We start from the raw sequence: 56,744 nt of genomic DNA, 5'->3' as shown, positions 1-56,744 counted from the left end.
GTCGACGCCAAATACCAGAAGCTGAACGCCATCCGCGCCGACAAGTCCAACGGCATCTACTTCCGCAACTTCACCGCACAACGCACCACCTTCAACTCGCTGTACGTGCTGGCCGGCGACGGCTTCGTCATCGACGACGTACTGACCCGGTGGAACGACGAGTACGGCTTCCTCACCTTCGCCAGCGACCACGGCCTGTACAAGAACTGCGAGTCGTACGGGAACGGCGACTCCGGCATCTACCCCGGCAGCGCCTCGAACATCAACGACGGCCGCGGCTACGACGTGCCCCGCTACTCCATCGAGATCACCGGCTGCCACAGCCACCACAACATGGTCGGCTACTCCGGCACCGCGGGCGACTCCGTCTGGGTCCACGACAACGAATTCGACCAGAACATGGGCGGCGCCTCGATGGACAGCGCCTTCCCGGGCCACCCCGGACTGCCGCAGAACCACGCCAAATTCCAGCGCAACCTCATCCACGACAACAACCAGGACTACTACCACCACGTCGCCGACGGCACCTGCGCCAAGCCGCCGATCGAGCGCGGCTACGAGCAGGGGGTCGTTTGCCCGCAGATCTCCATGCCGCCGGGCACCGGAATCATCACCGCGGGCGGCAACTGGAACGTCTACGAGGACAACTGGGTGTACGGGCACCGGCGCGCGGGCTTCTTCCTCAGCGCGGTCCCCGCCTTCATCCGCGGCGAGGAGGAGTGGTCGAAGCAGACGGACACCTCCCACCACAACCGCTACGCCGGGAACACCCTCGGCAAGGACAGGTCCGGCGCCGCCCGCCCCAACGGCATGGACGTGTGGTGGGACGGCCAGGGGCGCGGCAACTGCTGGCAGGACGGCCCGGACGGCTCCACCCCGGGCACCGTGCCGCAGTGCGGGGCCGCCCGCGGCGACGTCACCGGTGCGTCGGCGCGCATGATCGGGGAACCGGTGAAGCTCCTGCAGCTCCTCGTCTGCGCCGACTACAGCGTCCAGGCGCGCAAGCTCCCGGCCGGCTGCGACTGGTACGGCGCACGCGGCCCGGAACGGGTGGAGACCCAGATCGCGCTCGCCGTCGCGGCGGTCCTGCTGCTGGTCGGCGGGGTGTTGTGGTGGCGCCGGCTGCGCGGCTCGCGCCTGGGCACGACGGCCTCGCTGCTGGGCGTGGCGGGCCTGGCCCTGGACGTGGCCGGCTCCACGACCGGGCTGCTCGCCTCTTTCGTTCCCGCACTGGCACTCCTCCTCCTCGGACTGTGGTGGACGGGCGTCGGGCTGGCCCTGCGGCCCACCCGGCCCTGGCTGGCCCGGCTGACCCTGCTGCTCGCCGGGCTCACCCTGCTGGACGCCTTCGACAAGGCGGTCCTGATGGTCCCCTGGATCCCGCTCAGTCCCGCCTGGGTGCGGGCGCTCGTGGCGGTCGTCTGGATCCTGTGGGCAGTGGTGGCCTCGGCCCGCCCCGCGGCCCCGGTCGGCCCGTCCGGATCGCCCGGCCCGTCAAACCCGGACGACACCCCGACCGGCCACGGCTCCCCACCCCGGCCGAACGCCGTACCCACCCCGCCCGGCCACGGCTCCCCGCCCCGCGCGGACGCCGTACCCACCCGACCCACACCACCCCGTACGGGCGCGGGCGCGGGCTTGGGCACCGGCACCGGCACGGGCTCCGGCCTGGGCATGGGTACCGGCCCGGGCACGGGTACCGGCACCGGCCTGGGTACTGGCACCGGCTCCGGCGCGGGCACTCGCCCCGGCTCTGATACGGGCACTCGCACCGGCTCCGGCCTGGGCACCGGCTCCGGCCTGGGCACGGGTACCCGCCTGGGTACTGGCACCGGCTCTGGCCTGGGCACCGGACCCGGCACCGGCACCGGCGCCGGCCTGAGCACGGGCACGGGCACCGGACCCGGCACCGGTCTGGGCACCGGCACCGGCCGCACGCGCCTGGCCTCGGGCGGGACCTCGGGCGGCGGCGAGGCGTCCGGTTCCGGGGCGGCCGCGGAGTCCGCGTCGTGAGCCCCGGACCGGGGGCTCCGGCCGGGAGCGGGCCGGCGGTGGACGGCCGGCCCACGGCCGGGCCGGCTGCGGGACAGCCGGCCGCGTCGGGGTGCGCCGACGGCCGCTTTCCGGGCGACGGCTGCCGTACGACGCGGCCGCGCCCGCACCGGCGCCGGCGCACGGCAGACCGGACCGCCCGCGCAGTGGCCCCGCTCGCCCTCGCGCTGCTCCTGGCGGGCGGCGCGGCAACCGGCTGCGGCGGCCGGGCCACCACCCACCACAAGCCGGGTACCAGCCACGAGCAGGCCTCGGGCAGGGTGGGCACCCTGCTCGCCGCGGACGACGGCGCCGGCCACCGCCTCCGCGAGGTCCCGCCCGAGGGCGCACCGGAGGTGGTGCTCACCGCCCGCCCCGATTCGGAGGACGGCTGGAACCTCCAACTGGCCGTGCAGAACTTCCGCTTCACCCCCGACAGCACCGGCGGCGCCGCCCTCCCGGGCGCGGGCCACGCCCACCTTGAGCTCGACGGCCGCAAACTGGCGCGGCTGTACGGCCCGTGGTTCCACCTGCCCGCCGCGCAGGTCCCCGAGGGTGACCACACCCTGACCGTACGGCTGTACGCCGACGACCACACGGCCTGGGCGGTGTCCGGCAAGCCGGTCGAGGGCAAGAGCGCGCTCACCGCTGCCGCACCGGGCCGGTCCGGCGGCCACGGCCACACCGAGCCCCCGAAGGAACAGGAGCCGGAGCAGCAGGCGGACAAGACGCTCACCATCACCGTCCGCGACGGCAAGGTGAACCCCGCCCCCGCCCGCACCGAGCTGCGGCGCGGCGAGCGGGTCGCCCTGCGCGTCACCAGCGACCGCGTGGACACCCTGCACGTCCACGGCTACGACAAGGAACTCACCCTGCCCGCAGGCCAGGAGGCCACCCTGATCCTGACGGCCGACCGCACGGGCCTCTTCGAGATCGAGACCCACGCGTCCGGCCTCGTCCTGAGCCAGCTCCTCGTCCGATGACAGCCGCCGGGCCGCCCGTCGGCCCCGCAGCCTTCTTTGGCCCCGCCGCCTTCCCGGGCACCGGCGCCGACGGCGTCATCGGCACCTACACCGGCACCCACGTCGGCATCGGCATCGGCGCCGACGGCGCCATGGGGATCGACGCGGGAGGGGGCGGCGGCGGGGGCGGCGGCGGAGTCGGCCAGGGCGTGGTCCTTCACCCGGCCGATCCGCTCACCGCGCTCGCGCACGGCATCGGGTCCCAGCACGATCTGCCCATCTCTCCCTTCTACGCCTTCGCCGGCGCCTTCACCGCGCTCTTCGTCTCCTTCCTCGCGCTCGGCCTGCTCTGGTCCACACCCCGCTTCCGCGGAGACCGCTCGGGGCTCGCCCTGCCCGCCGCCCTCCAGCGGGCCGCCGACGCGCCCGCGACCCGCGCCGCCCTGCGCGGACTCGGGCTCACCGCCGCCCTGATCCTCCTGCTCCACCTCCTCCTCGGTCCCGACGACCCCGCCCGCAACCCCGCCCCCGGAGCCGTCTACGTCCTTCTCTGGGTCGGACTGGTGCCCGCCTCCCTCCTCTTCGGCCCCGTCTGGCGCCTGTTCAACCCGGTGCGCACCCTGCACCGCCTGTTCCGGCGGGCCCTGCCCCGCCAGGACCCCGACCACCCCCTCCCCTCCCGGCTCGGCCAATGGCCGGCCGCCGTATCGCTGTTCGGCTTCACCTGGCTCGAACTGGCCTCTCCCGACCCCGCATCCACCACCACCCTCCTCATCGCCCTCGCCGTCTACGTCACCGCACACCTGCTGCTCGCCGCCCGCTTCGGCGAGCGCTGGTTCGACGCCGCGGACGGCTTCGAGGCGTACTCCGCCCTCCTGGCCCGGCTCTCCCCCCTCGGCCGTCGCAGCGACGGCCGCCTCGTCCTGCGCAACCCCTTCCACGGACTCGACGCGACGCCCGAGCGGCCCGGACTCGTCGCCACCGTCTGCGTTCTGCTCGGGTCCACCGCCTACGACGGCTTCTCCGACAACCCCTCCTGGATCGGCGTCCTGCAGACCTCCCCCCTCGGCCGCACCCGCACGGCCACGCTCGGCCTCCTCGCCTCCGTCGCCCTCGTCGCCACCCTGTACTGCCTGTGCGCCGCGGCCACCCGACTCGTCAGCGGCCCGCACCCCCGCCCGCTGACCGCCTTCGCGCACTCACTCGTGCCGATCGCCCTCGGCTATCTCACAGCCCATTATTTCTCCCTCCTCGTAATCGTGGGACCACGCACAGTGAGCATCGCACTCGGCACTGACAATGCCCCCGAACCCGCCCCGCCGCTGGGCCCCGGCGGCCTCGCCGTCCTCCAGGTCGTGGCCGTCGTCACCGGTCACGTCCTCGGTGTCGTCGCAGCCCACGACCGGTCCGTCCGCCTCTTCCCGCCCGCGAAGGCGGTCGCCGGGCAACTGCCGCTGCTCGCGCTGATGATCACGTACACCGTCGGCGGCCTGAGCCTCCTGCTGAACTGAGTCCGCCGTTCACGCGAGACGCGGGGAACGGCATGATGGACCCCGTGCCTCCCCACTCCCTGCGCCGCACGCCCGTGCAGCAGCGCAGTGCCGACCGGCTCGCCCGGATCCTCGACGCCTGCGCCGGACTCCTCGACGAGACCGGCTACGAGAACCTCAGCACCCGCGCCGTCGCGCAGCGCGCCGGAGTGCCGATCGGGTCGGTCTACCGCTTCTTCGGCAACAAGCGGGCCATGACCATGGCGCTCGCCCACCGCAACCTGGACCGCTACGCCGACGGCATCGCGCAGCGCCTCGCCGACCTCCCCGCACCCCACTGGCGGCCCGCCGTCGACGCCGTGCTGGACGAGTACCTGGCGATGAAGCGCACCGTCCCGGGCTTCGCGCTCGTCGACTTCGGCGTCCCCGCGCCGCCGCCCGAAGGCCCGGAGTCCGATCCCAACAACCTGGTCGCCGCCCGCCTCACCGAACTGCTCGGCGCCCACCTGGGGCTGACCCCCGACGACACCCTGCGGCGGGCGGTCCTGGTCGCCGTCGAGGCCACCGACGCGCTCATCCAGCTGGCCTTCCGGACCGACCCGGCGGGCGATCCGCGCATCGTCGACGAGACCCGCGCGATGATGCAGGCATATCTGGCGCGCGTGCTCGACTGAGCCGGGGGACCCCCTCGCGGTACCGGCCCCGGCCGATGGCGCCCTCGCCCCCTGGTCCGACAGGCGCCCCTCCGGCCCGGCGCCGCAATCCGCGCGTCACCCCCGGCCCCACCTCCGCCCCGTACGTCCCCTCCGCCGCCGCGCGCTGCCGTTGCGGCTGGTTCCCGCAGACCCCTCCCCGCCGTGCCTACTGGTCGGTATGCTCGGTGTCCCCTGTGCCCGTGCCGCAGCCTGCCGCCCCTGGGAGGGCCCATGCCCCGCACCGCCCCGCGCATCTGCCCCCTGTGCGAAGCCACCTGTGGCCTCACCCTCACCATCGAAGGCAGCGCCGTCACCGGCGCCCGCGGCGATCGCGACGACGTCTTCAGCCGGGGCTTCATCTGCCCCAAGGGCGCGGCCTTCGGAGCGCTCGATTCCGACCCCGACCGGCTGCGGACCCCCCTGGTCCGCCGCGACGGCCGCCTCCAGGAGGCCACCTGGGAAGATGCCTACGACACCATCGCCGCCGCCGTCCCCGCCCTCCTGCGGCAGTACGGCGCCCAGTCGGCCGGCGTCGTCCTCGGCAACCCCAACGTGCACACCATGGCCGGCGCCCTCTATCCGCCGCTGCTCCTCAAAGCCCTGGGCACCCGCAACCTGTTCACCGCCAGCACTCTCGACCAGATGCCCAAGCACGTCTCCAGCGGTCTCCTCTTCGGCGATCCCTTCGCCATCCCGGTCCCCGACCTCGACCGCACCGACTTCCTGCTGCTCCTCGGCGCCAACCCGGTCGAGTCCAACGGCTCCTTGTGCACCGCACCCGACTTCCCCGGCAAACTCAAGGCCCTGCGCGCCCGCGGCGGCACCCTCGTCGTCGTCGACCCGCGCCGGACGCGCACCGCCAAGCTCGCCGACCAGCACCTCGCCCCGCGACCCGGCAGCGACGCGCTGCTGCTCGCCGCGCTCGCCCACACGCTGCTCGACGAGAAACTCGCCGCCCCCGGAGTCCTGGAGGAAGCGACCGAGGGGCTCGGGGAACTCGCCGCCGCGCTCGGGAGTTTCACCCCTGAGGCCGTGGCCCCCGCCTGCGACCTCACGGCCGCCGAGATCCGCGGCCTCGCCCGCGAGCTCGCGGCCGCGCCCACGGCCGCCGTCTACGGGCGGATCGGCAGCTGCACCGTCGAGTACGGCACCCTCGCCAGCTGGCTCGTCGACGTACTGAACATCCTCACCGGCAACCTCGACCGGCCGGGCGGAGCCCTCTTCCCGCTCTCCGCGACGGCGCCCGCACCCCGGCCGGCCGGGCCCGGCAAGGGCTTCGCCCTCGGGCGCTGGTCCAGCCGGGTCAGCGGCCACCCCGAGGCGAAGGGCGAACTCCCCATGGCCGCACTCGCCGAGGAGATCGAGACCCCTGGCGATGACCGGATCAGGGTGTTGCTCGCCATCGCCGCCAATCCGGTGCTCTCCGCGCCCGACGGGAACCGGCTCGACCGGGCGCTGGCCGGCCTCGACTTCATGATCTCCGTCGACCCGTACCTGAACGAGACCTCCCGCCACGCCCACGTCGTGCTGCCCCCGCCGCCGCCCTCCCAGAGCGCGCACTTCGACTTCGCGTTCAACGGGTTCGCCGTACACAACCAGGCCCGCTACTCGCCGGCCGCCGTCCCGCTGGAGGAGGGGCGGATGGACGAGTGCGAGATCCACGCACGGCTGATCCTCGCCGTCTCCGGCATGCACGGCGCGGCCGAGCCCGCCGCCGTCGACGAGATGGCCATCCAGGGGGCCCTCGCCAAGGAGACGGCCGCCCCGCACTCCCCGCTGCACGGCGAGGACCCGGCGCGCCTCGCCGGTCTCCTGACGGGCGACCGCGGCCCCGAGCGCCGGCTCGACCTGATGCTCCGACTCGGCCCCTACGGGGACCAGTTCGGCGCACGGGCCGGCGGCGCACCCACCACCACCGGTTCACGCACCACCGGTTCACCCACCACCGGCGCACCCACCACCGGCGTGCGTACCGGCGGCGCAGGGGAGCCGGGATGCCCGCCGGACGGGCTCAGCCTCGACCGGTTGCTCCGGCAGCCGCACGGCATCGATCTGGGGCCGCTGCGGCCGCGCCTCGGAAGCGTGCTGAAGACCCGCAGCGGCAGGATCGAGCTGCTCCCGGACCCGATCGCGGCCGAACTGCCCAGGCTGCGCGCGGCGCTCGCCGACCGCCCCGCCGCCCTGGTGCTCGTGGGCCGCCGCCACCTGCGGTCCAACAACAGCTGGTTGCACAACGTCCCGGCCCTCACCGGAGGTTCCAACCGCTGCACCCTCCAGGTCCACCCGCACGACGCGGACCGGCTCGGCCTCGCCGACGGGGGCCGCGCCCGGGTCACTGCCGAGGGAGGCAGCCTGGAGGTCGCCGTGGAGATCACCGACACCCTCCGCACCGGCGTCGTGAGTCTCCCGCACGGCTGGGGCCACGACCGCGCCGGAGCGCGCCTCTCCGTGGCCTCCGCCACCCCCGGAGTCAATGTCAACCAGCTGCTCGACGGCAGCCGCCTCGACCCGCTGTCGGGCACGGCCGTGCTCAACGGCTTCCCCGTCCACCTTGCACCCCTGCTCTGAGCTGGGGTTTTGCTCGTATTGCTCACAGGCCGACGTCTTGTTGGCGTAAGGAGGAGGCACCTACGTTCCCAGCATGCTGACCTTCCTCGGCTTCGCCATGATCGCGACTTTCCTGGTCCTGATCATGATGAAGAAAATGTCGCCCATCGCGGCGCTCGTCCTCATCCCGGCCCTCTTCTGCGTGTTCGCAGGCAAGGGCGCCCACCTCGGTGACTACGTCATCGACGGGGTCGGCAAACTCGCGCCGACCGCCGCCATGCTGATGTTCGCCATCGTCTACTTCGGCGTGATGATCGACGTCGGCCTCTTCGACCCGGTCGTGCGCGGCATCCTGCGGTTCTGCAAGGCAGACCCGATGCGCGTGGTGGTCGGCACCGCCGTCCTCGCCGCGATCGTCTCGCTCGACGGTGACGGGTCGACCACGTTCATGATCACCGTCTCGGCGATGTACCCGCTCTACAAGCGGCTCGGCCTGAGCCTGGTGGTCATGACGGGCGTCGCGGCCACCGCCAACGGTGTCATGAACACCCTGCCCTGGGGTGGCCCCACGGCCCGCGCCGCCACCGCCCTCAAGGTGGAAGCCGCCGACATCTTCGTGCCGATGATCCCGGCCCTCGCGATGGGCCTGCTCTTCGTCTTCGTACTGGCCTACGTCCTCGGGGTGAAGGAACGCCGCCGGGTCGGTCTGCTGGCCATGCCGGTGGACGCCGGGGCCGGGGCGGCGGCGGACGGCGACGGCGCCGGGCATGCCCGGGCCGCCGAGGGGGAGCGTGCGCCGGAAGCCGCGTCCGCCCTGGTCGCCGCCGGTACGGGAGGCTCGGCCGGCCGGGCCGGCGCACCCACGGGTACGTCCCGCGCCGCGTCCGCCGGTCCGGCCGCCCCCGTGTCCGCCGCCGCACCGGTCGCCGGACCCACCGCCGACGACGGCTTCAAGGGCCTCGATCCGCACCGCGCCACCCTGCGCCCCCGCCTGTACTGGTTCAACGCCGTCCTCACCGTCACCCTCCTGACCGCGATGATCATGGAGTTGCTGCCCATCCCGGTACTGTTCCTGCTCGGCGCCGCCCTCGCCCTGACCGTGAACTTCCCCCACATGCCCGACCAGAAGGCCCGCGTCGCCGCGCACGCCGACAACGTCCTCAACGTCGCCGGCATGGTCTTCGCGGCCGCCGTCTTCACGGGCGTCCTGTCCGGAACCGGCATGGTCAAGCACATGGCCGACTGGCTCGTCGGCGCCATCCCGGACGGCATGGGCCCGCACATGGCCCTCGTCACCGGCCTGCTCAGCCTGCCGCTCACCTACTTCATGTCCAACGACGGCTTCTACTTCGGCGTGCTGCCCGTCCTCGCCGAGGCCGGCGCCGCCCACGGCGTCTCCTCCCTGGAGATCGCCCGCGCCTCCCTGGTAGGCCAGGCCCTGCACATGTCCAGCCCGCTGGTTCCGGCCGTCTACGTCCTCGTCGGCATGGCCAAGGTCGAGTTCGGCGACCACACCCGGTTCACCGTGAAGTGGGCGGCGCTGACCTGCCTCGTCGTCCTGGCGTCAGGGATGCTTTTCGGCATCATCTGATCCCCGTCCCCCCTGGCGCCCGGAAAACTACCGGCGCTAGTTTGTAGGGTGTCCGCGAGGTCGGCTCTACGCGCTGGTGCGTACTCGGGAGGAATGCCATGAAGGCCCACGACGGGATGTACATCGGCGGCGCATGGCGGCCCGCCGCCGGACGCGACCGGATCGAGGTCGTCAATCCGGCCGACGAGCAGGTCATCGGCACGGTGCCGGCGGGTACGGCCGAGGACGTGGACGCCGCCGTGCGCGCGGCCCGCGCGGCCTTCCCCGGCTGGGCGGCCACGGCTCCGGCCGAGCGGGCCGCCCTGATCGGCGCCCTCCGCGACGTGCTGGCCGCCCGCAAGGGCGAGATCGCCGAGACGATCACCGCCGAACTCGGCTCACCGCTGGGCTTCGCCGAAATGGTCCATGTCGGCTCGCCGATCGCCGTGGCCTCCTCCTACGCCGAGCTCGGCGCCTCGTACGCCTTCGAGGAGCGGCTCGGGAACTCCACCGTCCTGCTGGAGCCGGTCGGTGTGGTCGGAGCCATCACGCCGTGGAACTACCCGCTGCACCAAGTCGTTGCAAAGGTGGCGCCCGCCCTCGCCGCCGGCTGCACCCTGGTCCTCAAGCCCGCCGAGGACACCCCGCTGACCGCACAGCTCTTCGCCGAAGCCGTGCACGAGGCGGGCATCCCGGCCGGAGTCTTCAACCTGGTGACCGGTACCGGTCCGGTCGCCGGGCAGGCCCTGGCCGAACACGAAGGAGTCGACCTCGTCTCCTTCACCGGTTCGACCGCCGTCGGCAAGCAGATCGGCGCCACCGCCGGCGCCGCAGTCAAGCGGGTCGCCCTCGAACTGGGCGGAAAATCGGCCAATGTCATCCTGCCCGGCGCCGATCTCGCCAAAGCGGTCGCCGGCGGCGTCGGCCACGTCATGAACAACACCGGCCAGAGCTGCAACGCGCTCACGCGCATGCTCGTCCACCGGGACCAGTACGAGGAGGCCGTCTCGCTCGCGGCCGCCGCCGTCGCCAAGTACCCCACCGGCGACCCGACCGACCCGGCCACCCGCCTCGGCCCGGTCGTCAACGCCAAGCAGCACGAACGCGTGCGCGGATACATCGCCAAGGGCATCGAGGAGGGCGCCCGCCTCGTCGCCGGCGGCCCCGACGCGCCGCACGAGCGGGGGTACTTCGTCGCCCCGACCGTGTTCGCCGACGTCACCCCCGACATGACCATCGCGCAGGAGGAGATCTTCGGCCCCGTGCTGTCGATCCTCCCCTACGAGGACGAAGAGGAGGCGCTGGCGATCGCCAACGGCACCGTCTACGGCCTCGGCGGCGCCGTCTGGGCGGCGGACGAGGAGACGGCCGTGGCCTTCGCCCGCCGCATGGACACCGGCCAGGTGGACATCAACGGCGGCCGCTTCAACGTGCTCGCGCCCTTCGGCGGCTACAAGCAGTCGGGTGTCGGGCGCGAACTGGGCCCCCACGGCCTGGCGGAGTACCTCCAGACCAAGTCCCTGCAGTTCTAGCCGCCCCCGATACGGAGACGACGATCATGGTCCGCGCCGCCATCCTGCCCGCCGTCGGAGCCCCGCTGGAGATCCGGGAGATCGTGCTGCCCGATCCCGGACCCGGACAGGTCCGCGTCCGCCTCACCGCAGCCGGGGTCTGCCACTCCGACCTCTCGCTCACCAACGGCACCATGCGGGTCCCCGTCCCGGCCGTGCTCGGCCACGAGGGCGCGGGCACCGTCCTCGCCGTCGGGGAAGGCGTCACCCACGTCGCCCCCGGCGACGGGGTGGTGCTCAACTGGGCCCCGTCCTGCGGGGAGTGCCACCACTGCACCATCGGCGAGGTCTGGCTCTGCGCGAAGGCGCTCAGCGGGGTCGGTGCCGTCTACGCGCACGACGCCCAGGGGACCGAGCTCCACCCCGGGCTGAACGTGGCCGCGTTCGCCGAGGAGACCGTCGTCGCGGCGAACTGCGTGCTGCCCGCCCCCGCCGGCATCCCCCTCGCCGAGGCGGCCCTGCTGGGCTGCGCGGTCCTCACCGGCTACGGCGCCGTCCACCACAGCGCCCAGGTCCGGCCCGGCGAATCCGTCGCGGTCTTCGGAGTCGGCGGCGTCGGCCTGGCGGCCCTCCAGGCCGCCCGGATCGCCCAAGCCGGTCCCGTCATCGCCGTCGACGTGTCCCCGGCGAAGGAGGAACTGGCCCGGGCGGCCGGCGCCACCGACTTCGTCCTCGCCTCCGACACCACCGCCAAGCAGATCCGGTCCCTCACCGGCGGGCAGGGCGCGGACGTCGCCGTCGAATGCGTCGGCCGGGCGGAGACCATCCGCGGCGCCTGGGAGTCCACCCGCCGCGGCGGACGCACCACGGTGGTGGGCATCGGCGGCAAGGAGCAGCAGGTCACCTTCCACGCCCTGGAGATCTTCCACTTCGCCCGCACCCTCACCGGCTGCGTCTATGGCAACAGCGACCCCGCCCGCGACCTCCCGGTGATCGCCGAGCACGTGCGTGCGGGCCGCCTGGACCTCGGCGTCATGGTCACCGACCGCATCACCCTCGACGGTATCCCGGCCGCATTCGAAGCCATGCTCGCAGGCAAGGGCGGCCGCTCCCTGGTCACGTTTTAGGCTCCGGGCGCCCCCGGCTTCCGGGCGCGCCCCGGCCTCCGTCCCGCCCGGCCCCCGCCCGGCCTCCGTCCCGCCCGGCCCCGCGCGGGACGGGGTCCGGCGGCGGGGTGCAAGGCAGGGCCGGGGTTCAGGTGGAGGGCTTTTCCCTCAGGGCCTCGTACTGGAGGGCCAGGCCGTCCAAGAGGGCCGTCAGGCCCGTCTCGAACGCGCCCTCGTCCACCTCCCGCTGGCGCTCGGCCAGCAGATGGGCCTGGCCCAGGTGGGGGTAGTCCGAGGGGTCGTAGGCCGCCTCGTCGTCCACGAAACCCCGGGCGAACGAGGCCACCGCCGAGCCCAGGATGAAGTACCGCATCAGCGCGCCGATCCGGGTCGCCTGCGCCGGGGGCCAGCCCGCCGCCGTCATGGCGCCGAACACCGCGTCCGCCAGCCGCAGGCCCGCAGGGCGCCGGCCCGGTCCGCGGGCCAGGACGGGCACGATGTTCGGATGGTCGGACAGGGCGTCCCGGTACGAGTGGGCCCAGGCGTGCAGCGCCCCCCGCCAGTCCCTCTCTCCACCCCCCGCGTCGCCCCCGGAGCCGGCGCCGCCGGCGTCCGCGCCCTCATTCCCGCCCTCGCCCCCACCCTTGCCCTCGCCCTCGAACATCGACAAGTCGACTCGGGCGCTCACCGCGTCGGCGACGGCCTCCAGGATCTCGTCCTTCGTGCGGAAGTGGTTGTACAGGGAAGGCCCGCTCACCCCGAGAGCGGCGGCCAGCCGCCTGGTCGAGACCGCATCCAGCCCTTCGGCGTCCACCAGCGCACCCGCCGCCTCGACGATGCGGTTCCTGCTGAGAAGGGGCTTGCGCGGTCTGGCCATGCGCCACATAGTAGGGCCTGCCCGCCATAAACTACCGGTGCTAGTTAAAGGCCGGACGAGACGTCCCGGAGGTGCCCGGTGAACCTGGAGCTGAGCGAGGAACAGAGCGCCGTACGCCGGCTGGCCCGCGAGTTCACCGACCGCGAGGTGGCTCCGTACGCCGCCGAGTGGGACCGCGCCGAGAGCGTGGACCGCGCCATCGTGAAGAAGCTCGGCGCCCTCGGCTTCCTCGGGCTGACCGTCCCCGAGGAGTACGGCGGCTCCGGCGGTGACCACCTCGCCTACGTACTGGTCACCGAGGAGCTGGGCCGCGCGGACTCCGCCGTGCGCGGCATCGTCTCCGTCTCCCTCGGCCTGGTCGCCAAGACCATCGCGGCCTGGGGCACCGAGGAGCAGAAGCGGTCCTGGCTGCCGCGGCTGTGCTCCGGGGACGCCCTCGGCTGCTTCGGCCTGACCGAGCCCGGCACCGGCTCCGACGCCGGGAACCTCACCACCCGCGCCGTCCGCGAGGGGGATTCCTACCTCGTCAGCGGCAGCAAGATGTTCATCACCAACGGCACCTGGGCGGACGTCGTGCTGCTCTTCGCCCGCACCAACGACGAGCCCGGCCACCGCGGTGTCTCCGCCTTCCTCGTCCCCGCCGACAGCCCCGGCCTGACCCGCCGCGAGGTCCACGGCAAACTCGGCCTGCGCGGCCAGGCCACCGCCGAACTCGCCTTCGACTCCGTGCGCGTCCCCGCCTCCGCGATGCTCGGCCCCGAGGGCAAGGGGTTCTCGGTCGCCATGTCCGCGCTGGCCAAGGGGCGGATGTCGGTCGCCGCCGGCTGCGTCGGCATCGCCCAGGCCGCGCTCGACGCGGCCGTCTCGTACGCCGCGCAGCGCGAGCAGTTCGGCAAACCGATCGCCCACCACCAGCTGGTCCAGGAGCTGATCGCCGACATCTCCGTCGACGTGGACGCCGCCCGCCTGCTGACCTGGCGCGTCGCGGACCTGATCGACCGCGGACAGCCCTTCGCGACCGAGTCCTCGACCGCCAAGCTCTTCGCCTCGGAGGCGGCCGTCCGCGCCGCGGGCAACGCCCTCCAGGTGCACGGAGGTTACGGCTACATCGACGAGTACCCGGCAGGAAAGCTGCTCAGGGACGCCCGCGTCATGACCCTCTACGAAGGCACCAGTCAGATCCAGAAGCTGCTGATCGGCCGCGCGCGCACCGGGGTCTCCGCCTTCTGACGACGCCCTGACTCCGCCTCCGGCCCCGCCTCCCGGCCCCGATCCATCAACGGACCCCGCCGCATCAACGGACCCCGCCGCCCCGGCGGCCCCGGCCGCCCCGCCCGCGGCCCCGGGCTGAGTACCCGGATGAGTACGCATACGGATGTGACCCGGCCCGCCGCGCCCGATGCTCGACCCATGAACGAGACACCGGTCAAGCAGCAGAGCACGGGGGCGTACTACGGCCAGGCGGTCGCCTCCTTCGGCATCGCCATCGGCGCCGTGGCCGTGGGGATCTACAACCTGGAGGTCGACGGCTGGGTCCGCGCCTTCCTCGGCATCGCGGTCCTCTACCTCACCACCTCGGCCTTCACCCTCGCCAAGGTGGTCCGGGACCGCCAGGAGGTCACCCAGATCGTCAGCCGGGTCGACCAGGCCCGGATGGAAAAGATGATGGCGGAATACGACCCCTTCGCCCCCAAGTAGCCCCCCGGGCAGCCGCCCGCGCCGGGGGCGCGCCCGCGCACCCTAAGCGCTTGCTCACCCCTCCGGTAGGGTGTTCACTCCCACACGGCGAAGAGGGTGAGTGAGCGATGGACAGCGCGGAGGAGACGGCCGGCGGCTACCAGCCGTGGTCCGAGGTCACCCCCGACGCCGCGCGGCGGCTGCTCGTCGCCGCCGTCGAGGCCTTCGCGGAGCGCGGGTACCACGCCACCACGACGCGTGACATCGCGGGCCGGGCCGGGATGAGCCCGGCCGCGCTGTACATCCACTACAAGACCAAGGAAGAGCTCCTCCACCGGATCAGCCGGATCGGCCACGACAAGGCCCTGGAGATCCTCACCTCGGCGGCCGACGGTCCGGGCAGCGCCGCCGATCGGCTCGATGCGGCCGTACGGTCCTTCGTGCGGTGGCACGCGGCGCACCACACCACGGCGCGCGTGGTCCAGTACGAGCTCGACGCTCTCGCTCCGGAGCACCGCTCCGAAATCGTGGCACTGCGCCGGCGGAGCGACGCCGCCGTCCGCCGCATCCTGGCGGACGGGGTCGGAGCGGGAGAGTTCGACGTCCCCGACGTCCCGGGCACCACCCTCGCCGTCCTCTCGCTCTGCATCGACGTCGCCCGCTGGTTCAGCGCGGCCGGCCGGCGCACGCCCGACGAGGTCGGCACGCTCTACGCCGACCTCGTGCTCCGCATGGTGGGCGCCCGCACCCGGTAGTCGGTCCGCGCGCTCAGAAGTAGTAGCGGGACACCGATTCGGCCACGCAGACGGGCTTGTCGCCACCCTCACGCTCGATGGTGACGGTCGCCGTGACCTGCACCCCGCCGCCGGCCTCCGTCACTTCGTCGATGACGGCGCCGGCGCGCAGCCGCGACCCGACCGGCACCGGCGCCGGGAAACGCACCTTGTTGACCCCGTAGTTGATGCCCATCTTCATGCCCTCGACGCGCATGATCTGTGGGACCAGGCTCGGCAGCAGGGACAGGGTCAGGTAGCCGTGCGCGATCGTCGAGCCGAAGGGCCCCTCGGCCGCCCGCTCCGGGTCCACGTGGATCCACTGGTGGTCACCGGTGGCGTCCGCGAAGAGGTCGATCCGCTTCTGGTCCACCTCCAGCCACGCGCTGGGCCCGAGCGGCACGCCTGTTGCGGCGCGCAGCTCCTCGGCGGACGTGAAGATCCTCGGCTCGGCCATGCCCCGGTCCTGCCTCTCACTCACGGAAAGCGCTGGGCGAATAAGCGCTTGCTCAGGATGCTGGGACCGTATGTGTATGTCAACGGACCCTCCGACTACCCTCGGCGGGGTGCCGCAGATTCCCGAGACCGTTCACGAACTCACCGTCGGCCAGCTGTCCGCCCGCAGCGGCGCGGCCGTCTCCGCCCTGCACTTCTACGAGTCCAAGGGCCTGATCAGCAGCCGCCGCACCTCGGGCAACCAGCGCCGCTACACCCGTGACGCGCTGCGCCGGGTCGCCTTCGTGCGCGCCGCCCAGCGCGTGGGCATCCCGCTCGCCAGCATCCGCGAGGCGCTCGCCGAGCTGCCCGAGGAGCGCACCCCCACCCATGAGGACTGGGCCCGTCTCTCGGCGGCCTGGCGCACCGAGCTCGACCGGCGGATCACCCGTCTCAGCCGTCTGCGCGACCACCTGGCGGACTGCATCGGCTGCGGCTGCCTCTCGCTGGAGACCTGCGCACTGTCCAACCCGGACGACGTCTTCGGCGAGCGGCTCACCGGCTCCCGGCTGTAGCCGCCGAGCCCCGCACCGCCGTACCCGTCCCGCCCGCCGCGTCCCGCGCCGCCGTACCCGCCCCGCCCTCCCGGTCCGCGGGCCCGTGCCACACGGCGCGGCCAGGCGCAGCACCGGCCAGGCGGCGTCGTTTCGCCCGTACAGCACCACCGCCACCGGCGGCAGCCCGCGCAGCCCGGCCACCAGCGCCGGATCGGCCGTCGCGAGCTCGGCCAGGAGCCGGACCCGTCCGGGCTCACGCAGCGGCAGGCCCGGCTCCCGCGGCGACACCGGCACCGCCGCGCCGTCGGCCGCGCTCCACTCACCGTTCAGCGACACCGGCAGCGACACCGGCAGCGACACCGGCAGCCTCACGCAGCCCCCGCCGTCGGGGCGTCCGCCAGCGCCGGTCTGGGCACCACGATCCCGCAGCCCGCGCACACCGGACCGTCCCAGGCCCAGGCGCCCTCCCAGGCGCCCACCGCGGGCACGGCGGACCACCGCAGCTCCTCGTCCCCGCAGACCGGGCAGGCGGTGCCGGGCGCCGACTCCAGCGCCCGCACCAGCCGCCGCAGCACCTCGCCCAGCGTGCCCTCCGGCCGTACGCCCGGATCCGCGCACCGCACCACCGCGTCCCCGCTGCCGCCCCAGGCCCACTCCGGCCGGCGCAGACCGTGGTGCTTCTCCCGCCGCCGCCGCTCCGCGAACTGCCGCTCGTACGCCAGCCAGACCGACCGCGCGTCCTCCAGCTCCTCCAGGGCGGCGACCAGCCGCAGCGGATCGGCCCCCCGGTCCTCGGGGGCGATCCCGTGCCGGTCGCACAGGTGCCACCACGTGGCCCTGTGCCCGTACGGGGCGAACCGCTCCAGGCAGCGGCGCAGGGAATGGCGCCGCAGGGCACGGTCATTGCGCGCGTCGCGCACCTGGTAGGCCAGACTCCGGAATCCCGCCATCACACCTTCACCTCCACCGATGTGCTCCAACATGCCCGGTTGAGGCCGGGGGCATGCGGGGGCGGCCGAGGCGTGCGGGAGGCACATGGCCGGAAGTCAACGCCCCATGCGCCCCGCAGACACCACCAGCCGTGCCAGTTCCTCGTGGCAGATGTCGCTGTGCGCCCCTGACGGGACGCCGCCGCGCCGCACCACCGAGGCCGCGTCCACACTGACGCAGCCCGCCCCCGGCACCCCCTCGCGCAGGGCGGCGTCGAGGGTCAGCCGGGGCGCACCAGGCACGGCCTGCACCCCGTCGTGCCCGAGGGCCCCCCAGCGTTCGTCGAAGCCCAGCAGACCGGCCGAATCCCCTGCCATCCGGGAGGCGAGCGGGTAGAACACGCCGAGGGAGGTGTCGTGCCGCGAGTGGCAGGCCACCACCGGCCCGTCGACCCGCCGCTGCAGGCCGCCCAGGGCGCCGCCGCGGTCGTGGTCGTGCGGCAGCCGGTCGCTGAAGGCGTAGTGGGAGAACGCGCCCTGCAGCAAGGTCAGCGACCGCACGAACCGGGCGTCGTCCGGTACGCCGCGCAGTGCGAAGGACGCCACCCGCGCGCCGAAACTGTGGCCGACCAGATGGACGCGCAGGCCGGGGCGCAGCCGCGCCAGGGCCGTCAGGACCGGGCCGAGCCCACGCTCCCCGACGACGCCCGCCCGCTTCTTCATCTGGTAGTACGTCGCCTGCCGCAGCAGCTCCTTCGCGCCGCTCCACAGGGCGCGGGGCGGATCCCCGGGCGACACCTCCCGTGCGCCGGTGTCCCCGGCCGCGGGGTCCGCCGCGCCGACACCCCCCTGCGGGGCGGACGCCTCGGCCAGGCCGAGGGTGAGGGCCCGGCACACCTCCAGGACGTCGGCGGTGAAGATCAGGGGGACCGCCGCGGGGGAGTCGCCGTCGACGGCGTCCACCCCGGCCAGCTCCCGTACGAGCGCACCGAACTCGATGAACGCGGCCTGGGACTCCGGGCACCGCGCCAGCAGTTCGGCCACGCGGTCCAGCTCCGTCCGCCGCCCGGGCCAGAAGTCGCCGAGCGCCCGGCGGGTGCCGGGATCCAGCTCCGGCCCGGAGCCCGGCTCCATGTGGGCGCCGGGCTCGTCGAAGTCCGGTATCGGCTCGTCGGAGAAGCGGATCGACGGCCATACGACGCCCACGTACCCCAGGCGCACCTGCGGTCCCACCAGCCCCGGGAAGGGGGTGAAGAACCGGTCGTAGAGCCTGGTCGCGGTGGACCGGTCGCTGTTCCAGCCGTGCGCGAAGACCAGCAGGTCCGTGGCGTCCATCCCGGCCACGGCGCTCAGGGTGGCCGGGTCCGCGTCCCCCTCGGAGTCGAAGGTCAGCTCCGCGTACGGACCCACTGCGATCCCGGCCTGGGCGGCGGTCCGCTCCCCGGCCACCTCCCCGTCCCGTATGCCGTCACCGATGTCCGCCATGTCGCCACGCCCCCCTCACGCCGTACGTCCGCGGGGCCGGCACCGCGCCGGCCCTTCCCACGGCTAGAGGATGCTCAGCGGTAGAGCAGGTACTCCCCGCGCGCCGCCTCGAATCGGGCCAGCCCCGCCGCCCAGTCCCCGGCGATCTCCTCCACCCCCGCACCCGCGTCCACCAGCCGCCGCACCCGGTCCGATCCCGTGAGCCGGTCGATCCAGTGGTCCGGGCGCCACGCGAAACCGCTCCAGGTCCGCCGTGCGGTGACCAGCAGCCCGATCCCGGCCCGGACCGGGTCGAAGGCCGCCCGGTCGTGCACGATCAGCCGGACCCCGCCGCACGGCCTCCCGGCGTGCTTGGAGAAGGCCGGCGTGAAGTACGTCTCCCGGAACCACACCCCGGGCAGGCCGAGCGCGTCCGCCGCCTGTGCCCACCGCCGGTCGACGCCCTGCGCGCCGACCACCTCGAAGGGCGTGGTCGTGCCGCGCCCCTCGGACAGGTTCGTCCCCTCGAACAGGCAGGTGCCGGCGTACACGAGCGCCGTGTCCGGGGTCGGCATGTTGGGGCTCGGCGGCACCCAGGGCAGGCCCGTCTCGCCGAAGAACGACTCCCGCCGCCAGCCGGTCATCGCCACCGTCCGCAGCCTGACGGGGCGGTCGTTGAGGAAACGGCCGTTGAACAGCCGCGCCAGTTCGGCCACCGTCATCCCGTGCGCGAGCGCGATCGGCTCCCGGCCCACGAAGCTCGCGTACGGCCGCTCCAGCACCGGCCCCGAGGCCCGCCGGCCGCCCACCGGGTTGGGCCGGTCCAGGACCACGACGGCCTTGCCCGCGAGGGCGGCCGCGCGCATGCAGTCGTACAAGGTCCAGATGTAGGTGTAGAACCGCGCCCCGACGTCCTGGATGTCGAACAGGACGGTGTCGACCCCCGCCGCCGTGAACACGTCGGCCAGGCGCTGCCCGCTCGTGTCGTACGTGTCGTACACCGGCAGTGCGGTCGCCGGGTCCCGCGAGGTCCCCTCGGAGCCGCCCGCCTGGGCCGTCCCGCGGAAACCGTGCTCGGGCCCGAAGACCGCGACCAGGTCGACGCGTTCGTCCGCGTGCAGCACGTCGACGAGGTGGCGGGCGTCGGCGCTGATTCCGGTGGGGTTGGTGACCACCCCGATCCGCTGCCCGGCCAGCTCGGCGTACCCGTCCGCGGCCAGGCGCTCGAAGCCGGTCCGCACCCGGCCCGGACCCGCCCCGGTGCCCGCTCCGGTCTCGCGGGGACCGGGCGCACGACCGGCGGCCCGCGCCGCCCCGGACGTGCCCGCGGTGCCGGCGGCCCGCGCCGCCCCGGACGTGCCCGCGGCAACGGCCATACCCACGGCCCCCGCCCGTCCCAGCGCCCCGCGTCGCGACAGATCCATCCGGCCACGCTAGGGGGCACGCCTCTTCCCTCCGCACATACCGACTGGTTAGTCTGCCGTGCATCCGGCATCCGGCCGCACGAGAGGTGATCCCCGTGAGCGCGTACCAGGACCAGCGAGTCGTCGTCACCGGGGCGGGCGGGGGGATCGGCGCCGCCCTCGCCCACCGCTTCGCCGACGAGGGCGCCACGGTGGTGGTCAACGACCTCGACGCCGCCCGGGCCGCCGCGGTGGCCGGCGCGATCGGAGCCCGCGCCATCCCGGTGCCCGGCGACGCGTCGGAGGTCGTGGCCGAGGCCCGGGAGGCCCTCGGCGGCCGGATCGACGTGTACTGCGCCAACGCCGGGCTCGCCTCGGGCGGCGACGCGTTCGCCGACGAGGCCGTCTGGGAGGCCGCGTGGGACACCAATGTCATGGCCCACGTGCGCGCGGCCCGGCTGCTCCTGCCGGACTGGCTGGAGCGGGAGACCGGCCGCTTCGTGTCCACCGTCTCGGCCGCCGGGCTGCTCACCATGATCGGGGCGGCCCCGTACAGTGTCACCAAGCACGGTGCGCTCGCCTTCGCCGAATGGCTCTCGCTGACCTACCGCCACCGCGGTGTCCAGGTCCACGCCATCTGCCCGCAAGGGGTGCGCACCGACATGCTGACGGCCGCGGGATCGGCGGGCGAACTCGTCCTCGCGCCGACCGCGATCGAGCCGGAGGCGGTCGCCGACGCACTGTTCGAGGGCATGGAGAAGGGCCGGTTCTTGATCCTCCCGCACCCCGAGGTGGCGGACTTCTACGCCGCCCGCGCCACCGAACCGGACCGCTGGCTGAGCGGGATGAACCACCTCCAGCAAAAGTGGGAGGAGCAGTGACCCCGCCTTCCGCGAACCCCTCGCGTTCCGCGAACCCCTCGCGTTCCGCGAACCCCTCGCCCTCCAGCGCCTCGCCTTCCGTGAGCGCCTCGCCTTCCACGAGCCCCTCGGACTCCCCGTACGCCGCCAAGCCCTGGCTGGGGCTGCTCACCCCCGCCCAGCGCGCGCCCGTCACGCCGCCGCCCACCGTGCTGCACGCCTTCCGCGAGGCCGTCACCCGGGCCCCCGAACGCACCGCGCTGGCCTACTTCGACGGCCGCACCGGCTACGCCGAGGCCGACGCGCTCTCCGACTCCGTCGCCGGCCACCTCGCGGCGCGTGGCATCGCCCGCGGCGACCGGGTCGCCGTCATGCTGCAGAACACCCCGCACTTCGTGCTCGCCGTCCTCGCCGCCTGGAAGGCCGGGGCCGTCGTCGTCCCGCTCAACCCCATGTACAAGTCCGGCGAGGTCGGCCACATCCTGCGCGACTCCGGGGCCGCCGCGCTGGTGTGCGACGCCCGGGCGTGGGCGGCGTACCTGCGCGAGGCCGCGACGGGAACGGCCGTACACACCGCCCTGACCGCCTGCGACCTGGACTTCCAGACCAGGAACGACCAGCGGGTCCTCACCCACGGGCGCGAACCGCAGGCCGCCGACGCCGCCGACCTCACCGCCGTGGCCCGCCGGGGCCACCCCGCGCCGCCGGACCCGCACCTCACCGCCGCCGACACCGCGCTCATCAGCTACACCTCCGGCACCAGCGGGACCCCCAAGGGCGCGATGAACCCGCACGGCGCCCTCACCTACAACGCGGTGCGCCAGGTCACCGGGCACCCCGTCCCCGAAGGCGCCACCTACTTCGCCCTCGCCCCCCTCTTCCACATCACCGGCATGGTCTGCGAGCTCGCCGCCTGTTTCGCCAACGCCGGCACCCTCGCCCTCGCCCACCGCTTCGAACCCGGCGTCGTCCTCGACGCCTTCGCCGAGCACCGCCCCGCCTACACCGTCGGCCCCGCCACCGCCTTCATGGCCCTGGCCGCCCATCCCGGCGTCACCCCCGGCCACTTCGCCTCGTTCCAGGTGATCTCCTCCGGCGGAGCCCCCCTGCCGCCCGCGCTCGTCGAACGGCTGCGCGGCGCCTTCGGCTTCTACCTCCGCAACGGCTACGGCCTCACCGAGTGCACGGCCCCCTGCGCCTCCGTCCCCCCGCACCTCGAAGCCCCCGTCGACCCGGCCTCCGGGACCCTCTCGGTCGGACTCCCCGGCGCCGACACCGTGGTGCGCATCCTCGACGAACAGGGCGCCGAGGTCCCCATCGGCGAGAGCGGGGAGATAGCCGTCCGCGGCCCGCAGGTCGTGCCCGGCTACTGGGGGCTGCCCGCCGACACGGCCAAGGCGTTCCCGGCCGGTGAACTGCACACCGGGGACGTCGGTTTCATGGACGCCGACGGCTGGCTCTACGTCGTCGACCGCAAGAAGGACATGATCAACGCCTCCGGCTTCAAGGTGTGGCCGCGCGAGGTCGAGGACGTGCTCTACAGCCACCCCGCGGTACGCGAGGCGGCCGTCGTCGGCGTCCCGGACCCCTACCGCGGGGAGAGCGTGAAGGCGTACGTCAGCCTGCGTCCGGGGGCCCGCGTGGAGCCGGCGGAGCTGTCCGCGTACTGCGCCGAGCGCATCGCCGCCTACAAATACCCGCGGCAGGTGGAGATCCTGCCTGTCCTTCCGAAGACGACCAGTGGCAAGATCCTGCGACGGGAACTACGCGAGCGCGGCTGAAAACAGTCGGTTGCTCGGACAGCTGTATGGGAAGGGAAGGTCGGCGCCATGGCCGCCAGGACAACGGAAACCGAAGGCACGCACGAGGCCCCGGTACCGCAGCGGCTGCTGGCCGTCGCCACCCGGCTCTTCGCCGACCGCGGCTACGACCGCACCTCCGTCCAGGAGATCGTCGAGGCGGCCGGGGTCACCAAGGGCGCGCTGTACCACTACTTCGGGTCGAAGGACGACCTGCTGCACGAGGTGTACGCGCGGATGCTGCGCCTGCAGCAGCAGCGGCTCGACGCGGTGGCCGGCTCCGACGCGCCCGTCGAGGAGCGGCTGCGGGCGGCCGCGGCCGATGTCGTGGTCACCACCATCGAGAACCTCGACGACGCCATGATCTTCTTCCGGTCGATGCACCAGCTGAGCCCGGAGAAGTTCAAGCAGGTGCGGGCCGAGCGCCGGCGCTACCACGAGCGCTTCCGGGCGCTGGTCGAGGAGGGGCAGCGGGCGGGGGTGTTCTCCACCGCCACGCCCGCCGACCTGGTGGTGGACTACCACTTCGGGTCGGTCCACCACCTGTCCACCTGGTACCGCGCGGACGGCCCGCTCACCCCGCAGGAGGTCGCCGACCACCTCGCCGACCTGCTGCTGCGCGCGCTGCGGCCGTAGGAGCCGGGACACGGGAACGCGGGAAGCGGGCGAGAGGCGCGGGGGCCGGCGGGAGCGTCGGGCCGGGCGGGGGCGGGCCGGGAGGGGACGGGCGGGGACGGCCTGCTCCCCGCCCCGCCGCCGGTTACCGGTAGCGCTTCAGCTCGCGCCGTGCCAGGGAACGCTGGTGCACCTCGTCCGGACCGTCCGCCAGCCGCAGCGTCCGGGCCGCGGCCCACAGTTCCGCCAGGGGGAAGTCCTGGCTCACCCCGCCCGCGCCGTACAGCTGCACCGCCTGGTCGAGGATCCCCACCACCGCGCGCGGAGTCGCGATCTTGATGGCCTGGATCTCGGTGTGCGCGCCGCGGTTCCCGGCCGTGTCCATCAGCCAGGCCGTCTTCAGCACCAGCAGCCGCAACTGCTCCACCGTGACCCGGGCGTCCGCGATCCAGTTCTGCACGACGCCCTGCGCGGCGAGCGGCTTGCCGAAGGCCGTACGGTCCACCGCGCGCCGGCACATCAGCTCGATGGCGCGCTCCGCCATGCCGATCAGCCGCATGCAGTGGTGGATGCGGCCCGGGCCGAGCCGGGCCTGGGCGATGGCGAAGCCGGAGCCCTCCTCGCCGATCAGGTGCGACGCCGGCACCCGCGCCCCGTCGAAGACGACCTCGGCATGGCCGCCGTGGTCGTGGTCCGCGTAGCCGTAGACCGTCATCGCCCGGCGCACCTCCACCCCCGGGGTGTCGCGCGGCACCAGGATCATCGACTGCTGGCGGCGCGGGTCGGCGCCCTCCGGGTCGGTCTTGCCCATCACGATGAAGACCGAGCAGTCCGGGTTCATCGCCCCGGAGATGAACCACTTGCGCCCGGTCACCACGTACTCGTCACCCGCGCGCTCGATCCGCGTCTCGATGTTCGTCGCGTCCGAGGAGGCCACCTCGGGCTCGGTCATCGCGAAGGCGGAGCGGATCTCGCCCGCCAGCAGCGGCTCCAGCCACTGCTTCTTGTGCTCCTCGCCGCCGAACTGCGCCAGCAGTTCCATGTTCCCGGTGTCCGGAGCCGCGCAGTTGGTCGCCATCGGCGCCAGGTGCGGACTGCGGCCGGTGATCTCGGCGAGCGGGGCGTACTGGAGGTTGGTCAGCCCGGCGCCGTACTCCGCATCGGGCAGGAAGAGGTTCCACAGGCCCTGGCGGCGCGCCTCGGCCTTCAGTTCACCGAAGACGGCCGGGGTGTCCCAGGGCGAGGCCAGCCGCGCGCGCTGCTCGGCGGCGACGGGCTCCGCCGGGTAGACGTACTCCTCCATGAACGCGAGCAGCCGCTCGCGGAGTTCCTCGGTCCGGGCGTCGAATGCGAAATCCATGGGTGCGTGCCTCAGCCTTCGTGGAGTTCCTGGAGGGTGGTCAGACCGTGCTCGATGAAGACCGGGACCAGCTCGCCGATCCGGTCGAAGCCCGCGCCGACGGTCTGCCCCAGCGTGTAGCGGTAGTGGATGCCTTCGAGGATCACCGCGAGCTTGAACCAGGCGAAGGCCGTGTACCAGGCGATCGCCCCGGTGTCCCGCCCCGAGCGGGCGGCGTAGCGCTCGACGAGCTCCGCGGGCGCCGGGTGGCCGGGCGCCCCGCTGGTGGTGCTCACCGGCGACTCGGGCAGCCCCAGGTCCGAGCTGTACATCACCAGCAGCCCGAGGTCCGTCAGCGGATCGCCCAGCGTGGACATCTCCCAGTCCAGCACCGCCCGGATCGCGTCCTGCGGACCGCCGATCAGGACGTTGTCCAGCCGGAAGTCCCCGTGCACCACGGTGGGCGCGGGGGAGCGGGGCAGAGCCCGGCCCAGCGCGCCGTGCAGCTCGTCGATCCCGGCGAGCTCCCGGCCGCGGGAGGCGGCGAGCTGCTTGCCCCAGCGGCGCAGCTGCCGGTCGAGGAAACCCTCGGGACGCCCGAAGTCGCCCAGGCCCACGGCCTCGGGGTCCACCGCGTGCAGGTCGACCAGGGTGTCCACCAGGCCCAGCACCGCCCGCCGCGTGCGCTCGGGCCCGAGCGCGGCGAGCTCGTCCGCCGTGCGGTAGGGCACCCCGTCCACGTACTCCATGACGTAGAACGGCGCGCCGATCACCGACTCGTCCTCGCAGAGCAGCACCGTCCCGGGCACCGGTACGGCCGTCCCGTGGAGCGCCGTGATCACCCGGTGCTCGCGCCGCATGTCGTGCGCGGTGGCCAGGACGTGACCGAGCGGGGGGCGGCGCACCACCCAGTGGTGGGAGCCGTCGGTGACGGCGTAGGTGAGGTTCGACCGTCCGCCCTCGATCAGCCGGCCGCTCAGGGCCCCGGCCACGAGCCCGGGCCGTGCGCCGTCGAGATGGTTGCGCAGCCGCTCCAGGTCGAGGCCTCGCGGATGGTCCGGGCCTGAGGTCATGGTGGGCACCTCCGTGCGGTTGACGATGACGGGACGGGTTGCTCAGAGCCATCATGCCGACCAGTCGGTATGCCGTCCATAGGGCGGGCCGAAGTACTCCCCCGACCGCGTCATGCTGCGCCGCGCCGCCCGCGCCCCGCCGCGCCCCGCCGTGCCTGCCGTGCCGCGCGGCGGGCCCGCCGGACCGTCCGCTCAGGCGTGGCAGAGGATCGGCGTGCCCCCGTTCATCACCGTCATGTCCTTCAGCACCGCCAGGATGTCCAGGGGCGCACCCTCCGGCTCCCCGGCCAGTTCCGCGTACGCCCGGTGCAGGTTCGCCACCAGCCGCTCGCTCTCCCGCCAGGAGGCGAACTCGCCGAGATCGCTGCGGCGGGCCGTCTCCAGCGGGGTCAGCCCCTGCGCCCTGCCCTCCCGGGCCAGTTCGGCCACGAACCGCAGGTACCGCTCGGTGGCCTCGTACGCCGACCCGTCGGTCAGCGGCCCGTGGCCCGGCACGACGGTCTGCGCGTCCAGCGAGCGCAGGAGTTCCAGCGCCCGCAGCGAACCGGCCAGCGAGCCCATCGCGAGGAACGGCGTCCCCCCGGCGAAGACCAGGTCGCCGGTGAAGACGACCCGCTCGCGCGGCAGCCACACGATGGAGTCGCCGGTGGTGTGCGCGACGCCCGGGTGGATGACCTGCACCTGCGTCTCCCCGACGTACAGGGTCATCCGGCCACTGTAGGTCAGGTCGGGCGCCGTGATGCCTATCGCCCCGAAATCGGTCGCGGGCCAGATCATCTCCAGCTGGTGGCCGGCGGCGAGCTGCTCGGCCCGCGCGTTGTCGTGCGCCAGGATCAGTGCCTCCGGGGCGAACACCCCGTTGCCGTAGGTGTGGTCCCCGTGGTGGTGGGTGTTCACCACGGTGCGGGGGAGCGGCACTCCCGCGGACGCGACCGCCTCGCGCAGTGCCAGGGCCCGCCGCTCGGTGGCGGCCGTGTCGACGAGCAGCGTGCGGCCGCCGTCGCTGACGAAGCCGGCGTTGTTGAGGCACCAGCCGCCGTCCGGCTGGACGTAGGCGTACACCCCGGGCGCGGGCTGCACGAGATAGGGCTCGTCGACGGTCATCTGCACTCTCCCCCGGTCGCTGTGACGGACGGTCGGCATCCTGCCAGTCGTCACGGCGCCGGGGGAGGGGGCGGGTGCGCCCCCTGCCGCCAGTGCGGTCAGGGGCGGGGGCGACGGCAGGGGCGGCCGGCGGGCGTGCCCGGCGGCGCGCCCCGCCGGTCAGTGGTCGTCGTAGTGGCCGTCGTGCTCGGCGTGCCGGTGCCCGTCGTGCAGGTAGTCGACGTGGTCGCCGTGGCGGACGGACGCGTGCCCGCAGTCCGGGCCGTGGGCGTGCGCGTGGCCCTCGTGGGTGGCGTGTCCGGGGCTCTCGCACTCGTCCCAGTGGCCGGAGTGCTCCCGGTGGAGGTGGCCGTCGTGGGCGTAGTCGACGTGGTCGCCGTGCGGGACCGCCGGGTGCCCGCAGTCGGCGCCGTGGACGTGCTCGTGCGTGGGGTGTTCGTGGTGCAAGGTCGTCATGGAGCAGAGGCTAGTGCGCATCGTGTACGAATCACCCCGCTATCGCCCGTTCTGTCCAAGTGGCGTGGCGGAGCCGGACCGTCCGGTCGACCGCTCAGACGACCACGGCCACCGCGAACGCCGCGAGCCCCACCGTGCACGCGGCCGCCGCCAGGGCCGCCCCCGGTGCGAGCCCCGGCGGCCGGGCGGCGGCCAGCGACCGGATCCGCCGGTGCGCCACCCCCAGGAAGGCCAGCCAGATCAGCGCGATCACCGCCGCCCCACCCACCTCCAGTGGCCCGCCTGCGCCGCGCAGCGCCTGCCGCAGCGCCAGCACCGCGACGACCGAGCAGGCCAGCGTCGTACGCCGCCACGCGAGCCGGGTGCGTTCGGGCTGCAGTCCGATGTCCCGCCCCCCGCCCCCCGCCGCCCCGCTCACCGGCCCGCCGTCCAGCCCATCAGCACGACCACCACCATCGCCACGGCCACCAGAGCGACCCCGGCGCTCAGCACCACCGGGAACCGTGACAGCGGCAGACCCTCGCCCCGCCGCATCGCCCGCTCGCACCGCACCCAGTGGTTCACCGCCCGCACCGCGCACGCCGCACCCACCGCGAGCAGCACGAAAGTCAGCCCGACGCGCACCCCCCACCGCAGGTCCGGCAGGAACTGGTCGACCGCGAAACCGCCCCCCACCAGCGCCAGCGCGGTCCGGATCCAGGCCAGGAAGGTCCGCTCGTTGGCCAGGGAGAAGCGGTAGTCGGGGGTCTCGCCCTCCTCCTCCAGCCGTGCGGGTGCGAACCAGAGGCGCACGTCCTTGACGAAGTCGATCACGCGGTCAATCTACTGGCGCACCCGCCGGAACTCCCGCAGCCGCCGGTACGCCTCCAGCCCGTCCGGCACCCAGACCCACGGCCCCTGTGCCACCCGCCGGTCCAGCTCCTCCGGCGGGAGGAAGGTGTGCCAGTCCACCTCCGACTCCTGCGGATCCACCGGCACCTCGCAGCGCACCTCGTGCACGTACGACCACCAGGCCCCGCCCGGGCCTTCGTACAGGAACTTGAACAGCGGTACCGGCGCCGCCAGCCCGGACACCCCCAGCTCCTCCTCGGCCTCCCGCAGCGCGGCCCCCGCGTAGTCCTCCCCGGCGCCCAGCACCCCGCCCACGAACATGTCGTAGTGCGAGGGGAACACCAGCTTCGAGGCGGTCCGCCGGTGGACGAAGATCCGCCCGCCGGCGTCCCTGGCCTGCACGAACACACAGCGGTGGATCAACCCGCGGGCGTAGACCTCACCGCGCGGGGCCCGTCCCGTCACCCGGTCGTCCCGGTCCACCACGTCCAGTACTTCATCAGCGGCACTCACACGGCCCATCCAACCACCGCTGTTGACTGGTTACCGCTCCGTAGCAAAGGATCTGCCCCACCACCGACGGAGGACGGGAATCGCATGACGTACGACGCAGACGTGATCGTGATCGGGGCCGGCCTGGCGGGGCTCGCGGCCACCGCCGAACTCGTCGACGCGGGCCGCAAGGTCATCCTGCTCGACCAGGAGCCCGAGCAGTCGATCGGCGGCCAGGCGCACTGGTCCTTCGGCGGCCTGTTCTTCGTGGACTCGCCCGAGCAGCGCCGGATGCGGATCAAGGACACGCGCGATCTCGCCCTCCAGGACTGGCTGGGCACCGCCGGCTTCGACCGCGAGGAGGACGCCTGGCCGCGCCGCTGGGCCGAGGCGTACGTGGACTTCGCGGCCGGCGAGAAGCGCCCCTGGCTGCACGCCCAGGGCGTCCGGTTCTTCCCCGTCGTCGGCTGGGCGGAACGTGGCGGCTACGACGCCGACGGGCACGGCAACTCCGTCCCCCGCTTCCACATCACCTGGGGCACCGGTCCCGGCCTGGTGGAGCCCTTCGAGCGGCGCGTGCGGGCCGGGATGGCGCGCGGCCTGGTCCAGCTGCGGTTCCGGCACCGGGTGACGGGCCTCTCCCGTACCGCGGGCGCGGTCGACACCGTGACCGGCGAGGTCCTGGAGCCCTCCGGCGCCGTACGGGGCACGGCCAGCAGTCGCGAGGCCACCGGGGCCTTCTCGCTGCGGGCCCAGGCCGTCATCGTGACCAGCGGCGGCATCGGCGGCAACCACGACCTCGTACGCGCGCAGTGGCCCGCCCGGCTCGGCGCCCCGCCGCGGCGCATGCTCTGCGGGGTCCCCGCGCACGTGGACGGCCTCATGCTCGGCATCACCGAGGCCGCCGGCGCCAGCCACATCAACAAGGACCGGATGTGGCACTACACGGAGGGCATCGAGAACTGGGACCCGATCTGGTCCCGGCACGGCATCCGCATCCTGCCGGGCCCCTCCTCGCTGTGGCTGGACGCGACGGGCAAGCGGCTGCCGGTGCCGCTCTTCCCGGGCTTCGACACCCTCGGCACCCTCGACCACATCATGAGGACCGGGCACGACCACACCTGGTTCGTCCTCAACCAGCGGATCATCGGCAAGGAGTTCGGGCTGTCCGGCTCCGAGCAGAATCCGGACCTGACCGGCCGCTCGGTCCGCGACGTGATCGACCGGGCGCGGCAGGCCGTTCCGGGGCCGGTCAAGGCATTCATGGACAAGGGCGCCGACTTCGTCGTCGAGCGGGACCTGTCCGCCCTGGTGCGCGGGATGAACGCGGTCACCGAGGACGACCTGATCGACGAGGCCGCCCTGCGCCGGGTGATCACCTCCCGGGACCGGGAGGTGGCCAACCCCTTCACCAAGGACCTCCAGGTGGCGGCCATCCGCGGCGCCCGCAAGTACCTCGGCGACAAACTGATCCGCACGGCCGCCCCGCACCGGATCCTGGACCCCAAGGCCGGTCCGCTGATCGCGGTACGGCTGTCGGTCCTGACCCGCAAGTCCCTGGGCGGGCTGGAGACGGACCTCTCCTCGCGCGTCCTGACGCCCGGCGGCGAACCGCTGCCCGGCGTGTACGCGGCGGGCGAGGCGGCCGGCTTCGGCGGCGGCGGGGTGCACGGCTACCGCGCCCTGGAGGGCACCTTCCTGGGCGGCTGCATCTTCTCGGGCCGGACGGCGGGCCGGGCGGCGGCCAAGGCCGTCGCCTGACCCCGCCCCCGGGGCCTGCGGGCCCCGGGCTGCCCGCCCCAGAGCAGCGGGCCCACCCGCCCGCGTCCGCGCGGGCGCCGGACCCCCGCCGGGCCTGCGGGCCCCGGGCCGCCCGCCCCAGAGCAGCCGGCCCACCGCCCGCGTCCGCGTGGGCGCCGGACCCCCGCCGGGCCTGCGGGGCCGCCCGCCCCAGAGCAGCCGGCCCACCGCCCGCGTCCGCGTGGGCGCCGGACCCCCGCCCGCGTCGGCGTAGGTGCCGGACCCCCGCCTGCGTCCGCGTGGGCGCCGGGGCCCCGACCGCGTCCGCGTGGGCGCCGGGGGCTCGTGCCCGCGTGGGCATCCCCGTCGGCGCCCGGACCCGGGCCCGTGCCCTCTCGGCGCTCGTACCCACACCCGCACCCGGGCCCGCACCCGCGTCGGCGCCCGGACTCGGACCCGTGCCCTCTCGGCGCTCGTACCCGCACCCGCACCCAGGCCCGCACCCGCACCGAGGACCGCACCCGCACCCGCACTCGCACCCGCGGCCGCGTCCGCTCCGGCCCGGGAGCGGGCAGGGCGCGCGCATGTCGCAGCGCTGGCGGAAACGTCCGTGCGAGGCGTGCCATTCGGCCACCGACGCGTACCTCTCTCCTTCGTCCGCCGCACGCCGCGAGGGGCGCGGCCCGTCGACGGCCCCCGGCCCCGTACGCCGCGACCGGCCGGGTGGTGCTCGTCCCCGTGCCGCCGGGCGCCGCCGCCACCACCTGTCGCGCAGCGGTCCCGGAAGGCCCACGGAGCGTGCGGGAGGTCCTCGCAGTGCGTCATCGCCTCCCCCGGCGGCGGTGGCGGCAGTGCCCCCCGAACCGGGGCATCCGGCCCAACTCGGCTACGACGAGCAGCAGTTGAAACCCGCCACGCAGTGGACCGGACCTTGACTCGGAGCTGTGCGTACCGGTTTGCTGTGCGTGATCATCAGCTCGCTCACCGGCTTGATCGCCCGGCCCCCGGCCGCTCGACCCGCGTGCACCATGCGCGTGATCAGGCCACCGACCGCCCTCGTCCGCCCGCGTCCTGGAGGGAAAACCGCGGATGTCCCCGCCTCCGCCGCCTCTCGGCCGTGCCCGCAAGCGGGACGCCCAGCTCTTCGACTCGGCCCTCTGCGACGCCGAACTCGTCGAGGTCCGGACCCAGTTCACCCAGGGCCGCTGGACCCGGGCCCGCTCCCTCCTCGTCGGTACCGGTGACGACTGGGACCGCCGGGGTCACCGGGTCGTCGTCCTCGCCGAGACCCCGGCGGCCTCCGCCTGGGCCGGCGAATGGCTGCTCGCCGAACCCGGGAGCGCCGACGCCGCCACCCTGCTCGCCTGCGCCGCCGTCTTCACCGCCCTGCGCCGCAAGGGCACCCCGGCCGCGGCCGAGGAAGCCTGCCGCCGGGCCGCCGCCCTGCTCCCCGCCGATCCCACCCCCTGGCTCGGCCTGCTCCTGCTCTCCCGCGCCTTCGGCACCGAGGAGGAGTTCAGCCGCACCTTCGACCAGGTCCGCGCCCGCCACCGCGAGCACCATCACGCCCACCACCTGATGGTGGCCAGACTGGCCGAGCGCACCCCCGCCTCCGGCCAGGACCCCCTCCACGAGGTCTACGACTTCGCGGCCTGGGCCGCCGAGGAGTCCCCGGCCGACTCCCCGCTCGCCGTACTCCCCGTCATCGCGCACGCCGAGCGGTACCGGGTGCTCGCCGCCACGCACGGGCACAGCCCCCACGGCGCCGCGGCCCACTGGTCGGGCCGCCGCGCCCGGCAGGTGCTGCGCTCCGCCTTCGACTGGTGGCTGGAGTGGGAACGCGAGGACCACCCCCGCAACCGGGTCGACCTCAACTTCCTCGCCCACGCCAAGCTCTGCGAGGGCCGCCCCGCCGAGGCCGCGGCCCTCTTCCACCGCATCGGGAGCCACGCCACGCCCGCTCCCTGGTCCTACCCGGACCTCGACCCGCACAAGGCTTTCCTCGCGGCCCGCAGCGCCGCCCTCGGAACCGCCTGACCCGCCCCGGACCGCACCCCCGCCCCGCGTTCCCGACCCGCCCCGGACCCTCACCCCCGGACCCGCACCCCGAAAGGACGCCGCCATGCCGACGGGCAGATCCACCACGCTCCAGGACACGGCCGAGATCCGCACGTACAAGGGCCAGGACCGCGCCCTGCGCGCCGACCGCCTCGGCACCGCCGGCCTGCTGCTCTCCGTACTCGCCGCCAGCGCGCCCCTCATGGTGGTCGCCGGTGTGATGCCCACCACCTTCGGTGTCATGGGCATCGTCGGGCAGCCCCTGCTCTTCGTCATCCTCGGCATCGTCCTCGCGCTCTTCAGCATCGGCTACGCCGAGATGAGCCGGCACGTCCACAACGCCGGCGCCTTCTACGCCTACATCGCCCGCGGCCTCGGCCCCACCGCCGGAGCCGGTGCCTCGCTCGTCGCCCTCGTCGCGTACAGCGCCATGCAGGTCGGCGTCTACGGCATCCTCGGCTTCGAGATATCCGGCCTCTTCGCCACCTACCTGGACACCGAAGTGGCCTGGTGGATCCCGGCCCTGCTGGCCGTCGCCGCCACCGGCGCCCTCGGCTGGCTCAAGATCGACCTCAATGCCAAGGTCCTCGGCGTACTCCTGCTCATCGAGTGCGCGCTCGTCGTCGTCTTCGACCTCGCCGCCCTCGGCAAGCCCGGCGCCGAAGGGCTCTCGCTGCACGCCTTCGACCCCGCGACCCTCAGCGGCCCGGGCCTCGGCACCGCCCTGTGCTTCTGCATCGCCGCCTTCGTGGGCTTCGAACAGTCCCCGGTGTACGCCGAGGAGACCAGCAAGCCGCACATCGTCGTCTCCCGGGTGATGTTCCTCGCCGTCGGCTTCGTCGCCCTCTTCTTCGCGCTCAGCGCCTGGGCCCTGACCGTCGCCACCGGCCCCTCCGAGGTCGTCAGGACCTCCGCCGAAGCCGGCCCCGGCCTGCTCTTCCAGCTCACCGGGGACCGCCTGGGCACGACCTTCACCGACGTCCTGCACGTCCTCTTCGTGACCGGCATGTTCGCCGCCATGCTCAGCTTCCACAACGTGGTCGCCCGCTACGCCTTCGCCATGGGCCGCGAGGGCCTGCTCCCGGCCGCCTTCGGCCGCACCAACGCCGGCACCGGCGCCCCCGGCACCGGCTCGCTCCTGCAGACCGTCATCGCCGCCGTCGTCGTGATCGCCTTCGCCGCCACCGACGACCTGCCGGCCGGCGACCCGACCGCCCCCGTGCTGCACCTGTTCACCTGGATGGGCAGCGTCGGCGCGCTGGGCGTGACCCTGCTCATGGCCGCGGCCTCCTTCGCGGTCATCGCCTTCTTCGTCCGCCGCGGCACCGCCGGCGCCCAGGTCTGGCGGCTCGTCGCGGCCGGCGCCGCCGGTCTCGCCCTGCTCGCCATCGCCGTCTACACCGTCAAGGACTTCGGCGTCCTGGTCGGCGCCGAGAAGGGCTCCGCGCTCAGCTGGGTGCTGCCGGGCATCATCGGCGCCGCCGTGGCCGTCGGTCTGGCCTACGGGGCCGTGCTGCGCAGCCGCCGCCCCGAGGTCCACGCCCGCATCGGCCTCGGCAACGAAGCCTTCCGCCTCGACCAGGCGGCCGACGCCGACATCGGCGCCTGACGTCTACACCGGCGCCTGACCTCGTTTTCCAGCCCCTGAGAAGCCCCCGACGACGCTTTCCAAGGTCGTCGGGGGCTTCCTCGCGCGTAGGGGCGATTTTGGCGGGTAGCGGAACCCCATGGTCTCCTGGGGCGACCAAACCGTTCGGACGTGCCGCGGGGGACATCACCCAGCCCCCCCCGCGCCACTCCGACCTGCCTGTCCCACCCACGAAGGCGAAGTCATACATGAGTGACCGCACCTTGACCGAGGCCCCCGCCCCGGCGTCTTCCCGCCATGTCGACGCCGGTGACGAGGGCTACAGCAAGGACCTCAAGTCCCGCCACATCAACATGATCGCGATCGGCGGGGCGATAGGCACCGGCCTGTTCCTCGGCGCGGGCGGCCGCCTCGCCGGCGCCGGCCCCTCCCTCGCGATCGCCTACGCGGTGTGCGGCGTCTTCGCCTTCTTCGTCGTCAGGGCCCTCGGTGAGCTCGTGCTCTACCGGCCCTCCTCCGGAGCCTTCGTCTCCTACGCGCGCGAGTTCATGGGGGAGAAGGGCGCCTACACGGCCGGCTGGCTCTACTTCCTGAACTGGTCCACGACCACCGTCGCCGACATCACGGCAGCCGCGACCTACGCGCACTTCTGGTCGCTGTTCACCGATGTGCCCCAGTGGGTCCTCGCCTTCATCGCCCTCGCCGTCGTCCTCACCGCGAACCTGATCTCCGTGAAGTACTTCGGAGAGATGGAGTTCTGGTTCTCGCTGGTCAAGGTCGCCGCCCTGGTCGTCTTCCTGATCGTCGGCATCTGGCTCGTGGCCACCAGCCACGAGATCGGCGGCCACACACCGGGCTTCGCCTCCGTCACCGACAACGGCGGCCTCTTCCCCGCCGGCGTCCTGCCCATGCTCCTGGTGATCCAGGGCGTCGTCTTCGCGTACGCCTCGGTCGAGCTGTGCGGCGTCGCCGCCGGCGAGACCGAGAACCCCGAGAAGATCATGCCGAAGGCGATCAACTCGATCATGTGGCGCGTGGGCGTCTTCTACGTCGGATCCGTCGTCCTGCTCGCCTTGCTGCTCCCGTACACCGAGTACTCCGCCGACCAGAGCCCCTTCGTCACGGTCTTCGACAAGCTCGGCGTCCCCGGCGCGGCCGGCGTCATGAACCTGGTCGTGCTGACCGCGGCCCTCTCCAGCCTCAACTCCGGCCTCTACTCCACCGGCCGCATCCTGCGCTCGATGTCCCTCGCCGGCTCCGCGCCGAAGTTCACCGGCGTCATGAACCGGGGCAAGGTCCCCTACGGCGGCGTCCTGTTCACCGCCGCCTTCGGCATCGCGGGTGTCGGCCTGAACTACTTCATGGCGGAGGAGGCCTTCGAGATCGTCCTGAACTTCGCCTCGCTGGGCATCCTCGGCACCTGGGCCATGGTCATGCTCTGTTCGCTGCACTTCTGGCGCCGCGCGAAGCAGGGCCGGGTCGAACGCCCCGCCTACCGCCTGCCCTGGGCCCCTTACACCCAGCTGGTGACCCTCGCCTTCCTCGGCACGGTCCTGGTCCTGATGTGGTGCGACGGCGGCGTGGGCCGCACCACGGTCCTCTTCGTCCCGGTCATCGGCGCGGCCCTGGTGGGCGGCTGGTTCCTGGTCCGCCGCCGCGTCGCGGCGCTCGCCGCCGCCCGCGACTGACCCCCTCCGGCCGCGGGACCCCTGGCAGGGGCCCCGCGGCCGCTCCCTGCGCCCGCGCGCCCGGTACAAAGAAGAAGGACCCCGCCGGAGCGGGGTCCTTCTTCGTACTGCTCTGGTGTCCGAGGGGGGACTTGAACCCCCACGCCCGATAAAGGGCACTAGCACCTCAAGCTAGCGCGTCTGCCATTCCGCCACCCGGACAAGGTGTCTGTCTCGCGTCCCTCGCGGGCCGTTCCGACTGGGAAAACATTACCAAACATTCCGGGGCCCCCGATCACACCCCCCTGCGGGCCGGAGAGCGCTCTTGGGGAGAGCGGCCCGGGGCGGGAGGATGGGGGAAGTTCGGTACCGATCAGTGGGAGGAAGCAGCGTGAGCGAGTCGAGCGCGGGCAGGACCGTCTCCGGCGAGGACGAGGTCGTCGACCTCTGCCGGGACCTCATCCGGATCGACACCAGCAACTACGGAGACCACTCGGGCCCCGGCGAGCGCAAGGCCGCGGAATGGGTGGCCGAGAAGCTCGCGGAGGTCGGGCTGGAGCCGCAGATCTTCGAGTCCCACAAGGGACGCGCCTCGACGGTCGCGCGGATCGAGGGCGAGGACCCCTCCCGGCCCGCGCTCCTGATCCACGGGCACACCGACGTCGTCCCGGCGAACGCGGCCGACTGGACCTACGACCCCTTCGCGGGCGAGATCGCCGACGGCTGCCTGTGGGGCCGCGGCGCCGTCGACATGAAGGACATGGACGCGATGACGCTGGCCGTCGTGCGCGACCGGATGCGCAGCGGGCGCAAGCCCCCGCGCGACATCGTCCTGGCCTTCCTCGCCGACGAGGAGGCCGGCGGCGTGTACGGGGCGCGGCACCTCGTCGACAAGCACCCGGACCTCTTCGAGGGCGTCACCGAGGCGATCGGCGAGGTCGGCGGCTTCTCCTTCACCGTCAACGAGAACCTGCGCCTCTACCTGGTGGAGACCGCGCAGAAGGGCATGCACTGGATGCGGCTGACGGTGGACGGCACCGCCGGCCACGGCTCCATGACCAACAACGACAACGCCATCACGGAGCTGTGCGAGGCCGTGGGCCGGCTCGGGCGCCACCAGTGGCCGGTGCGCGTGACCAAGACCGTGCGCAGCTTCCTGGACGAGCTCTCGGACGCGCTCGGCACCCCGCTGGATCCGGACGACATGGACGCCACGCTCGCCAAGCTCGGCGGCATCGCCAAGATGGTCGGCGCGACGCTGCGCAACTCGGCCGCCCCGACGATGCTCGGCGCGGGCTACAAGGTCAACGTCATCCCCGGTCAGGCGACCGCCCACGTCGACGGCCGCTTCCTGCCGGGCTACGAGGACGAGTTCTTCGCCGACCTCGACCGCGTGCTCGGCCCCCGCGTGAAGCGGGAGGACGTGCACGGGGACAAGGCCCTGGAGACGGACTTCGACGGACGGCTGGTGGACGCCATGCAGGGCGCCCTGAAGGCCGAGGACCCCATCGCGCGGGCCGTCCCCTACATGCTCTCGGGCGGTACGGACGCCAAGTCCTTCGACGACCTCGGGATCCGGTGCTTCGGCTTCGCACCGCTCCAGCTGCCGCCCGAGCTGGACTTCGCCGGGATGTTCCACGGCGTGGACGAGCGCGTGCCGGTGGACGGGCTCAAGTTCGGCGTCCGGGTCCTCGACCGGTTCATCGACAACGCCTGAGAATCGAAGAGGTGTGCGCATGCCACTGGGAAGAGTGAATGCGCTCATACGCTCGTAGCCCTGGTGATCCCTCCTCGTTACAGGTGGTGCGGTCCGCGGCTGGGACCGCATTGCCAACTAGGAGGAACAATGATCAAGAAGGTTGTCGCCGCTGCGGCTGCCACCGGTGGCCTGGTTCTCGCGGGTGCGGGTCTGGCTGCTGCCGACGCGGGTGCCCAGGGTGCGGCCATCGGCTCGCCCGGTGTCCTGTCCGGCAACGTGGTCCAGGTTCCCGTCCACGTTCCCGTGAACGTGTGCGGTAACACGATCAACGTGGTCGGCCTGCTCAACCCGGCCTTCGGCAACACCTGCGTCAACGCCTGACGCGTCTGAAGTCTTGGGCCCCGGAGCGCATTCCAGCGTTCCGGGGCCGCCGGGTTTTCCGGCCCGGAATCCCGGCCTCGGCGTACCGGGCGGGGGAGCCCGGATGGCCAGGCCACCCCCGTCGGGCGGTGGCCGACACGAACAACACCAGGGGACGAGTACAGATGCGACGACCGACACAGGTCAGCAGGAAGACCCTCATCACCATGGCTGCCGCGGGAGGTGTCCTCGCCATGGGCGGGGGCGCCGCACACGCGGACTCCATCGCCGCGGGACAGGCCGCCAACTCTCCGGGCCTGCTGTCCGGGAACACCGTGCAGGCACCGATTGACGTGCCGGTGAACGCCTGCGGCAACACCGTGACGGTGGTCGGAGGCCTCAATCCCGCCTTCGGCAACCGCTGCGCCAACGTCTCGGGACACGGCGGGCACCAGACGGGCACCCCCGGTCACCCGGGCCACCCCGGCACTCCCGGCCACCCGGGCAACCCCGGCCACCCCGGCACGCCCGGCGGTCACCACCCGGGCACGCCCGGCGGGGACCACCCGGGCCACCCGGGCAACCCCGGACACCCGGGCGACGGCGACGAGCCGTGCGACGACCACCCGGGCCACCCCGGCGGCGGGGACCACCCCGGCCACCCGGGCACGCCGGGCAACCCGGGGACTCCGGGCGGTCACACCCCCGGCAAGCCGACCACGCCCGGCCCGGCCACCGGCACCGTCACTCCGGTCACGCACCCCGCGCCGGCGCCCGGTACGCCCGCCACGCCGCCCGTGCTCGCCGCAACCGGCTCGAACGGCGTCCTGACCGCCGGTCTCCCGCTCGCGGGCGGCCTGCTGCTCGGCGGCGCCGTGCTCTACCGGCGCGCCCGCAACGCCGCCTGACGCACGCTCACGGCGCGGGCCCCTGCCCCGGGGCCCGCGTCACCAGGTCGCGCGGACCTGTCGGATGATCCGGCGGCGCAGACGCACCCGCCGGCTGCCGTCCCGGTGCAGGGTCAGGCGGTCGAGCTCCCAGTTCCCGTACTCGGCGTGATCGGTCAGCAGGCGGGTCGCCTCCTTGCGAGGAACGCCGCGAGGCACGTACACGTCGACAAATTCGTATTCCGGCATCGCATCTATTGTGCGGGCAGAGCCCCGCTACGGATAGCGTCTCCTCTATGTCTGATGCCGCTCTGCCCACTGTTGCCGAGGTACGCGCCGCCGCCGAGGCGGTCAAGGCCGCGCTCGACCGCCACCTCGCCGCGGTCGAGCGCAGGACCGGGGACGAGGACCCGGACGTCTACGCCGCGTTCAACGAACTCGCCGCCGCGGCCGAGGAGTACGACGAACTCCTCTACGACCGCTACGACGAGGTCACCCCCTTCGAGATCCCCGCGCCCGAGGACGGGGCCCCGTACACCGGCCCCGCCGAGCCCGCCGCCTTCAGCGTGCTCATCCGCCGCGACTACGCCGTGGTGGAGCCGCCGAGGCTGATCGCCCAGGCCGAGCGCGTCGCCGCGCACGACCGGGACGCCGAGCTCGACCACGACGGCGGCACCGCCGGCGCGCTGGGCGTGCTCTTCGGGGAGTACGAGCCCGACGAGATCGCCTCCCGCTACAAGGAGTTCGGGCTGGAGGAGGGCGATTCCACGCTGTGGATCGCGGCCTCCGAGGAGATGGCGGAACCGGGGGAGTGGCTGGGCTCGCCCTTCGGGCACACCGATCCCGAGCACGTCCTGCACCGCTTCGACGTCAGCTCCGTCTTCGACGAGGAGGCCGACGGGTTCGACGAGGACGAGGACGAAGACGAGGGTGAATCCGTGACGCCGGGATTGACCCCGGCCTGATCCTGCCCGATCCGGCCGCGGCCCCCTGCCCGGCAAGGGCAGGGGTCCGCCGCGCCGTCTCCGCCGCCCTACTGCTGCTGCGCGGTCTCCGCCAGCGCCGTCAGGAGGGCCGTCAGCCGGGTCGTACGCGGCTTCGGCAGCACCTGCGCCACCGCGCGCGGCAGCGCCTGGTCCACCCCGTGCACCACGGACAGGTGCCGCTCCGCCCGGCCGAACGCCGTGTACACCCAGTCCCGCGAAAGGGCCTGCGCCGCGTCGCCAGGCAGCACGACGACCACGGCCGGCCAGCGCGCGCCCGCCGCCTGGTGCGCGGTGACCGCCCAGCCGTGCCTCACCCCGGACTCCACCAGCTCCTTCGCCACGACGACCCGCTCGCCGCCGACGTCCAGGTGCAGCCCCTGGGCGTCGGCCGACACCACCCGGGCCGGCAGGGCCCGCCCGGGAGAGGGCACGTGGACCACGCGGTCACCGGGGTCGAAGCCGCCGAAGCGGCCCGGGCCCGGGTTCAGCCGCTCCTTGAGGGCCGCGTTCAGCGCCCGGGTGCCCGCCGAGCCGCCGTGGCCCGGGGTGATCACCTGCACGCTGTCCGCCGGGATCCCGAAGGCCCGCGGCACCGACTCGGCCACCAGCTGCACGGCGCGGTGCACCGCCTCGCCGGCGTCGCGCACCGGGACGATCACGACTTCCCTGCCGGGGGCGTCGACCTGGCCCAGCTCGCCGATGCCGACCCCCGACACCAACTCCCCGAGGGGGCCCGGGTCCGGTACGCGGGAGACCACCTGCGGGCAGATACGGGCCGCCAGCAGATCGGCGAAGACCCGCCCGGCCCCGGCGGAACCGAGCACCGCGGGATCCCCGGAGAGCACCAGGCGGGACCCGTCCGGGGCGGACTCCACCAGCGCGGCCGCGGCCTCCACGTCCAGCTGCGGCGCGTCCAGGACCACCAGCAGGTCCAGCGCGAACCGCCCGTCCGCGTCCCGCCCCGGCCCCCCGGCACCGGACAGCAGGTCCGCCACGGTGACGCCCTGCGCGGACGGGGCGTGGGTGGCCAGGCAGGCGCGCAGCCCCAGCTTCCGGGCGGCCGCCAGCAGGGCCAGCGGTTCGGCGCGGGCGGCCTCGCCGCCGGTGTGGGTGACCAGGCCGTGGCCCGCGACCGCGCGGATCAGTTCGGCGCCGGTGCCCCGGGCGGCCTCCTCCCAGTCCGCCGGGGTGTCGAAGGTGTTGGCGATCCGGGCCAGGCCGTCGGCCAGGCTCTCCTCGGCCATCGCCGGCCCCTCCAGCCCCACGAGGACGAGCACGGGCTGCTCCGCGCCCCCCTCCTCGCCCTGCGTGCCGTCCTCCGGAGCCTCGACGGGCGGTCCGAGCGGCTCCTGGAAGACCAGCACCGCACCCTCCCCGATGGCCTGCTCCAGCGCTGCGGCGGGATCCGGCACGCCGTACTGGGCCAGCGCCGACCGCAGGACGGAAACCTCCAGGGCGGTGTGCCCCTTGAGGCCGGCCTGGACCAGCAGCCAGCCCACCAGGGCGGCGGTGCGGCGCTCGTCCCCGGGACCGGCGTCGGAGCCGAGCAGGGCCCGGGCGAAGCCGTCCGCCTGGGCCGGGCGGACGGCGGCCACCGACAGCAGCCGCCACGGGTCCTCGGCGAGCTGCTCGGCCGCGTCCTCGCCGAGCGCCGCGGCGGCCGGGGACGCGAGGGTTTCGGGGGCTCCGCCGCGGGCCAGCACGGTCCGTAGGGCCTCGACGGTGTCCGCCGGGGGGACGGCGGCCGCAGCAGGGGCCGGAGCCGGGGCGGCCGGGCGCGGCGCCGGGGCGGCTGGGGCCGCCTTGCGCGGAGCCGCCGGCCCCTCGTCGAAGAAGACGGCGGGCGGCTTCGCGCCACCCTCCACTGCCCGTACGGCCGCCAGCAGGTCGGCGGCCTTCCCGCTGAGCTTCGCCCCGGCCTCCACGGGCGCCTCCCGCTCGGCCTTGCGCCGGGCGATGCGCTCCCGCTCGACCTTCTGCGCGGCCAGTTCGGCCTGCGCCTCGCTGAGTCCCGCGCCCGCGGCGGGCTCGGCGGTCCCCTCGGGCTCGTCGGTCCCGGTGGTCCCGGTGGTCCCGTCGGGCCCGGGGGCGTCGCCGCCCTCCCCGGGCCCGCCGCCCTCCCCGCCCTCGGCGGGCTCCGTCCCGGCCTCCTCGGCGGCCTCCTCCCCGAGACCCCCACCGGCTTCCCCGCCGGCTTCCCCACCGGGCTCCTCGCCGGATCCCGGATCCGGGTCCCCGGCGGGCGGCAGGTCCTCCTCGGCGGAGGCGGTCCGGGGGTCCGGTCCCGGGGTTCCGGGCGTGCCCGGGGTGCCGGGGCGGTCCGGCAGGGCGTCGGCATCGGCCGCGGCGTCGACGGCCGGGGCCTGCTCTTCCTCCGCGGCGGCGGGCGGCTCGGCTCGGCGGTCCGTACTCACAGCGTGCTCCAGTCCTGATCGGGATAGCGGTGCACGGGAGCCGAAACATCGTCCAGCGCCCGGCGGATCTCCTCGGGAAGACTAAGGCTCTCCACCGACAGAGCCGCCGCGAGCTGCGCCGACGTCCGCGCGCCGACGACCGGCGCGACCACCCCCGGCCGGTCCCGGATCCACGCCAGGGCCACCTGGAGCGGGGTCACCCCGAGCCCGTGGGCCGCCGTCACCACCGCGTCGACGATGCGGCCCGCGGCCTCGTCCAGATACGGGTCCACCAGGGCGGCCAGGGTCGCAGAGGCGCCGCGGGAGTCCGCCGGGGTGCCGTCCCGGTACTTGCCCGTCAGGACTCCGCGGCCCAGCGGGGAGGAGGGCAGCAGACCGATACCGAGGTCCAGCGCGGCCGGCAGCACCTCCCGCTCCACACCTCGCTGGAGCAGGGAGTACTCCATCTGCGTGGAGGCCAGCCTGGTGCGCACCCCGGGGGCCGCCAGCTGCCAGGTGGCCGCCTTCGCCAGCTGCCAGCCGCAGAAGTTGGACACCCCCGCGTACCGGGCGCGCCCGCTGCTCACGGCGAGGTCCAGCGCCTGCAGGGTCTCCTCCAGCGGGGTCCGCGGATCGAAGGCGTGCACCTGCCAGAGATCGACGTGGTCGGTGCCCAGCCGCTCCAGCGAGGCGTCCAGGGCCGCCAGCAGGTGCCCGCGCGATCCGTCGAACCGTCGGTCCGGATCCGGCACGCTGCCCGCCTTGGTCGCGATCACGAGGTCCCGGCGCGGGACGAGCCCGGCCAGCAGCCGTCCGAGGAGGTACTCCGATTCCCCGCCGCCGTACACGTCGGCCGTGTCGACGAGCGTGCCGCCCGCCTCCCAGAACGCCTTCACCTGCCCGGCGGCCGCCTCCTCGCCGGTGTCGCGCCCCCAGGTCAGGGTGCCGAGCCCGATCCGGGACACGCGCAGTCCGGTGCGGCCGAGATGCCTCTGCTCCATGGGCGCTGAGACTACTGGGGCACTGACGCGGGGGACCCGGGCGCGCTACAGTCCCCGCAGACCAACGTTACTGATCGGTACACCGGTAAGGGGACGACACATGCGGCTCGGCATCAATCTCGGCTACTGGGGTGCGGGCATGGACGCCGACAACCTCGCCGTCGCCCAGGAGGCCGACCGCCTCGGCTACGACGTCTGCTGGGCCGCCGAGGCCTACGGCTCCGACGCCCCGACCGTGCTCGCCTGGGTCGCGGCCCAGACCGAGCGCATCGACGTGGGCTCCGCGATCCTCCAGATCCCGGCCCGCCAGCCCGCCATGACGGCCATGACCGCCGCGACCCTCGACTCCCTCACCAAGGGCCGTTTCCGGCTCGGTCTCGGCGTCTCCGGCCCGCAGGTCTCCGAGGGCTGGTACGGCGTCAAGTTCGACAAGCCGCTCGCGCGGACCCGGGAGTACGTGGAGATCGTCCGCAAGGCGATGACCCGCGAGCGCCTCTCCTACGAGGGCGAGCACTGGACCCTGCCGCTGCCGGGCGGCCCGGGCAAGCCGCTCAAGCTCACGGTCCACCCCGAGCGCGAGCACATCCCCCTGTACATCGCCGCCATCGGGCCCAAGAACCTGGAGCAGACCGGCGAGATCGCCGACGGCGCGCTGCTGATCTTCCCGGCCGCCGAGCACCTGGAGGCCACCGCGCTCACCCACATCCGGGCGGGCCGCGAGAAGGCGGGGCTCACCATGGACGGCTTCGACGTCTGCCCGACCGTGCCGCTGGCCCTCGGCGAGGACGTGAACGCCCTCGCCGACATGTTCCGCCCCTACACCGCGCTGTACGTGGGCGGCATGGGCAGCCGCAAGCAGAACTTCTACAACCAGCTGGCACAGCGCATGGGGTACGAGAAGGAAGCGGCCGAGATCCAGGACAAGTACCTGGCGGGCGACAAGACCGGCGCGGCCGCGGCCGTCCCGCACTCGCTGATCGACTCGACCACGCTGCTCGGCCCGGTCGAGCGCATCGCGGACGGCATGAGGGCCTACGCGGAGGCGGGCGTCACCACGCTGACGCTGGCCCCGGCCGGCTTCACGCGTCAGGAGCGGCTCGCCGCACTGCGCGCCGGCACCGAGGCCCTGGAACTCGCGGGTCTGGCCTGATCCCGGCACGCACCGGCCGCCCGCCGCGCCGGGTGGCGGGTGCGACGGTGGGGAGGAGAGGTCTGCGGCCGTGGTGGGGGCTCGGGGGGTCTTCCCCGCCACGGCCGACACCGCCAACAACGCGCCCGGCGTCCGCCGGGTTACGCGCCGCGGCCCCTCTGCGGATTCGTTCATTCGGACGAGCGGGGCGACCCCTCGGTTGCCCGCCCCGGCGAGCGGCGTTTGACTCGGAACATGCTCTCTGCCCGCAGCCTGTTCCAGGAGATCGTCGACCACGACGACACCTTCCAGCTGTTCTGCTCCATCGCCGCCGGCGGGGAGTCCCAGGGCGGCTGGGAGAACGCCCGCATCGCCGCCCTGGTCCCGGAGGGGATGCGGGACCTCGCCCCCAAGATCGCCCGGCACGGCGCCGACGAGGACAAGCACGGCCGGATCTTCAACGCCCTGCTCCGCAAGCGCGGCCTGGAACCCGTGCCGGTGCCCCCGGAGACCGACTACACGATGCTGCTGGAGCGCCGCGGCATCGGCCTGGCGCACGACAGGCTGCGCCGGCAGGACCCGCTGAGCGAGCGGGACATCGTGGTCTACCTCTCGCACAGCCGGGTCACCGAGCAGCGGGCCGCAGACCAGATGGGCGTACTGGCCGGGCATTTCGGCAGCCATCCCGAGCTCGGCAGGGCCGTCCGGATGATCAGCCACGACGAGGACAACCACCTCGCCTACTGCCACGAGGAGCTGCTGCGCCTGGCCCGGCAGGGGCACGGCCGCACCATCCACCGGGTGCTGCGGGAGAGCGCCCTCGCCGAGATCGCCGTCTACCGGGACGTGAGCCTCGCCGTCATGGAGCACATGGGGCGGCTGCTGCGCTGGCCCGCGCCGAAGGCGGCCGCGCTCGCCGCCGGCATCCGCGGGGCGTACGGCTACGAGCGGTTCAGCGGCTGGCACCGGATGGTGCGCCTGAGCCCGCCCGAGCGCCGGGGAGCCCTGGACGGCGCGCCGGTGGCCGCGCCCGAGTTCGCGTGAAGCCGGCCCGGCCTGCGGGGCGCCACCGGCCGGGCGCCGCGGATCGTCCCCGCAAGGCCCCGTCTACAGCCAGCCGCGGCGCTTGAACATCCGGTGCAGTCCCAGGCACACGGCCGCCATCAGAGCCGCCACCACCGGGTAGCCCCACGTCCACCCCAGCTCCGGCATGTGCTCGAAGTTCATCCCGTAGATCCCGGCCACCATGGTGGGGACGGCGGCCATCGCCGCCCAGGCCGAGATCTTGCGCATGTCGTCGTTCTGCCGCACCCCCATCTGCGCCAGGTGCGCCGACAGCGCGTCCGACAGCAGCCGGTCCAGCCCGTCGATGTACTCGTTGGCCCGCGTCAGGTGGTCGGCCACGTCACGGAAGAACGGTTTGGCGTGCTCGTGCACGAACGGCACGCTGCCGAAGGCGAGCCGGTCCATCGGCTGGACCAGGGGGTTCGTCGCCCGGCGGAACTCCAGCACCTGCCGCTTGAAGGCGTAGATCCGCCCCGCCGTCCTCTTCGTCTCCGCGACGTTCGGGGAGAAGACCTCGGCTTCCAGCTCCTCCAGGTCCACCTGGAGATCGGCGGCCACCACGATGTAGTGGTCCACCACCTCGTCGGACACCGCGTACAGCACCGCCGTCGGCCCGTGCCGCAGCACCTCCGGGTCCTGCTCCAGCCGCCGGCGCACGGCCGTCAGCGGCGCCCCCTCGCCGTGCCGGACGGTGACGACGAAGGAGTCGCCGATGAACAGCATCAGCTCTCCGGCCGTCACCGTGTCCGTGTCGTCGTCGTAGAGGACCGGCTTGAGCACGACGAACAGCGAATCGTCGTACACCTCCAGCTTCGGGCGCTGGTGCGCGGTCAGGGCGTCCTCCACGGCCAGCGCGTGCAGGCCGAAGTCGGTGCGGACGTGTTCGAACTCCTCCTCCGACGGCTCGTGCATGCCGATCCAGACGAAGGAGTCCCCGGTCGCGCGCGCCGCGGCGAGGGCCTGCGAGAAGTCCGCGGGCCCCTCGGTGCGGCGCCCGTCCCGATACATCGCGCAATCCACAATCACGGGCGCATTGTCCCCCGTACGCCGGCCGCCCGCACCCGGACGCCCCGGCCCCGGCCCCCTACGGCACCGCCTAGGCTGGCGCCATGGCCACGCTGATCCTCGTACGACACGGGCGGTCCACCGCCAACACCGCTGGGCTGCTCGCCGGATGGACCCCGGGAGTCGCCCTCGACGAGCGCGGCACGGAGCAGGCCGCCGCGCTGCCCGGGCGGCTCGCGGGCGTACCGCTGGCCGCCGCCGTCACCAGCCCGCTGCAACGCTGCCGGGAGACCCTCGCCCCGCTGCTGGCCGCCCGGCCGCACCTGCCACTGCACACCGACGAGCGGATCGGCGAGTGCCACTACGGCGACTGGTCCGGCCGCAAACTCTCCGAACTGTCCGAAGAACCCCTGATGAAGATCGTCCAGCAGCACCCGTCAGCGGCCGCCTTCCCCGGTGGCGAGTCCCTGCGTGCCATGCAGGCGCGGGCCGTGGAGGCCGTACGGGAGTGGAACGCGCGGATCGAGGAGGAGCACGGAAGCGACGCCGTCTTCCTGATGTGCTCCCACGGGGACATCATCAAGTCCCTCGTCGCGGACGCCCTCGGCATGCACCTGGACCTCTTCCAGCGCATCCACGTCGACCCCTGCTCGGTGACCGCCGTCCGCTACACCCCGACCAGGCCGTTCGTGTTCCGGCTCGGCGACACCGGGGACTTCGGCTCGCTCGTGCCGCGACCGGCCGCACCGGACAAAGCCGTGGAAGACGGAGGGAACGCCGTCGTGGGAGGCGGTGCGGGCGCGGCGTGATCGAACGGCGCAGTAGGGTGGACTGGCCCTGTGCACGAGCGCGGCAAACACGCGCGCGCGGATCTGCCCCGCCGCCGAGACTTGGAGACTGGACGTGCCCCGTCAGGTGTTCCTCTACGACCCGCCGGACCGCTTCGTGGCCGGCACGGTCGGCCTTCCGGGACGCCGTACGTTCTTCCTGCAGGCATCCTCCGGCCCGCGCGTCACCAGCGTCTCCCTTGAGAAGACCCAGGTCGCCGCGCTCGCCGAGCGGATGGACGAGCTGCTGGACGAGGTCGTACGGCGCACCGGGGGCAACGCCCCGGTCCCGGCCGTCGCCCCCGCCGAGGCCGCCGACACCGCCCCCCTGGACGTTCCCGTCGAGGAGGAGTTCCGCGTCGGGACCATGGCCCTGGCCTGGGACGGCGAGGAGCAGCGCATGATCGTCGAGGCGCAGGCCCTGGTCGAGGTCGAGGCCGACTCGGACGAGGACCTCGCCGAGGCGGAGGAGCGGCTGCTCCAGGACGAGGAGAACGGCCCCCCCATGCTGCGGGTCCGCCTCAGCGGCGCCCAGGCCCGGGCCTTCGCCAAACGCGCCCTCGACGTGGTCAACGCGGGCCGCCCGCCGTGCCCCCTGTGCAGTCTGCCGCTGGACCCGGAGGGACACGTGTGCCCGCGCCAGAACGGCTACCGGCGCCAGGCGTGAGCACCGAGGGGGAACACGAGGAACTGCTCACCCTGGGCGAGCTGACCGTCGTCGGCCGGATCCGCGAGGCGTCCAACGCCGTCCTGCTGTGCACCGTCACGCACGAGGGCGAGAGCGCCGACTGCGTGTACAAGCCGGTGAAGGGCGAGCGCCCGCTGTGGGACTTCCCCGACGGGAACCTCGCCCGCCGCGAGGTCGCTTCCTACCTGGTCTCCGAGGCCACCGGCTGGGGCCTGGTGCCCACGACCGTGCTGCGCGACGGCCCCTACGGCGAGGGCATGGTCCAGCAGTGGATCGAGACCCCCGAGGGCGAGGGGTCCGGGGAGGAGCTCCTCGCCCTCGTCGAGGGCGAGGAGGCGGGGGAGGGCTGGAAGCCCGTCGCCTTCGCCGAGGTCGGCGAAGGCCGCACCGCCCTGCTCGTCCACGCCGACGACCCCCGGCTGCGGCGCCTCGCCGTCCTCGACGCGGTGATCAACAACGGCGACCGCAAGGGCGGCCACCTGCTGCCCGGCCCCCGCGGGCGCCTCTACGGGATCGACCACGGGGTGACCTTCCACGCCGAGGACAAACTGCGCACCCTCCTGTGGGGGTGGGCCGGAGAGCCCCTGACCGAGGAGGCCCGGACGGTACTGGCCTCGCTGGCCGGCTCGCTGGCCGCCGGAGCGCCGCTCGCCACCCGGCTGGCCGAACTGCTCACCCCGGCCGAGCTGGCCGCCGTACGTGACCGGGTGGCCCAGCTGCTGCGCACCGGGACCCATCCGAAGCCGTCCGGGCAGTGGCCCGCCATCCCGTGGCCGCCGGTGTGATCCGGCCAGTGGCGGCAGGCACAGAACCGGCCAGAGCGCAAGAGTGCCGATCAGGACAACAGTGCAGGTCCGGTTCGTTTCCGGAACACACGTCCGGTTAGGCTCGACACATGCATGCCTGGCCCGCTTCTGAGGTCCCCGCCCTTCCTGGCAAGGGCCGCGACCTCCAGATCCACGACACCGCGACCCAGGGGACGATCACCCTCGCCCCCGGTCCCGTCGCCCGTATCTACGTCTGTGGAATCACCCCGTACGACGCGACCCACATCGGTCACGCGGCGACCTACAACGCGTTCGACCTCGTGCAGCGCGTGTGGCTCGACACCAAGCGGCAGGTCCACTACGTCCAGAACGTCACGGACGTGGACGACCCGCTCCTGGAGCGGGCCCGGCGCGACGGCCACGACTGGACCGAGCTCGCCGAACGCGAGACGGCCCTCTTCCGCGAGGACATGACCGCCCTGCGCATGCTGCCCCCGCAGCACTACATCGGAGCCGTCGAGGCCATACCCGGCATCGTGCCGCTGGTCGAGCGGCTGCGGGACGCGGGCGCGGCCTACGAGCTGGAGGGCGACGTCTACTTCTCGGTGGAGTGCGACCCGCACTTCGGCGGCGTCTCGAACCTCGACGCCGAGGCGATGCGGCTGCTGTCGGCCGAGCGCGGCGGCGACCCGGACCGCCCGGGCAAGAAGAACCCGCTGGACCCGATGCTGTGGATGGCCGCACGTCCGGGCGAGCCGAGCTGGGACGGCGGCTCGCTGGGCCGCGGCCGGCCGGGCTGGCACATCGAGTGCGTGGCGATCGCCCTGGACCACCTGGGGATGGGCTTCGACATCCAGGGCGGCGGCTCCGACCTGGCCTTCCCCCACCACGAAATGGGCGCCTCCCACGCGCAGGCGCTGACGGGCGAGTTCCCGATGGCCAAGGCGTACGTACACGCGGGCATGGTGGCCCTCGACGGCGAGAAGATGTCGAAGTCCAAGGGCAACCTGGTCTTCGTCTCGGCGCTGCGGCGGGCCGGAGTCGACCCGGCGGCGATCCGCCTGGCGCTCCTGTCGCACCACTACCGGGCCGACTGGGAGTGGACGGACGCGGTGCTGGCCGAGGCGGTGACCCGCCTGGAGCGGTGGCGCGCGGCCGTGTCCCGGCCGGACGGCGCGCCGGCCGACGCCCTGGTCGAGGAGGTCCGCGAGGCCCTGTCGAACGACCTGGACGCCCCCGCCGCGCTGGCGGCGGTGGACCGCTGGGCCCAGCGCCAGCTCGCCGCGGGCGGCGACGACGCATCGGCTCCGGGCCTGGTCTCCCGCACGGTGGACGCCCTCCTGGGCGTGGCCCTGTAACCGCCGCGGTCCGGGCCCCGGGGGCAGCCCCCGGGGCCCCGACCGCATGGCAGGGCCCCGCACATCCGGCGCGGCCCGGGCGGGGCACGTCCGGCGCGGCCCGGGCGGCTAAACCTCCGGCGGGGTGTCGCCCTCCTCCGGCGGAGCCGCGGCCGGGGGCTGCGGTTCCTCGCCGGAGGCTTCCGGCTTGCGCTTCGGCCCGCGCGGCAGACCGCTGGACGGATCCCGCAGGTACGAGCCGTCACCCGGATCCGCCGCCGCCGAGGGGTCACGGCGCCGCAGGTACCGCTCGAACTCCCGGGCGATCGCGTCCCCCGACGCCTCCGGCAGGTCGGCCGTGTCCCGCGCCTCCTCCAGCGTCTGGACGTACTCCGCCACCTCGCTGTCCTCGGCGGCCAGTTGGTCCACTCCCAGCTGCCACGCCCGGGCGTCCTCCGGCAGTTCGCCCAGCGGGATCCGGAGGTCGATCAGGTCCTCCAGCCGGTTCAGCAGCGCCAGCGTCGCCTTCGGGTTCGGGGGCTGCGACACGTAGTGCGGCACCGCCGCCCACAGCGACACCGCCGGGACGCCCGCGTGCGTACACGCCTCCTGCAGGATCCCCACGATGCCCGTCGGGCCCTCGTACTTCGTCTCCTCCAGGTCCATCGTCCGCGCCAGGTCCGCGTCCGAGGTGACCCCGCTCACCGGTACCGGCCGCGTGTGCGGCGTGTCCCCGAGCAGCGCCCCCAGGATCACCACCATCTCCACGCCCAGTTCGTGCGCGAAGCCGAGGATCTCGTTGCAGAACGACCGCCACCGCATCGACGGTTCGATGCCGCGCACCAGCACCAGGTCCCGGGGCTTGGCGCCGCCGATCCGGACCACGGACAGCCGCGTCGTCGGCCAGGTGATCTTCCGTACCCCGTTGTCCAGCCACACCGTCGGCCGGTTGACCTGGAAGTCGTAGTAGTCCTCGGCGTCCAGCGCCGCGAACACCTCGCCCTTCCACTCCCGGTCCAGGTGTGCGACCGCGCCGGAGGCCGCGTCACCCGCGTCGTTCCAGCCCTCGAACGCGGCCACCATGACCGGGTCGATCAGCTCGGGCACGCCCTCAAGCTCGATCACCCAGGTCTCCTTCCGAAGTTCCCTTGCGTACGTGGGTCAGCCTAAGCCTTGGGAGGACATCGGCCACAGCCCACGACGGAGGGGCGGTTCCCCCCGGAACCGCCCCTCTTCCCCACCTGCGTGAACGCTATGCCTTGTGGGCCAGCATCTCCTCGACCCGTGCGCGCACGGCGTCGTCGTCCAGACCTCGGACCGTCACCGTCGTACGGCGGCGCAGCACGTCGTCGACCGTCTCGGCCCACTCGTTGTCGCGGGCGTAGGCGACCTGCGCCCAGATCTCCGGGCCGTCCGGGTGGATGCGCTCGGCCAGCGCCGGGTCCTCGTTGGCGATCCGCGCGATGTCGAAGGCCAGCGAGCCGTAGTGCGAGGCCAGGTGACGCGCGGTCAGCGGGTCCATCCGGCTGCCGGGCTCGCGGTCCACCAGCAGCCGGTGCGCCACCGCGTTCGGGTTGGCGACGCCGGGCAGGGCGATGCGGCGCACGAGGGACTTCACCGGCTCCATGTCCTCGGTCAGCGGGCTGCCCGGGAGCTTCGCCAGCTTGTCCATGACCACACGGCCGATGTGGCGGTATGTCGTCCACTTGCCGCCCGCGACCGACAGCATGCCGCCGGCGCCCTCGGAGACGACCGTCTCGCGCTTGGCCTTCTCCACGCCGCCGGGGCCGCCGGGCAGCACCCGCAGGCCCGCGAAGGCGTACGTCATCAGCGAACGGTCCAGGTCCGCGTCCTTCACCGAGAAGGCAGCCTCGTCCAGGATCTGCTGGATGTCGGCCTCGGTGGCCCGCACGTCCGCCGGGTCGCCCTCGTACACCTCGTCGGTGGTGCCCAGCAGCAGCTGGTCCTCCCACGGCAGGGCGAAGGTGATGCGGTACTTGTCGATCGGGGTGGCCATCGCGGCCTTCCACGGCGACTTGCGCTTCATGACGATGTGCGCGCCCTTGGAGAGGCGGATCGACGGCATGGAGTGCTTGTCTTCCATGCGCCGCAGGTGGTCCACCCACGGGCCGGTGGCATTGAGCACGACCCGCGCGTCGATCCCGAACTCGCTGCCGTCGAGGCGGTCCTTGAGCTCGGCGCCGCAGACCCGGCCGCGCGTCATGCGCAGCCCGGTGACCTCGGCGTGGTTGAGGACGACCGCGCCCGACTCGACGGCCGCGCGCACGGTCATCACGGCGACGCGGGAGTCGTTCATCTGGTGGTCGTAGTAGACCGCGACGGCCTTGAGGTTGTCCGTCTTCAGGCCCGGGTTGTCGGCGGCGGCGCGGGCGGGCGATATGACCTTGCCCATGCCGTCGCCGAAGGCCGAGAGCGCCGAGTACGCGAACACGCCCGCGCCCAGCTTCGCCGCACCGACCGGGCCGCCCTTGTACACGGGCAGGTAGAAGGTGAGCGGGTTGACCAGGTGCGGGGCCACGTCCTTGGCCAGCACCCGGCGCTCGTGGTGGTTCTCGGCCACCAGCTTGACCGCGCCGGTCTGCAGGTAGCGCAATCCGCCGTGGACCAGCTTGGAGGAGGCGGAGGAGGTGGCGCCGGCGAAGTCGCCGGCGTCCACCATGGCGACCCGCAGCCCCGACTGCGCGGCGTGCCAGGCCACCGAGGTGCCCAGGATTCCACCGCCGATGACCAGCAGGTCGTACGTGGCCTTCGCCAGCTGCTCACGGGTCTCGGCACGGCTCGCGTTCGAGCCGGCGGTCGGGTGCGTGCCCAGTGCGGGAACGCTCTGCAGGCTGCTCATATCCCTTGCTCCTACTTACTCGTCGATTGCGCCGGCCGTGCGGTCAGCTGGCGTCTTCGTCGTCGACCCAGCCCATCGACCGCTCGACGGCCTTGAGCCAGCTCTTGTACTCGCGGTCGCGCTGCTCGGCAGGCATCCGCGGGGTCCACTCCGCCGCGCGGCGCCAGTTGGCGCGCAGGGCGTCGGTGTCGGGCCAGAAGCCGACGGCCAGGCCGGCGGCGTAGGCGGCGCCGAGACAGGTGGTCTCGGCGACCATCGGGCGCACCACGGGGGCGTCCAGGAAGTCCGAGAGCGTCTGCATCAGCAGGTTGTTGGAGGTCATGCCGCCGTCGACCTTGAGGGCGGCGAGCTCGACGCCCGAGTCCTTGGTCATGGCGTCGGTGATCTCACGGGTCTGCCAGGCGGTGGCCTCCAGGACGGCACGGGCGATGTGCGCCTTGGTGACGTACCGGGTGAGGCCGGCGATCACACCGCGGGCGTCGGAGCGCCAGTACGGGGCGAAGAGGCCGGAGAAGGCCGGCACGAAGTAGGCGCCGCCGTTGTCCTCCACCGAGGAGGCCAGGGTCTCGATCTCGGCCGCGGACTTGATCAGCCCCATCTGGTCGCGCATCCACTGGACGAGCGAGCCGGTGACGGCGATGGAGCCCTCCAGCGCGTAGACCGGCTTCTCGTCGCCGATCTGGTAGCCGACGGTGGTCAGCAGGCCGCTGTAGGAGTTGATGATCTTGTCGCCGGTGTTCATCAGCATGAACGTGCCGGTGCCGTACGTGGACTTCGCCTCGCCCTCGGAGAAGCAGGTCTGGCCGAACAGCGCGGCCTGCTGGTCGCCGAGCGCCGAGGCGACCGGGACACCGGCGAGGACGCCGTCCTTGACGTGGCCGTAGACCTCGGCGGAGGAGCGGATCTCGGGGAGGACCTTCATCGGGACGCCCATGGACTCCGCGATGCGCTCGTCCCACGTGAGGCTGTGCAGGTTCATCAGCATGGTGCGCGAGGCGTTGGTGACGTCGGTGACGTGCACGCCGCCCTGGGCGCCGCCCGTGAGGTTCCAGATGACCCACGAGTCCATCGTGCCGAAGAGGATGTCTCCGGCCTCGGCGCGCTCGCGCAGGCCCTCGACGTTGTCGAGCAGCCAGCGGACCTTGGGGCCGGCGAAGTAGCTCGCCAGCGGCAGGCCGGTCTCACGGCGGAAGCGGTCCTGGCCGACGTTGCGGCCGAGCTCCCGGCACAGGGAGTCGGTGCGGGTGTCCTGCCAGACCAGCGCGTTGTGCACCGGCTCGCCGGTGTGACGGTCCCACAGGAGGGTGGTCTCGCGCTGGTTGGTGATGCCGACGGCCTTGACGTCGGCGGCAGTGATCTCCGCCTTGGCGATGGCCCCGGCGACGACCTCCTGGACGTTCGTCCAGATCTCGGTGGCGTCGTGCTCCACCCAGCCCGGCTTCGGGAAGATCTGCTCGTGCTCCTTCTGGTCGACGGCGACGATGCGGCCGTCACGGTCGAAGACGATGCAGCGGGAGGAGGTGGTGCCCTGGTCGATGGCGGCGATGAAGGGGCCGGTGCTGCTGGTCATGGTGGCTGCTCCTGGCAGGTCTCGGGGTAGGCGGAATCAGGATGGCGGGGCTGATCTTGCGATCGTGCCGATGCTGATCAGGCGAACGCGATGTTGTACAGACCACCGGCCGCGACGGCACCGACGAGCGGGCCGACGACCGGTATCCAGGAGTACCCCCAGTCCGAGCCGCCCTTGTGGGGCAGCGGGAGCAGGGCGTGCACGATGCGCGGACCGAGGTCGCGCACCGGGTTGATGGCGTAACCGGTCGGACCGCCCAGCGAGAGGCCGATGCCGACGACGACGAACGAGGTGATCAGGACGCCTATGACACCGAGCCCCTTGCCGTCGTCCTGGAGGCCCTGGGTCAGGATGGCCAGGACCAGGACGGCGGTGCCGATGATCTCGGTCGCGAGGTTCTGCACGACATTACGGATCTCGGGGCCGGTCGAGAAGATCCCGAGCACCGGGCCGGCCGTGTCGTGCGGGTGCGGGTCCTCGGGACCGAGCTTGGCGTCGCGGATGTGCTCCGGGTCGGCCAGGTGCACGCGGAACTGTCCGTAGTACGTGGCCCACATCAGGACCGCGCCCAGCATGGCGCCGAGGAGCTGGCCCGCGAAGTACACGGGCACGTCGCCCCACTCGCCGGTCTTGACGGCGAGGCCGACGGTGACCGCGGGGTTGAGGTGCGCGCCGGAGAGCGGCGCGGAGACGTAAGCGGCGATCAGTACGGCGAAACCCCAGCCGAAGGTGATCGCGAGCCAGCCCGCGTTGCGGGCCTTGGAGCTCTTGAGCGTGACGGCGGCGCAGACGCCGCCACCGAGCAGTGTGAGCAGGGCGGTACCGATGGTCTCGCCGATGAAGATGTCGGAGCTGGACACCCGCGACTCCTTTGTCTTACGTCCAGGGGTGGGCGGAACACCGGGTCCCTCCGGTGGTCCACGCACTCGGTGAGTGCTGCACCGGTCCTTGGCCTCGTCACACCCTAACGCGTATTGCCGGTAGGTGTTCGACAATGCCGACCGATGAACGGCAGTTTTCCGCCTGGATGAATAACGCGTCAAGGGTGGGCCAGGTCAAAGAACCGGATCGTTACCGCCCCGTGCGATCGGCCACATCAAGCCAATGAGTGGTCGTAAAACGCCAAAATCCATCCAAGTGGCACGCGAAGTGCCTCCTGGATGGATCACATGGCTCAGGTCAAGCTCAGAACCGGCCTGCCCCGAGATCGCGTGAAACCGACCTTGCGCAGTCCCGTACGGAGGCCACCAGGCTCGCCAGGGGCTCGCCGCCCTCCCCGCACACCCGTTCCACGGCCCCGAGGACGGCGACCGCGCCGACGGGCATCCTGCGCCGGTCGTGGATGGGCGCGGCCACCGAGGCGACGCCCTCCCAGGTCTCCTCGACGTCGGCGGCCCAGCCGCGCGCCCGGGTCAGGGCCAGGACCTCCTCGAAGCCCGCCGCGTCCACGACCGTGCGGGGCGTGAACGACTCGCGCTCGACCTCCACCGCCTGGGTGTGCGCGACCGGGTCGTAGGCCGACAGCACCTTGCCCAGGGCCGTGGAGTGCAGCGGCTGCATGGCCCCCACCTCCAGCACTTGGCGGCTGTCGTCGGGGCGGAACACGTGGTGCATGATCAGCACCCCGCTCTTGTGCAGCACCCCCACGTACACGCTCTCGCCGCTCGCCCGCGCCAGATCGTCCGTCCAGACCAGCGCCCGGGCCCGCAGCTCGTGCACGTCGAGGTAGCTGTTGCCCAGGCGCAGCAGCTCCGCGCCCAGCTGGTAGCGGCCGGAGGCCGGGTCCTGCTCCACGAAGCCCTCGGCCTGCAGGGTGCGCAGGATCCCGTGCGCCGTACCCTTGGCCAGGCCCAGGGAAGAGGCCACGTCCGAGAGCCCCAGGCGGCGTTCCCCACCGGCCAGGAGCCGCAGCATCGCAGCGGCTCGTTCGAGCGACTGGATGTTCCGTGCCATCGCGCAGCCTCCTGCTGACGTAGTTCGACAATGCTGAACACTATCGGTCGATGTCGACCTTGTGCATGGTCGGGCACTCCCGGGAGCGGCGCGGAGGTGCCCGGGCCCCCCGGAACCCCGGGCACAGAATGCAGTCCGCCACGTGGGACAGCCCCACCGGGGCGGCTTCCGCGCGGTTACCCTGGCCGCGTGCACCCTGACACAGAGGGGGTGCAAAGCCGACAGCCGTCGCATCCCAGGGAGCACAAACATGGCCTCGCTGCCGAACCTGCCCGCTGACACCCAGACCCGGGCCGATGCCCTGAGGGAGGCGCTCGCGACGCGGGTGGTGGTCGCTGACGGGGCGATGGGGACGATGCTCCAGGCGCAGGATCCTTCGATGGAGGATTTCCAGCAGCTGGAGGGGTGCAACGAGGTCCTGAACGTGACGCGTCCGGACATCGTGCGGTCGGTCCACGAGGCGTACTTCTCCGTGGGTGTGGACTGTGTGGAGACGAACACGTTCGGTGCGAATTTCGCGGCGCTGGCGGAGTACGACATCGCGGGCCGCAACTTCGAGCTGTCCGAG

General features: G+C 73.3%; 50 protein-coding genes, 1 tRNA gene and 1 pseudogene (1 of these 52 running past the window's edge). 30 read left to right on the top strand and 22 right to left on the bottom strand.

The genetic code is table 11. The annotated features are described in order from the left end of the window. The 8 genes and pseudogenes from AMK16_RS31090 to AMK16_RS31055 all read left to right on the top strand — a co-directional run. Positions 1-1,488: pseudogene (locus tag AMK16_RS31090) on the top strand (right-handed parallel beta-helix repeat-containing protein); its annotated part reaches 552 nt to the left of the window's first position; the annotation flags it as partial. 710 nt (positions 1,489-2,198) lie between these two features. Further along, entirely contained in the window at positions 2,199-3,014 is an 816-nt protein-coding gene (locus AMK16_RS31085; RefSeq protein WP_073920670.1) for a hypothetical protein, read from the top strand. A 188-nt stretch (positions 3,015-3,202) separates the two neighbouring features. Then, positions 3,203-4,504, top strand: a complete 1,302-nt coding sequence (locus AMK16_RS31080) for a hypothetical protein (protein ID WP_073920729.1) — start codon at positions 3,203-3,205, stop codon at positions 4,502-4,504. A 35-nt stretch (positions 4,505-4,539) separates the two neighbouring features. Continuing rightward, a complete protein-coding gene (locus AMK16_RS31075; protein WP_073920669.1) occupies positions 4,540-5,157 on the top strand; it encodes a TetR/AcrR family transcriptional regulator in 618 nt (205 codons plus the stop codon). A gap of 252 nt (positions 5,158-5,409) precedes the next feature. Beyond that, a complete protein-coding gene (locus AMK16_RS31070) occupies positions 5,410-7,746 on the top strand; it encodes a molybdopterin oxidoreductase family protein (RefSeq protein WP_073920668.1) in 2,337 nt (778 codons plus the stop codon). A 73-nt stretch (positions 7,747-7,819) separates the two neighbouring features. Next, positions 7,820-9,316, top strand: coding sequence for a CitMHS family transporter (locus tag AMK16_RS31065; protein ID WP_073920667.1), 1,497 nt, complete (start codon positions 7,820-7,822; stop codon positions 9,314-9,316). 98 nt (positions 9,317-9,414) lie between these two features. Further along, positions 9,415-10,827, top strand: coding sequence for an aldehyde dehydrogenase family protein (locus AMK16_RS31060; protein WP_073920666.1), 1,413 nt, complete (start codon positions 9,415-9,417; stop codon positions 10,825-10,827). A gap of 26 nt (positions 10,828-10,853) precedes the next feature. After that, positions 10,854-11,933, top strand: a complete 1,080-nt coding sequence (locus AMK16_RS31055; RefSeq protein WP_073920665.1) for a Zn-dependent alcohol dehydrogenase — start codon at positions 10,854-10,856, stop codon at positions 11,931-11,933. Positions 11,934-12,060: 127 nt separating this feature from the next. Here the strand turns inward: AMK16_RS31055 and AMK16_RS31050 are convergent, their stop codons facing one another. Next, positions 12,061-12,789: a TetR/AcrR family transcriptional regulator gene (locus tag AMK16_RS31050; protein ID WP_073920664.1), complete on the bottom strand. Its 729-nt coding sequence runs from the start codon at positions 12,787-12,789 to the stop codon at positions 12,061-12,063. Between the two features lie 78 nt (positions 12,790-12,867). On the opposite strand from AMK16_RS31050, the gene AMK16_RS31045 reads away from it, so the two are divergent. From AMK16_RS31045 to AMK16_RS31035, 3 genes are all read left to right on the top strand, one after another. Continuing rightward, positions 12,868-14,019, top strand: a complete 1,152-nt coding sequence (locus AMK16_RS31045) for an acyl-CoA dehydrogenase family protein (RefSeq protein WP_073920663.1) — start codon at positions 12,868-12,870, stop codon at positions 14,017-14,019. 180 nt (positions 14,020-14,199) lie between these two features. Continuing rightward, complete coding sequence (locus tag AMK16_RS31040) at positions 14,200-14,487, top strand: YiaA/YiaB family inner membrane protein (RefSeq protein ID WP_073920662.1); 288 nt, start codon at positions 14,200-14,202, stop codon at positions 14,485-14,487. 107 nt (positions 14,488-14,594) lie between these two features. Continuing rightward, positions 14,595-15,221, top strand: a complete 627-nt coding sequence (locus AMK16_RS31035) for a TetR/AcrR family transcriptional regulator (protein WP_073920661.1) — start codon at positions 14,595-14,597, stop codon at positions 15,219-15,221. 13 nt (positions 15,222-15,234) lie between these two features. Here AMK16_RS31035 and AMK16_RS31030 read toward each other — a convergent pair whose 3' ends face one another. After that, entirely contained in the window at positions 15,235-15,696 is a 462-nt protein-coding gene (locus AMK16_RS31030) for a MaoC family dehydratase (protein ID WP_073920660.1), read from the bottom strand. 109 nt (positions 15,697-15,805) lie between these two features. On the opposite strand from AMK16_RS31030, the gene soxR reads away from it, so the two are divergent. Further along, a complete protein-coding gene (gene soxR / locus AMK16_RS31025) occupies positions 15,806-16,249 on the top strand; it encodes a redox-sensitive transcriptional activator SoxR (RefSeq protein ID WP_073920659.1) in 444 nt (147 codons plus the stop codon). A 350-nt stretch (positions 16,250-16,599) separates the two neighbouring features. Here the strand turns inward: soxR and AMK16_RS31020 are convergent, their stop codons facing one another. From AMK16_RS31020 to AMK16_RS31010, 3 genes are all read right to left on the bottom strand, one after another. Beyond that, positions 16,600-17,181: a hypothetical protein gene (locus tag AMK16_RS31020; RefSeq protein WP_073920658.1), complete on the bottom strand. Its 582-nt coding sequence runs from the start codon at positions 17,179-17,181 to the stop codon at positions 16,600-16,602. A gap of 96 nt (positions 17,182-17,277) precedes the next feature. Then, a complete protein-coding gene (locus AMK16_RS31015) occupies positions 17,278-18,645 on the bottom strand; it encodes a serine-threonine protein kinase (protein ID WP_242439010.1) in 1,368 nt (455 codons plus the stop codon). Positions 18,646-18,719: 74 nt separating this feature from the next. Then, the gene (locus AMK16_RS31010) at positions 18,720-20,048 is read right to left on the bottom strand and encodes an exo-beta-N-acetylmuramidase NamZ family protein (protein ID WP_073920657.1); all 1,329 of its coding nucleotides are present in this window, start codon (positions 20,046-20,048) and stop codon (positions 18,720-18,722) included. 86 nt (positions 20,049-20,134) lie between these two features. Between AMK16_RS31010 and AMK16_RS31005 the strand changes: the two genes are divergently transcribed. The 3 genes from AMK16_RS31005 (at position 20,135) to AMK16_RS30995 (ending at position 23,322) form a co-directional block, all read left to right on the top strand. Continuing rightward, entirely contained in the window at positions 20,135-20,908 is a 774-nt protein-coding gene (locus tag AMK16_RS31005; RefSeq protein ID WP_199885648.1) for an SDR family oxidoreductase, read from the top strand. Between the two features lie 80 nt (positions 20,909-20,988). After that, a complete protein-coding gene (locus AMK16_RS31000; protein WP_073920727.1) occupies positions 20,989-22,668 on the top strand; it encodes a class I adenylate-forming enzyme family protein in 1,680 nt (559 codons plus the stop codon). 48 nt (positions 22,669-22,716) lie between these two features. Continuing rightward, entirely contained in the window at positions 22,717-23,322 is a 606-nt protein-coding gene (locus AMK16_RS30995; RefSeq protein WP_073920655.1) for a TetR/AcrR family transcriptional regulator, read from the top strand. Between the two features lie 124 nt (positions 23,323-23,446). On the opposite strand, the gene AMK16_RS30990 is transcribed toward AMK16_RS30995, so the two are convergent. The 7 genes from AMK16_RS30990 to AMK16_RS30960 form a co-directional block, all read right to left on the bottom strand. Beyond that, entirely contained in the window at positions 23,447-24,661 is a 1,215-nt protein-coding gene (locus tag AMK16_RS30990; protein WP_073920654.1) for an acyl-CoA dehydrogenase family protein, read from the bottom strand. Positions 24,662-24,672: 11 nt separating this feature from the next. Further along, the gene (locus AMK16_RS30985; RefSeq protein ID WP_073920653.1) at positions 24,673-25,713 is read right to left on the bottom strand and encodes a phosphotransferase family protein; all 1,041 of its coding nucleotides are present in this window, start codon (positions 25,711-25,713) and stop codon (positions 24,673-24,675) included. A 192-nt stretch (positions 25,714-25,905) separates the two neighbouring features. Then, a complete protein-coding gene (locus AMK16_RS30980; RefSeq protein WP_073920652.1) occupies positions 25,906-26,817 on the bottom strand; it encodes an MBL fold metallo-hydrolase in 912 nt (303 codons plus the stop codon). Between the two features lie 159 nt (positions 26,818-26,976). Then, a complete protein-coding gene (locus AMK16_RS30975) occupies positions 26,977-27,273 on the bottom strand; it encodes a hypothetical protein (RefSeq protein ID WP_073920651.1) in 297 nt (98 codons plus the stop codon). Between the two features lie 94 nt (positions 27,274-27,367). Next, complete coding sequence (locus tag AMK16_RS30970; protein ID WP_073920650.1) at positions 27,368-27,691, bottom strand: DUF202 domain-containing protein; 324 nt, start codon at positions 27,689-27,691, stop codon at positions 27,368-27,370. Beyond that, entirely contained in the window at positions 27,688-28,086 is a 399-nt protein-coding gene (locus AMK16_RS30965; protein ID WP_073920649.1) for a YidH family protein, read from the bottom strand. Before AMK16_RS30965 ends, AMK16_RS30970 begins: the two co-directional genes overlap by 4 nt. Positions 28,087-28,095: 9 nt before the next feature. Then, complete coding sequence (locus tag AMK16_RS30960; RefSeq protein WP_443333625.1) at positions 28,096-28,626, bottom strand: NUDIX hydrolase; 531 nt, start codon at positions 28,624-28,626, stop codon at positions 28,096-28,098. A gap of 75 nt (positions 28,627-28,701) precedes the next feature. Here AMK16_RS30960 and AMK16_RS30955 point away from each other — a divergent pair, with 75 nt between their 5' ends. The 4 genes from AMK16_RS30955 (at position 28,702) to AMK16_RS30940 (ending at position 35,670) form a co-directional block, all read left to right on the top strand. Beyond that, positions 28,702-30,357 (top strand): FAD-binding dehydrogenase, encoded by a 1,656-nt coding sequence (locus AMK16_RS30955; RefSeq protein ID WP_073920648.1) that lies wholly within the window; start codon positions 28,702-28,704, stop codon positions 30,355-30,357. 1,068 nt (positions 30,358-31,425) lie between these two features. Next, entirely contained in the window at positions 31,426-32,373 is a 948-nt protein-coding gene (locus AMK16_RS30950) for a hypothetical protein (RefSeq protein ID WP_073920647.1), read from the top strand. Between the two features lie 85 nt (positions 32,374-32,458). Continuing rightward, complete coding sequence (locus AMK16_RS30945) at positions 32,459-34,003, top strand: APC family permease (RefSeq protein ID WP_073920646.1); 1,545 nt, start codon at positions 32,459-32,461, stop codon at positions 34,001-34,003. 227 nt (positions 34,004-34,230) lie between these two features. Further along, complete coding sequence (locus AMK16_RS30940; RefSeq protein ID WP_073920645.1) at positions 34,231-35,670, top strand: amino acid permease; 1,440 nt, start codon at positions 34,231-34,233, stop codon at positions 35,668-35,670. 113 nt (positions 35,671-35,783) lie between these two features. On the opposite strand, the gene AMK16_RS30935 is transcribed toward AMK16_RS30940, so the two are convergent. Then, positions 35,784-35,871 (bottom strand) — tRNA-Leu (locus AMK16_RS30935). Positions 35,872-36,040: 169 nt separating this feature from the next. Here AMK16_RS30935 and AMK16_RS30930 point away from each other — a divergent pair. The 3 genes from AMK16_RS30930 to AMK16_RS30920 all read left to right on the top strand — a co-directional run bounded on the left by AMK16_RS30930 (position 36,041) and on the right by AMK16_RS30920 (position 38,616). Next, positions 36,041-37,366, top strand: coding sequence for a M20/M25/M40 family metallo-hydrolase (locus tag AMK16_RS30930; protein ID WP_073920644.1), 1,326 nt, complete (start codon positions 36,041-36,043; stop codon positions 37,364-37,366). 129 nt (positions 37,367-37,495) lie between these two features. Continuing rightward, positions 37,496-37,729 carry a chaplin ChpH gene (gene chpH, locus AMK16_RS30925; RefSeq protein WP_073920643.1) on the top strand — a complete coding sequence of 78 codons (234 nt, stop codon included), beginning with the start codon at positions 37,496-37,498 and terminating at the stop codon, positions 37,727-37,729. A gap of 164 nt (positions 37,730-37,893) precedes the next feature. Next, the gene (locus AMK16_RS30920) at positions 37,894-38,616 is read left to right on the top strand and encodes a chaplin (RefSeq protein WP_242439009.1); all 723 of its coding nucleotides are present in this window, start codon (positions 37,894-37,896) and stop codon (positions 38,614-38,616) included. A gap of 39 nt (positions 38,617-38,655) precedes the next feature. Here AMK16_RS30920 and AMK16_RS30915 read toward each other — a convergent pair whose 3' ends face one another. Beyond that, positions 38,656-38,844 (bottom strand): DUF5703 family protein, encoded by a 189-nt coding sequence (locus AMK16_RS30915; RefSeq protein ID WP_031146791.1) that lies wholly within the window; start codon positions 38,842-38,844, stop codon positions 38,656-38,658. A gap of 47 nt (positions 38,845-38,891) precedes the next feature. Between AMK16_RS30915 and AMK16_RS30910 the strand changes: the two genes are divergently transcribed. After that, complete coding sequence (locus AMK16_RS30910) at positions 38,892-39,560, top strand: hypothetical protein (RefSeq protein WP_073920641.1); 669 nt, start codon at positions 38,892-38,894, stop codon at positions 39,558-39,560. 68 nt (positions 39,561-39,628) lie between these two features. Here AMK16_RS30910 and AMK16_RS30905 read toward each other — a convergent pair whose 3' ends face one another. Further along, positions 39,629-41,908 carry an ATP-binding domain-containing protein gene (locus AMK16_RS30905; protein ID WP_443333627.1) on the bottom strand — a complete coding sequence of 760 codons (2,280 nt, stop codon included), beginning with the start codon at positions 41,906-41,908 and terminating at the stop codon, positions 39,629-39,631. Between the two features lie 83 nt (positions 41,909-41,991). Next, entirely contained in the window at positions 41,992-42,975 is a 984-nt protein-coding gene (locus AMK16_RS30900) for an aldo/keto reductase (protein ID WP_073920640.1), read from the bottom strand. A gap of 100 nt (positions 42,976-43,075) precedes the next feature. On the opposite strand from AMK16_RS30900, the gene AMK16_RS30895 reads away from it, so the two are divergent. Together AMK16_RS30895 and AMK16_RS30890 are read left to right on the top strand one after the other, a co-directional pair. Then, entirely contained in the window at positions 43,076-44,125 is a 1,050-nt protein-coding gene (locus AMK16_RS30895; protein ID WP_073920639.1) for an LLM class F420-dependent oxidoreductase, read from the top strand. Between the two features lie 234 nt (positions 44,126-44,359). Further along, positions 44,360-45,148: a hypothetical protein gene (locus AMK16_RS30890; protein ID WP_073920638.1), complete on the top strand. Its 789-nt coding sequence runs from the start codon at positions 44,360-44,362 to the stop codon at positions 45,146-45,148. A 63-nt stretch (positions 45,149-45,211) separates the two neighbouring features. Here the strand turns inward: AMK16_RS30890 and AMK16_RS30885 are convergent, their stop codons facing one another. Continuing rightward, positions 45,212-46,177 carry a magnesium and cobalt transport protein CorA gene (locus AMK16_RS30885; RefSeq protein WP_079191851.1) on the bottom strand — a complete coding sequence of 322 codons (966 nt, stop codon included), beginning with the start codon at positions 46,175-46,177 and terminating at the stop codon, positions 45,212-45,214. 101 nt (positions 46,178-46,278) lie between these two features. Between AMK16_RS30885 and AMK16_RS30880 the strand changes: the two genes are divergently transcribed. The 4 genes from AMK16_RS30880 (at position 46,279) to mshC (ending at position 49,814) form a co-directional block, all read left to right on the top strand. Next, a complete protein-coding gene (locus AMK16_RS30880) occupies positions 46,279-46,983 on the top strand; it encodes a histidine phosphatase family protein (protein WP_073920636.1) in 705 nt (234 codons plus the stop codon). Between the two features lie 94 nt (positions 46,984-47,077). Next, entirely contained in the window at positions 47,078-47,668 is a 591-nt protein-coding gene (locus AMK16_RS30875) for a DUF3090 domain-containing protein (protein ID WP_073920635.1), read from the top strand. Further along, positions 47,632-48,474, top strand: coding sequence for an SCO1664 family protein (locus AMK16_RS30870; RefSeq protein ID WP_073920634.1), 843 nt, complete (start codon positions 47,632-47,634; stop codon positions 48,472-48,474). The genes AMK16_RS30875 and AMK16_RS30870 overlap by 37 nt, the downstream gene beginning before the upstream one ends. A 110-nt stretch (positions 48,475-48,584) precedes the next feature. Beyond that, complete coding sequence (mshC, locus tag AMK16_RS30865; RefSeq protein WP_073920633.1) at positions 48,585-49,814, top strand: cysteine--1-D-myo-inosityl 2-amino-2-deoxy-alpha-D-glucopyranoside ligase; 1,230 nt, start codon at positions 48,585-48,587, stop codon at positions 49,812-49,814. A gap of 108 nt (positions 49,815-49,922) precedes the next feature. Here mshC and AMK16_RS30860 read toward each other — a convergent pair whose 3' ends face one another. From AMK16_RS30860 to AMK16_RS30840, 5 genes are all read right to left on the bottom strand, one after another. Continuing rightward, on the bottom strand, positions 49,923-50,918 hold the full coding sequence (locus AMK16_RS30860; protein ID WP_073920632.1) for a PAC2 family protein: 996 nt from the start codon (positions 50,916-50,918) through the stop codon (positions 49,923-49,925). Between the two features lie 127 nt (positions 50,919-51,045). After that, positions 51,046-52,653 carry a glycerol-3-phosphate dehydrogenase/oxidase gene (locus tag AMK16_RS30855; protein WP_073920631.1) on the bottom strand — a complete coding sequence of 536 codons (1,608 nt, stop codon included), beginning with the start codon at positions 52,651-52,653 and terminating at the stop codon, positions 51,046-51,048. 43 nt (positions 52,654-52,696) lie between these two features. Further along, positions 52,697-54,223, bottom strand: a complete 1,527-nt coding sequence (glpK, locus tag AMK16_RS30850) for a glycerol kinase GlpK (RefSeq protein ID WP_073920630.1) — start codon at positions 54,221-54,223, stop codon at positions 52,697-52,699. Positions 54,224-54,300: 77 nt separating this feature from the next. Then, entirely contained in the window at positions 54,301-55,083 is a 783-nt protein-coding gene (locus AMK16_RS30845; protein ID WP_073920629.1) for an MIP/aquaporin family protein, read from the bottom strand. Positions 55,084-55,408: 325 nt separating this feature from the next. Beyond that, on the bottom strand, positions 55,409-56,176 hold the full coding sequence (locus AMK16_RS30840; protein ID WP_073920628.1) for an IclR family transcriptional regulator: 768 nt from the start codon (positions 56,174-56,176) through the stop codon (positions 55,409-55,411). A 250-nt stretch (positions 56,177-56,426) separates the two neighbouring features. Between AMK16_RS30840 and AMK16_RS30835 the strand changes: the two genes are divergently transcribed. Next, positions 56,427-56,744: homocysteine S-methyltransferase family protein (locus tag AMK16_RS30835; protein WP_143196917.1), on the top strand; the 318-nt coding region annotated here is incomplete at its 3' end.

The organism is Streptomyces sp. CB00455 (assembly GCF_001905445.1).
In the GTDB taxonomy this organism is placed as follows: Bacteria; Actinomycetota; Actinomycetes; order Streptomycetales; family Streptomycetaceae; genus Streptomyces.
The sequence above is the reverse complement of the archived record's forward strand: the minus strand, read 5'-3'. Positions and strand labels throughout refer to the sequence as shown.

What these genes read in the sequence shown, in the direction of transcription:
- AMK16_RS31075 (WP_073920669.1), top strand. Translation starts at nt 4,540, where the DNA reads ATGGACCCCGTGCCTCCCCACTCCCTGCGCCGCACGCCCGTGCAGCAG.
- AMK16_RS31070 (WP_073920668.1), top strand. Translation starts at nt 5,410, where the DNA reads ATGCCCCGCACCGCCCCGCGCATCTGCCCCCTGTGCGAAGCCACCTGT.
- AMK16_RS31065 (WP_073920667.1), top strand. Translation starts at nt 7,820, where the DNA reads ATGCTGACCTTCCTCGGCTTCGCCATGATCGCGACTTTCCTGGTCCTG.
- AMK16_RS31060 (WP_073920666.1), top strand. Translation starts at nt 9,415, where the DNA reads ATGAAGGCCCACGACGGGATGTACATCGGCGGCGCATGGCGGCCCGCC.
- AMK16_RS31055 (WP_073920665.1), top strand. Translation starts at nt 10,854, where the DNA reads ATGGTCCGCGCCGCCATCCTGCCCGCCGTCGGAGCCCCGCTGGAGATC.
- AMK16_RS31050 (WP_073920664.1), bottom strand. Translation starts at nt 12,789, where the DNA reads ATGGCCAGACCGCGCAAGCCCCTTCTCAGCAGGAACCGCATCGTCGAG.
- AMK16_RS31040 (WP_073920662.1), top strand. Translation starts at nt 14,200, where the DNA reads ATGAACGAGACACCGGTCAAGCAGCAGAGCACGGGGGCGTACTACGGC.
- AMK16_RS31035 (WP_073920661.1), top strand. Translation starts at nt 14,595, where the DNA reads ATGGACAGCGCGGAGGAGACGGCCGGCGGCTACCAGCCGTGGTCCGAG.
- AMK16_RS31030 (WP_073920660.1), bottom strand. Translation starts at nt 15,696, where the DNA reads ATGGCCGAGCCGAGGATCTTCACGTCCGCCGAGGAGCTGCGCGCCGCA.
- AMK16_RS31020 (WP_073920658.1), bottom strand. Translation starts at nt 17,181, where the DNA reads ATGGCGGGATTCCGGAGTCTGGCCTACCAGGTGCGCGACGCGCGCAAT.
- AMK16_RS31015 (WP_242439010.1), bottom strand. Translation starts at nt 18,645, where the DNA reads ATGGCGGACATCGGTGACGGCATACGGGACGGGGAGGTGGCCGGGGAG.
- AMK16_RS31010 (WP_073920657.1), bottom strand. Translation starts at nt 20,048, where the DNA reads ATGGATCTGTCGCGACGCGGGGCGCTGGGACGGGCGGGGGCCGTGGGT.
- AMK16_RS30995 (WP_073920655.1), top strand. Translation starts at nt 22,717, where the DNA reads ATGGCCGCCAGGACAACGGAAACCGAAGGCACGCACGAGGCCCCGGTA.
- AMK16_RS30990 (WP_073920654.1), bottom strand. Translation starts at nt 24,661, where the DNA reads ATGGATTTCGCATTCGACGCCCGGACCGAGGAACTCCGCGAGCGGCTG.
- AMK16_RS30985 (WP_073920653.1), bottom strand. Translation starts at nt 25,713, where the DNA reads ATGACCTCAGGCCCGGACCATCCGCGAGGCCTCGACCTGGAGCGGCTG.
- AMK16_RS30980 (WP_073920652.1), bottom strand. Translation starts at nt 26,817, where the DNA reads ATGACCGTCGACGAGCCCTATCTCGTGCAGCCCGCGCCCGGGGTGTAC.
- AMK16_RS30975 (WP_073920651.1), bottom strand. Translation starts at nt 27,273, where the DNA reads ATGACGACCTTGCACCACGAACACCCCACGCACGAGCACGTCCACGGC.
- AMK16_RS30960 (WP_443333625.1), bottom strand. Translation starts at nt 28,626, where the DNA reads ATGGGCCGTGTGAGTGCCGCTGATGAAGTACTGGACGTGGTGGACCGG.
- AMK16_RS30955 (WP_073920648.1), top strand. Translation starts at nt 28,702, where the DNA reads ATGACGTACGACGCAGACGTGATCGTGATCGGGGCCGGCCTGGCGGGG.
- AMK16_RS30950 (WP_073920647.1), top strand. Translation starts at nt 31,426, where the DNA reads ATGTCCCCGCCTCCGCCGCCTCTCGGCCGTGCCCGCAAGCGGGACGCC.
- AMK16_RS30945 (WP_073920646.1), top strand. Translation starts at nt 32,459, where the DNA reads ATGCCGACGGGCAGATCCACCACGCTCCAGGACACGGCCGAGATCCGC.
- AMK16_RS30940 (WP_073920645.1), top strand. Translation starts at nt 34,231, where the DNA reads ATGAGTGACCGCACCTTGACCGAGGCCCCCGCCCCGGCGTCTTCCCGC.
- chpH (WP_073920643.1), top strand. Translation starts at nt 37,496, where the DNA reads ATGATCAAGAAGGTTGTCGCCGCTGCGGCTGCCACCGGTGGCCTGGTT.
- AMK16_RS30920 (WP_242439009.1), top strand. Translation starts at nt 37,894, where the DNA reads ATGCGACGACCGACACAGGTCAGCAGGAAGACCCTCATCACCATGGCT.
- AMK16_RS30915 (WP_031146791.1), bottom strand. Translation starts at nt 38,844, where the DNA reads ATGCCGGAATACGAATTTGTCGACGTGTACGTGCCTCGCGGCGTTCCT.
- AMK16_RS30910 (WP_073920641.1), top strand. Translation starts at nt 38,892, where the DNA reads ATGTCTGATGCCGCTCTGCCCACTGTTGCCGAGGTACGCGCCGCCGCC.
- AMK16_RS30900 (WP_073920640.1), bottom strand. Translation starts at nt 42,975, where the DNA reads ATGGAGCAGAGGCATCTCGGCCGCACCGGACTGCGCGTGTCCCGGATC.
- AMK16_RS30895 (WP_073920639.1), top strand. Translation starts at nt 43,076, where the DNA reads ATGCGGCTCGGCATCAATCTCGGCTACTGGGGTGCGGGCATGGACGCC.
- AMK16_RS30890 (WP_073920638.1), top strand. Translation starts at nt 44,360, where the DNA reads ATGCTCTCTGCCCGCAGCCTGTTCCAGGAGATCGTCGACCACGACGAC.
- AMK16_RS30885 (WP_079191851.1), bottom strand. Translation starts at nt 46,177, where the DNA reads ATGTATCGGGACGGGCGCCGCACCGAGGGGCCCGCGGACTTCTCGCAG.
- AMK16_RS30880 (WP_073920636.1), top strand. Translation starts at nt 46,279, where the DNA reads ATGGCCACGCTGATCCTCGTACGACACGGGCGGTCCACCGCCAACACC.
- mshC (WP_073920633.1), top strand. Translation starts at nt 48,585, where the DNA reads ATGCATGCCTGGCCCGCTTCTGAGGTCCCCGCCCTTCCTGGCAAGGGC.
- AMK16_RS30855 (WP_073920631.1), bottom strand. Translation starts at nt 52,653, where the DNA reads ATGAGCAGCCTGCAGAGCGTTCCCGCACTGGGCACGCACCCGACCGCC.
- glpK (WP_073920630.1), bottom strand. Translation starts at nt 54,223, where the DNA reads ATGACCAGCAGCACCGGCCCCTTCATCGCCGCCATCGACCAGGGCACC.
- AMK16_RS30840 (WP_073920628.1), bottom strand. Translation starts at nt 56,176, where the DNA reads ATGGCACGGAACATCCAGTCGCTCGAACGAGCCGCTGCGATGCTGCGG.